Annotated in this window: 50 protein-coding genes (2 of these 50 running past the window's edge); 30 read left to right on the top strand and 20 right to left on the bottom strand. The window is 66.4% G+C overall.

Annotated elements, in window-relative coordinates; translation table 11 throughout:
• Nucleotides 1-1,068 carry the 5' portion of a class I SAM-dependent rRNA methyltransferase gene (locus AC5JLE_RS18725; protein WP_014648949.1) on the bottom strand. 102 nt of this gene lie to the left of the window's left edge, so only the first 1,068 of its 1,170 coding nucleotides appear in the window; its start codon is at nucleotides 1,066-1,068; its stop codon lies beyond the left edge, outside the window.
• A gap of 301 nt (nucleotides 1,069-1,369) precedes the next feature.
• Here AC5JLE_RS18725 and AC5JLE_RS18720 point away from each other — a divergent pair, with 301 nt between their 5' ends.
• Together AC5JLE_RS18720 and AC5JLE_RS18715 are read left to right on the top strand one after the other, a co-directional pair.
• Nucleotides 1,370-2,332, top strand: a complete 963-nt coding sequence (locus tag AC5JLE_RS18720) for a TerC family protein (protein ID WP_014648950.1) — start codon at nucleotides 1,370-1,372, stop codon at nucleotides 2,330-2,332.
• Between the two features lie 106 nt (nucleotides 2,333-2,438).
• Complete coding sequence (locus tag AC5JLE_RS18715; protein ID WP_032958447.1) at nucleotides 2,439-3,209, top strand: rhomboid family intramembrane serine protease; 771 nt, start codon at nucleotides 2,439-2,441, stop codon at nucleotides 3,207-3,209.
• Nucleotides 3,210-3,362: 153 nt separating this feature from the next.
• Here the strand turns inward: AC5JLE_RS18715 and AC5JLE_RS18710 are convergent, their stop codons facing one another.
• From AC5JLE_RS18710 to rpmH, 6 genes are all read right to left on the bottom strand, one after another.
• Nucleotides 3,363-4,469 carry a glycerophosphodiester phosphodiesterase gene (locus tag AC5JLE_RS18710; RefSeq protein WP_496065539.1) on the bottom strand — a complete coding sequence of 369 codons (1,107 nt, stop codon included), beginning with the start codon at nucleotides 4,467-4,469 and terminating at the stop codon, nucleotides 3,363-3,365.
• Nucleotides 4,470-4,616: 147 nt separating this feature from the next.
• Complete coding sequence (mnmE, locus tag AC5JLE_RS18705) at nucleotides 4,617-5,966, bottom strand: tRNA uridine-5-carboxymethylaminomethyl(34) synthesis GTPase MnmE (RefSeq protein WP_496065538.1); 1,350 nt, start codon at nucleotides 5,964-5,966, stop codon at nucleotides 4,617-4,619.
• Nucleotides 5,967-5,969: 3 nt separating this feature from the next.
• Nucleotides 5,970-8,642, bottom strand: coding sequence for a polysaccharide deacetylase family protein (locus tag AC5JLE_RS18700; RefSeq protein WP_032958459.1), 2,673 nt, complete (start codon nucleotides 8,640-8,642; stop codon nucleotides 5,970-5,972).
• A 115-nt stretch (nucleotides 8,643-8,757) separates the two neighbouring features.
• Nucleotides 8,758-10,473, bottom strand: coding sequence for a membrane protein insertase YidC (yidC, locus tag AC5JLE_RS18695; RefSeq protein WP_496065537.1), 1,716 nt, complete (start codon nucleotides 10,471-10,473; stop codon nucleotides 8,758-8,760).
• Nucleotides 10,473-10,967 carry a ribonuclease P protein component gene (gene rnpA / locus AC5JLE_RS18690; RefSeq protein ID WP_080053031.1) on the bottom strand — a complete coding sequence of 165 codons (495 nt, stop codon included), beginning with the start codon at nucleotides 10,965-10,967 and terminating at the stop codon, nucleotides 10,473-10,475. The genes yidC and rnpA overlap by 1 nt, the downstream gene beginning before the upstream one ends.
• Nucleotides 10,968-10,972: 5 nt before the next feature.
• Complete coding sequence (gene rpmH, locus AC5JLE_RS18685; protein WP_005411729.1) at nucleotides 10,973-11,113, bottom strand: 50S ribosomal protein L34; 141 nt, start codon at nucleotides 11,111-11,113, stop codon at nucleotides 10,973-10,975.
• 255 nt (nucleotides 11,114-11,368) lie between these two features.
• Here rpmH and dnaA point away from each other — a divergent pair, with 255 nt between their 5' ends.
• The 15 genes from dnaA to AC5JLE_RS18610 all read left to right on the top strand — a co-directional run bounded on the left by dnaA (nucleotide 11,369) and on the right by AC5JLE_RS18610 (nucleotide 28,357).
• Nucleotides 11,369-12,700, top strand: coding sequence for a chromosomal replication initiator protein DnaA (dnaA, locus tag AC5JLE_RS18680; protein WP_014645405.1), 1,332 nt, complete (start codon nucleotides 11,369-11,371; stop codon nucleotides 12,698-12,700).
• Nucleotides 12,701-12,975: 275 nt separating this feature from the next.
• The gene (gene dnaN, locus AC5JLE_RS18675; protein WP_005411731.1) at nucleotides 12,976-14,076 is read left to right on the top strand and encodes a DNA polymerase III subunit beta; all 1,101 of its coding nucleotides are present in this window, start codon (nucleotides 12,976-12,978) and stop codon (nucleotides 14,074-14,076) included.
• Between the two features lie 991 nt (nucleotides 14,077-15,067).
• Entirely contained in the window at nucleotides 15,068-16,162 is a 1,095-nt protein-coding gene (recF, locus tag AC5JLE_RS18670) for a DNA replication/repair protein RecF (RefSeq protein ID WP_014645406.1), read from the top strand.
• A gap of 111 nt (nucleotides 16,163-16,273) precedes the next feature.
• On the top strand, nucleotides 16,274-18,733 hold the full coding sequence (gene gyrB, locus AC5JLE_RS18665) for a DNA topoisomerase (ATP-hydrolyzing) subunit B (RefSeq protein WP_014645407.1): 2,460 nt from the start codon (nucleotides 16,274-16,276) through the stop codon (nucleotides 18,731-18,733).
• 67 nt (nucleotides 18,734-18,800) lie between these two features.
• Nucleotides 18,801-19,649, top strand: a complete 849-nt coding sequence (locus AC5JLE_RS18660) for a CPBP family intramembrane glutamic endopeptidase (protein ID WP_046433405.1) — start codon at nucleotides 18,801-18,803, stop codon at nucleotides 19,647-19,649.
• A gap of 71 nt (nucleotides 19,650-19,720) precedes the next feature.
• Entirely contained in the window at nucleotides 19,721-20,527 is an 807-nt protein-coding gene (locus tag AC5JLE_RS18655; protein WP_014645409.1) for a M48 family metallopeptidase, read from the top strand.
• Nucleotides 20,528-20,659: 132 nt separating this feature from the next.
• Nucleotides 20,660-21,853 (top strand): tetratricopeptide repeat protein, encoded by a 1,194-nt coding sequence (locus AC5JLE_RS18650; RefSeq protein WP_014035419.1) that lies wholly within the window; start codon nucleotides 20,660-20,662, stop codon nucleotides 21,851-21,853.
• Between the two features lie 143 nt (nucleotides 21,854-21,996).
• Nucleotides 21,997-22,665, top strand: coding sequence for an energy transducer TonB (locus AC5JLE_RS18645; protein WP_049408447.1), 669 nt, complete (start codon nucleotides 21,997-21,999; stop codon nucleotides 22,663-22,665).
• A 94-nt stretch (nucleotides 22,666-22,759) separates the two neighbouring features.
• Entirely contained in the window at nucleotides 22,760-23,521 is a 762-nt protein-coding gene (exbB, locus tag AC5JLE_RS18640) for a TonB-system energizer ExbB (RefSeq protein WP_005411738.1), read from the top strand.
• 61 nt (nucleotides 23,522-23,582) lie between these two features.
• Complete coding sequence (locus tag AC5JLE_RS18635) at nucleotides 23,583-24,008, top strand: ExbD/TolR family protein (RefSeq protein ID WP_005421196.1); 426 nt, start codon at nucleotides 23,583-23,585, stop codon at nucleotides 24,006-24,008.
• Between the two features lie 3 nt (nucleotides 24,009-24,011).
• Nucleotides 24,012-24,425, top strand: coding sequence for an ExbD/TolR family protein (locus AC5JLE_RS18630; protein ID WP_005411740.1), 414 nt, complete (start codon nucleotides 24,012-24,014; stop codon nucleotides 24,423-24,425).
• 174 nt (nucleotides 24,426-24,599) lie between these two features.
• Nucleotides 24,600-26,060: a cardiolipin synthase gene (gene cls, locus AC5JLE_RS18625; RefSeq protein ID WP_014645411.1), complete on the top strand. Its 1,461-nt coding sequence runs from the start codon at nucleotides 24,600-24,602 to the stop codon at nucleotides 26,058-26,060.
• A gap of 40 nt (nucleotides 26,061-26,100) precedes the next feature.
• Complete coding sequence (locus AC5JLE_RS18620; protein ID WP_014645412.1) at nucleotides 26,101-26,370, top strand: hypothetical protein; 270 nt, start codon at nucleotides 26,101-26,103, stop codon at nucleotides 26,368-26,370.
• A gap of 9 nt (nucleotides 26,371-26,379) precedes the next feature.
• Nucleotides 26,380-27,123 (top strand): pyridoxine 5'-phosphate synthase, encoded by a 744-nt coding sequence (locus AC5JLE_RS18615; protein WP_014645413.1) that lies wholly within the window; start codon nucleotides 26,380-26,382, stop codon nucleotides 27,121-27,123.
• 142 nt (nucleotides 27,124-27,265) lie between these two features.
• Nucleotides 27,266-28,357 carry a PA0069 family radical SAM protein gene (locus AC5JLE_RS18610; RefSeq protein WP_164110156.1) on the top strand — a complete coding sequence of 364 codons (1,092 nt, stop codon included), beginning with the start codon at nucleotides 27,266-27,268 and terminating at the stop codon, nucleotides 28,355-28,357.
• A gap of 56 nt (nucleotides 28,358-28,413) precedes the next feature.
• On the opposite strand, the gene AC5JLE_RS18605 is transcribed toward AC5JLE_RS18610, so the two are convergent.
• From AC5JLE_RS18605 to AC5JLE_RS18595, 3 genes are all read right to left on the bottom strand, one after another.
• Complete coding sequence (locus tag AC5JLE_RS18605; protein ID WP_496065536.1) at nucleotides 28,414-29,121, bottom strand: 2OG-Fe(II) oxygenase; 708 nt, start codon at nucleotides 29,119-29,121, stop codon at nucleotides 28,414-28,416.
• Between the two features lie 108 nt (nucleotides 29,122-29,229).
• Entirely contained in the window at nucleotides 29,230-30,246 is a 1,017-nt protein-coding gene (locus AC5JLE_RS18600) for a class 1 fructose-bisphosphatase (protein ID WP_032957939.1), read from the bottom strand.
• Between the two features lie 340 nt (nucleotides 30,247-30,586).
• On the bottom strand, nucleotides 30,587-31,789 hold the full coding sequence (locus tag AC5JLE_RS18595) for an amino acid aminotransferase (RefSeq protein ID WP_014645417.1): 1,203 nt from the start codon (nucleotides 31,787-31,789) through the stop codon (nucleotides 30,587-30,589).
• Between the two features lie 171 nt (nucleotides 31,790-31,960).
• Between AC5JLE_RS18595 and AC5JLE_RS18590 the strand changes: the two genes are divergently transcribed.
• On the top strand, nucleotides 31,961-34,054 hold the full coding sequence (locus tag AC5JLE_RS18590) for a TonB-dependent receptor family protein (protein ID WP_496065535.1): 2,094 nt from the start codon (nucleotides 31,961-31,963) through the stop codon (nucleotides 34,052-34,054).
• Between the two features lie 79 nt (nucleotides 34,055-34,133).
• Here AC5JLE_RS18590 and AC5JLE_RS18585 read toward each other — a convergent pair whose 3' ends face one another.
• A complete protein-coding gene (locus AC5JLE_RS18585; protein ID WP_496065534.1) occupies nucleotides 34,134-34,478 on the bottom strand; it encodes a hypothetical protein in 345 nt (114 codons plus the stop codon).
• A gap of 146 nt (nucleotides 34,479-34,624) precedes the next feature.
• On the opposite strand from AC5JLE_RS18585, the gene AC5JLE_RS18580 reads away from it, so the two are divergent.
• From AC5JLE_RS18580 to ligD, 3 genes are all read left to right on the top strand, one after another.
• Nucleotides 34,625-35,023, top strand: a complete 399-nt coding sequence (locus tag AC5JLE_RS18580; RefSeq protein ID WP_014035432.1) for a hypothetical protein — start codon at nucleotides 34,625-34,627, stop codon at nucleotides 35,021-35,023.
• A gap of 164 nt (nucleotides 35,024-35,187) precedes the next feature.
• Nucleotides 35,188-36,108 (top strand): non-homologous end joining protein Ku, encoded by a 921-nt coding sequence (gene ku / locus AC5JLE_RS18575; RefSeq protein ID WP_049408879.1) that lies wholly within the window; start codon nucleotides 35,188-35,190, stop codon nucleotides 36,106-36,108.
• Between the two features lie 3 nt (nucleotides 36,109-36,111).
• Nucleotides 36,112-38,604, top strand: coding sequence for a DNA ligase D (gene ligD / locus AC5JLE_RS18570; protein WP_496065533.1), 2,493 nt, complete (start codon nucleotides 36,112-36,114; stop codon nucleotides 38,602-38,604).
• 75 nt (nucleotides 38,605-38,679) lie between these two features.
• On the opposite strand, the gene AC5JLE_RS18565 is transcribed toward ligD, so the two are convergent.
• From AC5JLE_RS18565 to AC5JLE_RS18550, 4 genes are all read right to left on the bottom strand, one after another.
• Nucleotides 38,680-39,072 carry a hypothetical protein gene (locus AC5JLE_RS18565; RefSeq protein WP_014645422.1) on the bottom strand — a complete coding sequence of 131 codons (393 nt, stop codon included), beginning with the start codon at nucleotides 39,070-39,072 and terminating at the stop codon, nucleotides 38,680-38,682.
• A 166-nt stretch (nucleotides 39,073-39,238) separates the two neighbouring features.
• Complete coding sequence (gene adhP, locus AC5JLE_RS18560) at nucleotides 39,239-40,267, bottom strand: alcohol dehydrogenase AdhP (protein WP_014645423.1); 1,029 nt, start codon at nucleotides 40,265-40,267, stop codon at nucleotides 39,239-39,241.
• Nucleotides 40,268-40,363: 96 nt separating this feature from the next.
• Nucleotides 40,364-41,002 (bottom strand): bifunctional 4-hydroxy-2-oxoglutarate aldolase/2-dehydro-3-deoxy-phosphogluconate aldolase, encoded by a 639-nt coding sequence (gene eda, locus AC5JLE_RS18555; RefSeq protein ID WP_414614039.1) that lies wholly within the window; start codon nucleotides 41,000-41,002, stop codon nucleotides 40,364-40,366.
• Nucleotides 41,003-41,119: 117 nt separating this feature from the next.
• A complete protein-coding gene (locus AC5JLE_RS18550) occupies nucleotides 41,120-41,710 on the bottom strand; it encodes a cysteine dioxygenase family protein (RefSeq protein ID WP_014645425.1) in 591 nt (196 codons plus the stop codon).
• A 240-nt stretch (nucleotides 41,711-41,950) separates the two neighbouring features.
• Between AC5JLE_RS18550 and AC5JLE_RS18545 the strand changes: the two genes are divergently transcribed.
• A complete protein-coding gene (locus tag AC5JLE_RS18545) occupies nucleotides 41,951-43,006 on the top strand; it encodes a LacI family DNA-binding transcriptional regulator (RefSeq protein ID WP_041862907.1) in 1,056 nt (351 codons plus the stop codon).
• A gap of 106 nt (nucleotides 43,007-43,112) precedes the next feature.
• Here AC5JLE_RS18545 and phhA read toward each other — a convergent pair whose 3' ends face one another.
• Nucleotides 43,113-44,006 (bottom strand): phenylalanine 4-monooxygenase, encoded by an 894-nt coding sequence (gene phhA / locus AC5JLE_RS18540; RefSeq protein WP_496065532.1) that lies wholly within the window; start codon nucleotides 44,004-44,006, stop codon nucleotides 43,113-43,115.
• Nucleotides 44,007-44,131: 125 nt separating this feature from the next.
• Between phhA and AC5JLE_RS18535 the strand changes: the two genes are divergently transcribed.
• Nucleotides 44,132-44,617, top strand: coding sequence for an Lrp/AsnC family transcriptional regulator (locus tag AC5JLE_RS18535; protein ID WP_014645428.1), 486 nt, complete (start codon nucleotides 44,132-44,134; stop codon nucleotides 44,615-44,617).
• Between the two features lie 39 nt (nucleotides 44,618-44,656).
• Here the strand turns inward: AC5JLE_RS18535 and AC5JLE_RS18530 are convergent, their stop codons facing one another.
• Both AC5JLE_RS18530 and AC5JLE_RS18525 read right to left on the bottom strand, forming a co-directional pair.
• Nucleotides 44,657-45,649 (bottom strand): patatin-like phospholipase family protein, encoded by a 993-nt coding sequence (locus AC5JLE_RS18530; RefSeq protein ID WP_032958418.1) that lies wholly within the window; start codon nucleotides 45,647-45,649, stop codon nucleotides 44,657-44,659.
• A gap of 203 nt (nucleotides 45,650-45,852) precedes the next feature.
• Nucleotides 45,853-46,872 (bottom strand): TIGR00266 family protein, encoded by a 1,020-nt coding sequence (locus AC5JLE_RS18525; RefSeq protein ID WP_032962348.1) that lies wholly within the window; start codon nucleotides 46,870-46,872, stop codon nucleotides 45,853-45,855.
• 157 nt (nucleotides 46,873-47,029) lie between these two features.
• Between AC5JLE_RS18525 and AC5JLE_RS18520 the strand changes: the two genes are divergently transcribed.
• Entirely contained in the window at nucleotides 47,030-49,300 is a 2,271-nt protein-coding gene (locus AC5JLE_RS18520; RefSeq protein WP_049408885.1) for a TonB-dependent receptor, read from the top strand.
• Between the two features lie 171 nt (nucleotides 49,301-49,471).
• On the opposite strand, the gene AC5JLE_RS18515 is transcribed toward AC5JLE_RS18520, so the two are convergent.
• Nucleotides 49,472-50,311: an acid phosphatase gene (locus AC5JLE_RS18515; RefSeq protein ID WP_100450846.1), complete on the bottom strand. Its 840-nt coding sequence runs from the start codon at nucleotides 50,309-50,311 to the stop codon at nucleotides 49,472-49,474.
• 258 nt (nucleotides 50,312-50,569) lie between these two features.
• Here AC5JLE_RS18515 and AC5JLE_RS18510 point away from each other — a divergent pair, with 258 nt between their 5' ends.
• Together AC5JLE_RS18510 and AC5JLE_RS18505 are read left to right on the top strand one after the other, a co-directional pair.
• Nucleotides 50,570-51,448, top strand: a complete 879-nt coding sequence (locus AC5JLE_RS18510) for a hypothetical protein (RefSeq protein ID WP_049408887.1) — start codon at nucleotides 50,570-50,572, stop codon at nucleotides 51,446-51,448.
• Between the two features lie 11 nt (nucleotides 51,449-51,459).
• A complete protein-coding gene (locus AC5JLE_RS18505) occupies nucleotides 51,460-52,662 on the top strand; it encodes a DUF4785 domain-containing protein (protein ID WP_046427650.1) in 1,203 nt (400 codons plus the stop codon).
• Nucleotides 52,663-52,792: 130 nt separating this feature from the next.
• Here the strand turns inward: AC5JLE_RS18505 and AC5JLE_RS18500 are convergent, their stop codons facing one another.
• Nucleotides 52,793-53,614: an ABC transporter ATP-binding protein gene (locus tag AC5JLE_RS18500; RefSeq protein ID WP_032962356.1), complete on the bottom strand. Its 822-nt coding sequence runs from the start codon at nucleotides 53,612-53,614 to the stop codon at nucleotides 52,793-52,795.
• 151 nt (nucleotides 53,615-53,765) lie between these two features.
• On the opposite strand from AC5JLE_RS18500, the gene AC5JLE_RS18495 reads away from it, so the two are divergent.
• The 4 genes from AC5JLE_RS18495 to mutM form a co-directional block, all read left to right on the top strand.
• On the top strand, nucleotides 53,766-54,968 hold the full coding sequence (locus AC5JLE_RS18495) for a DesA family fatty acid desaturase (RefSeq protein WP_496065531.1): 1,203 nt from the start codon (nucleotides 53,766-53,768) through the stop codon (nucleotides 54,966-54,968).
• Nucleotides 54,965-55,297, top strand: a complete 333-nt coding sequence (locus AC5JLE_RS18490; protein ID WP_014645437.1) for an EF-hand domain-containing protein — start codon at nucleotides 54,965-54,967, stop codon at nucleotides 55,295-55,297. Before AC5JLE_RS18495 ends, AC5JLE_RS18490 begins: the two co-directional genes overlap by 4 nt.
• 198 nt (nucleotides 55,298-55,495) lie before the next feature.
• A complete protein-coding gene (locus AC5JLE_RS18485) occupies nucleotides 55,496-56,314 on the top strand; it encodes a hypothetical protein (RefSeq protein WP_197561774.1) in 819 nt (272 codons plus the stop codon).
• 76 nt (nucleotides 56,315-56,390) lie between these two features.
• Nucleotides 56,391-56,584: the beginning of a bifunctional DNA-formamidopyrimidine glycosylase/DNA-(apurinic or apyrimidinic site) lyase gene (mutM, locus tag AC5JLE_RS18480; RefSeq protein ID WP_014645439.1), read on the top strand. Its footprint extends 619 nt past the window's final position; only the first 194 of its 813 coding nucleotides appear in the window; the start codon lies at nucleotides 56,391-56,393; the stop codon falls past the right edge of the window.

The following is a 56,584-nucleotide window of genomic DNA, read 5'->3' as shown; positions in this document are numbered from 1 at the left end:
GATCGTGCGGCCGGAGAAATACGCCGCGCGGCGCAGCATGTCGAGGAACTGGTCCTCGGCCACCAGGCCGGTGCAGGAGAACGTGGCGAACAGGCCGCCCGGCTTGACCACGCCCAGCGCCAGCTTGTTCATGTCCAGATACTTCTTCAGCGCAGTGATGACCTGGTCGCGGTCGCGGGTCATCTTCGCCGGGTCCAGGATCACCACGTCGTACTGCTCGCCACGATTGGCCGCATCACGCAGCCACGGGAAGATGTCGGACTGGACGAACTTCGGGCGCACGTTGTTCAGGCGCGAATTGCCCTTGGCGATCTGGATGACGTCTTCATCGATGTCGATGCCGACCACTTCCGAGGCGCCTCGCGCCGCCGCGTACACCGCAAAACCGCCGGTGTTGCAGCACAGGTCCAGCACGCGCTTGCCTTCCACCTGCTGGCTCAGCCACTCGCGGTTCTCGCGCTGGTCGGCGAAGAAGCCGGTCTTGTGCGCACCGGCCGGGTCGGCGCGGAACTTGATGCCGTACTCGGTGATCACCGACGCTTCGGTGGTGGTATTGCCGTGGAAATCGAAGCTTTCCTGTTTCTGCACGTGCTCATCGGCGAAGCTGTGGAAGCGGCAACCCGGGAACTGCTCGCGCAGGGCGTCGTAGATCCACTCGCGGTGGCGGAACATGCCGGCGGCGAAGAATTCGACCACCACCAGGTCGCCGTAGCGATCCACCACCAGGCCGGACAGGCCGTCGCCTTCGCTGTGCACCACGCGCCAGGCGTCGGAGACCGCGTCGAGCTTGAGCACCTCACGGCGCAGCGACACCGCCTGGGCAATCTTGCGCGAGAACCAGCCGGCATCCACCGGCACGTTCTGGTCGGTCTCAAGGATGCGCACGGCAATGCGCGAATGCCCGTTGTAGAACCCGCGGCCAACGAACTCGCCATCAATGCCGACCACGTCGACGATGGAACCGGGCTTGGGCCGGACGGTCGGCTTCTCGACCAGTTTCTGGAAGATCCACGGGTGGCTGGAGCGCCACGCATTCTTGAGGCGGACAATCGGAAGGGGGGTATTCATCCACCCATTGTAAACCGGGCGCCGGGGTCAGAGCCCCTACGGGGATCCGACCCCTCGTCCCCCATTTGACGGCGGCCCAGCCAGACGGCAGAATCGGCGCCAGAAGGGGAGTAGCTCCCAGACGTTGTCGCCGTCATTTCGAGCCCGCAGGCTCCGGTGCAACGGCAGTTCCAGCCGACTGGAACTGCGAGCGAGACCTTCGCCGTACTGGCGAAGCTCTGTCCCTGGATCCCCCTCCCGATCCTCCGTTGCAGATCCTCGCCGTCCGGCCTGGCATTCATCTTTCCAACGGACATTCCCAATGCAGACGATCGGTAACGTGTGGTTGTGGGGCGGCTTCGCAGCGGTGGTGGTCATCGCCCTGCTGGTCGACCTCGTGTTGATGCGCCATGGTGGACCGCACAAGGTCACCTTCAAGGAAGCCCTGTGGTGGTCGATCGGCTGGGTCGCGCTGGCCCTGCTGTTCAACGCCGGCCTCTGGTACTACCTGAATGAGACCGCCGGCCAGGTGGTGGCCAACAAGGTCGGCCTCGAATTCCTGACCGGCTACCTGGTCGAGAAGGCGCTGGCGGTCGACAACATCTTTGTGTTCCTGATGATCATGAGCTACTTCGCAGTACCGGAGGAGCAGCGCCAGAAGGTGCTGATCATCGGCATCCTGGGTGCGATCGTGCTGCGTACGATCATGATCTTCGCCGGCAGCGTGCTGATCAGCCAGTTCCATTGGCTGCTCTACGTGTTCGGTGCCTTCCTGCTGTTCACCGGCTGGAAGATGTGGTTCGCCGCCGGCCAGGAACCGGATCTGGAAACCAACCCCGCCCTGCGCTGGATGCGCAAGCACCTGCGCCTGCTGCCGGACTACGCCGGCAATGCGCTGAGCGTGAAGCGCGATGGCGTGCGCTGGTTCACCCCGCTGTTCGCGGTGCTGATCCTGATCGCGGTCACCGACGTGATCTTCGCCGTGGACAGCATCCCGGCGATCTTCGCGATCACCACCGACCCGTTCATCGTGCTCACCTCCAACGTGTTCGCGGTGCTGGGCCTGCGTGCGATGTTCTTCCTGCTGGCCGGCATGGCCGACCGCTTCCACCTGCTGCCGTACGGCCTGGCGCTGGTGTTGGCCTTCATCGGCATCAAGATGATGATCATCGACCTGTTCAAGATCCCGACCCCGGTGTCGCTGGGCGTGGTCGCGGTGATCATCGCCGCCACCGTGGTGCTGAGCCTGAAGTACCCGCCGAAGGAAGGCTCGGGCCACGCCTGAGCCTGAGCGGTGGGAAGACGCGGCCGGCGGGATTGTCCCGCCGGCCGCACCCACTCTCCCGCAACAGTGGCCTTGGTTTCGCGCCAGCCACCGCCATTGCTGAGGTATGGACAACAACACGCCCCTGCCCGCCGGCGACGTGCCGGCCCCCCGCAATGACCGCTCGCGCATCCTGCGGGCGTTCAATGTCAGCCTGGCGGCCGTGCTGGTGCTGGTGGCCGTGTTCGCCCTGCAGGGCACGTTCGACTGGCGACCGTGGGCGGTTGCGCCACTGGAAGCCAAGGGCCTGCTCGGCCTGATCGGCGGCCCGATGCTGCATGCCTCGGTCGAGCACATCGCCGCCAACAGCATCGCCATCCTGATCCTCGGCACCCTGGCCGGCAGTGTGTATCCCAAAGCCACCGTGCGCGCCCTGCCCCTGCTGTGGCTGGGTTCGGGCCTCGGCGCGTGGATGCTGGGCAATCCGGGCAGCGTGCACCTGGGTGCCAGTGGCGTGACCCACGGCCTGATGTTCCTGCTGGCCAGCCTCGGCCTGCTACGCCGCGACCGTGCGGCAATCGCCACCGGCCTGATCGGCATGCTGTTCTATGGCGGCATGCTGATGACGATCCTGCCGCATGCCGATGGCGTGTCCTGGCAGTCGCACATGGGCGGCGCCTTCGCCGGCATCATCGCCGCGCTGCTGTTCCGCAACGCCGATCCGCTGCCGCCGCGCCAGCGCTACAGCTGGGAAGACGAAGAAGACGAGGCAGAGCCGCTGGCCGACGACGAGCTGGAGCCGCCGTCTCCGCAGCGCGTACCGGTGTTGTGGCAGCCGCGCGAGGGCCAGGACTACGTGGTGATCCCGTTCCGCCGCCCGGACGAGCCGCGCGGTTGAGGTGACGGTCGTGCCGGCCACTGGCCGGCAACCTCATGAACCGGTAGTGGCCGACCTTGGTCGGCGCGGTTGTTGCGTGCCAACCAAGGTTGGCACCTACCAGAGCACACCGGCCCCCGGGTAGCGCCGGGCCATGCCCGGCGCGTTGATCGCTCAGTTCCCCGCTGTGCCCATCCCATCCACCGCCTGCCGGCCCAGCGCCGGATCATCGGTGAAGAAGGCATCGATGCCGGTCGCCAGGTAGGCGCGCATCTCGGCGATCGAGCCTTCGACGTTGCGCGCGTTGTCGGCGCCCTTGCGCAGGTTGCTGGGCTGGAAATGGTTCTCCGGGCGGAAAGTGTACGGAATCACCATCAGGCCGGCCGCATGCGCATCACGTACCAGCGCGGTCGGCGTGCCCAGCGCACCCTTCGCATCCAGCGGAATGATCGAACGCAGCTCGGGGCCGATGCCATCGGCGTAGCCGGCGATGTCCTTCAGCCCGGCCGGGGTCATCATCTGTGCGTAGGTCAGCGTGCCGCCGGCCTTGGCGATGTCGGCCGGCTGGGTATCGCCCTTCCACAGCAGCTGCAGCAGGCGGATGTTGCTGCCCCGGCCGATCTTGCCATGCAGGTAGCGCAGGTTGGCGGTCTCGAACGACTGGATCGTGACCGGGCCGACATTGGTGTACGCGTTGCCACGCAGCGCGGCCAGCAGCTTGTCTTCCATCGGCAGGCCGATGGACTGGAAATAGGTCGGGTGCTTGATCTCCGGCACGAGGCCGATGCCACGGTTGGCGCGCCCGGCCTGCTGCACCAGGAAGGCCAGGATCTCCTCCAGGCTGGCGATGCGGAACTGGCCGTCGTAGGCGGTGCTGCGCAGCTCCGGCAGGCGCTCACGGGCGTACAGGGTCTTCAGCTCGGCCAGGGTGAAGTCCTCGGTGAACCAGCCCTCGACCTGCTGCCCATCGATCACCTTGCGGGTACGGCGGTTGGCGAACTCCGGATGCGAGGCGACGTCGGTGGTGCCGCCGATCTCGTTCTCGTGACGGGCCACCATCACCCCGTCCCGGGTCATCACCAGGTCCGGTTCGATGTAGTCGGCGCCATCGGCGATGGCCTGCGCATACGAGGCCAGGGTGTGCTCGGGCAGCAGTGCGCTTGCCCCGCGATGGCCGTAGACCGACACCTTGGGAACGGCCGGGGTGGAGGATTCAGCACTCATGGCCACCGATGGTGCCACGGCCAGCGACAACAGCAACGCACAACCCCACGACTTCACTGCGACTTCCCCAAGCGGTATGTGATGGGCGTCAGTATGCGGCGGCAATGTGACAGGTGGGGGACCTGGGGTCGGATCCCCGCAGGGGCTCCGACCCCGTGGCGGAACCGTGCAGGGTCAGAGCCCCTTTGGGGATCTGACCCCGTGTTACTTGCCGATGCAGAAACTGGAGAAGATCCTCCCCAGCAGATCATCGGCACTCATCTGCCCGGTGATCTCACCCAGCGCATCGTGGGCCAGCCGCAGTTCCTCGGCGGCCAGCTCCAGGTGCTCGTGGGCCAGCTCGCCATCGGCGCGCTGCGCATGTTCCTGCGCGCGTTCAATCGCATCCACGTGGCGCGTACGCGCGGAGAACTCGCCGTCCACCTGCTCACCGGCACCGGCCGAAGCTATCGAACGCAGGCGCGCATGCAGATCGTCGAGCCCGGCGCCGGTGGCGGCCGAAACGAACACCCGATCCGGATCATCCAGCGACGGCAGCGCCGCCAGCAGATCCGACTTGTTGTGGATGTAGAGCTTGTGCGGTACCGCCGCCACGGCCTCGCCCAGCGCCGCTTCACCGGCCGCCGGATCGCGCGCATCCAGCACGATCAGCGCCAGGTCGGTGCGCTCGATTTCCACGTGGGCGCGGCGCATGCCTTCGCGTTCGATGGCGTCGCCGCCGTCGCGCAGGCCGGCGGTGTCGACCAGGGTCAGCTCCAGCCCGTCCAGGCGGATGGTTTCGCGCAGGGTGTCGCGGGTGGTGCCGGCGATGTCGGTGACGATGGCGCGTTCGCTGCCGGCCAGTGCGTTGAGCAGTGAACTCTTGCCCGCATTCGGCGGACCGATCAGCACCGCGTGCAGGCCATCGCGCAGGCGACGGCCGCGTTCGGCATCGCGGCCCAGAATGGCCAGATCGCTGCGCGCCTGTTCCAGCCCACGCCGCACCTGCGCGCCACCGAGGGTATCCAGCGGTTCGTCGGCGAAGTCGATGGCCGCTTCCACGTGGATGCGCAGCAGCACCAGCTGCTCGACCACCGCATCGATGCGGCGCGAGAACACGCCATCCAGTGAACGACGCGCCGCGCGTGCGGCACGGTTGTCGCCCGCGGCGATCAGGTCGGCGATGGCCTCGGCCTGGGCCAGGTCCAGCTTGCCGTTGAGGAACGCCCGTTCGCTGAACTCACCCGGCCGCGCCTGCCGCGCACCGAGCGCGATGCAGCGCGCGACCAGCTGCTGCAGCAGCACCGGGCTGCCATGGCCCTGCAGTTCCACCACCTCTTCGCCGGTGAAACTGTTCGGTGCCGGGAACCACAGCACGATGCCATCGTCGATGACCTCGCCGTCGGCATCACGCAGGCGCGCGTAGTGCGCGTGGCGCGGGCGCAGTGCAGGTGCCCCCAGCGCATTGGCAATCGCCGCAGCGCGCGGACCGGACAGGCGCAACAGGCCGACACCGCCGGCGCCGGGGGCGCTGGCGATGGCCACGATGGTGTCGGTGCGGATCGCGTCGTTCATGGCTCAGAGCTTCTCCAGCTGCGCGCGCGCCTGGGCCGCGCCACTGCCCTGCGGCTGCAGCGCCAGGTAGGTGGTGTAGGCCTGCTTCGCCTTGGCCTTGTCGCCGGCGTTGAAGTAAGCATCGCCCAGGTTCAGATGGGCCACCGCGCGCGACGGGTCGATCTTCAGCGTGTTCTCCAGCCAGCGCGCGGCTTCTGCATAGCGCTGCTGGCGGTAGTAGACGAAGCCGAGGTTGTTGGCGGCCTGGGCGAAATCAGGACGCAGCTTCAGCGCTTCGGCGAACTGCGCGGCTGCCTCGTCGTACTGCTTCTCGCGGTACAGCTGCAGGCCGCGGTCGTTGGCCTGCTGCGCGCGCTGACGGTCGGACGCCGGGCCAGCGGTGGGCACCACCAGCTTGGCCTTGCCACCCTGCAGGTCGGCCACAGTCACCGGCGCCTGGCTGCCCTTGGCCTCGCTGGCCGCATCCACCTTGTTGTTCAGCGCGATCGCATCGGCGGTCAGCTGGCGCGTATCGGCGTTGAGGAATTCCTGGCTGTCCGGCACCTGGAACACGAACTCGCCGCCCTGCGAACCGGGCAGGCTGCCGAAGGCCGGGGTCTGGTGCGAGACCGCCGATACGGCCGGCGCCACGTAGGCGGCCAGCTCGGTACCGGTGATCAGGCCGTCGCCGTTGAGGTCGCCCTTGCCGGCCAGCGCCTGCAACAGCACCCAGGTGAACACCGAATGGCCGTTGGGGCCAGCATCGGCCACCTGCTGGTCGGCACCACCGGCGGTCAGCATCTGCCGCGCGCTGCGACGCGCGTTCTCGCGCAGGAACGACGACGACGACGGGCCACCGCGGGTCAGGCCCAGGCCGCTGTAGCAGGCATCCATCACGAACATCACATGCTTGGCCTGCATGCTCTCGGCAATGTTCTGGATGTCGGTCATCGCGATGGCGTCGGTGGCGAATTCCTTCGGGTCCGAATCGACCGGAATGATGTAGCCCAGGTCGCGCCCGGAAGCGAGCTGGCGGGTCGCGCCATGGCCGGCGAAGAACACGAACACGCGGTCGTTCTTGCCGGTGCGGTCATCGGCCAGGCGATCGTGGAAGGCCGCGAGGATGTTGTTGCGGGTCGCCTGCTCGTTCTTCAGCACGATCACCTGCGAGGACGGGAAGCCGAACTGCCCGGTCAGGGTATCGGCCACCGCCTGCGCGTCGTGGCTGGCGTACTCCAGCTTCGGCCACTTGGCATAGTTGTCGATGCCGACCACGATCGCCCAGGACTTCTCGTAGCCGGTGGTGACCGTGGCGGCACCGGCATCACCCTTGCGCGCACGGGCGACGGTGAAGTCACGGCCGTTCCAGCCGGCGAACTGGTAACCATCGGCGATCAGCCGGTCGAGGATCTGCGGCAGCGCCTTCACTGCACGATCGTGGATGTCGTGGAACAGGATGATGCCGCGCTGTTCCTTGTTCACCTGGTCGAGCACGCGCTGCACGATCGATTCCGGTACCGGGTCGGCCCAGTCCATCGAGTCGATGTTCCACATGATCGACTTCAGCCCGGCCTCGTTGAGCAGCTGCAGGCCTTCGGCATTGCGCGCGCCATACGGGAAACGGAACAGCGGCGCGCGCTTGCTGTCGACATCCTTCAGCAGCGTGTCGGTGTCGAGCACCTGCTGGCGCAGCGCGTCACCGGTGGTGCGCGACAGCTGGGCGTGGGTCAGGCTGTGGTTGCCGACCGCATAGCCTTCTTCCATCAGGTTGCGGCTGATCTTCGCCATCGGGCCAAGGCTGACCTTGCCATCGGCCTCGACCTTGCCCAGGTTGCGGCCCACTTCGAAGAACACGCCCGGCACGTCGTAGCGCTTGAGGATGGCCACCACTTCATCGGTATAGGCCTTGTGCGGGCCATCGTCGAAGGTCAGCACCACGGTCTTGGCCGGCAGGTCGCGGCCGAAGATCTCGCGGTCGCTGTCCTTCATCGACATCGGGTAGGGCTCGATCACGCCGTAGTCGCGCAGGATCGCTTCGCGGCTGTAGTCCTTGTGCAGGTGGGCGATGTAGTCGTCCCACTTCTCACGCTTCAGCTCGATGGCACGGGTGCGCTCGAAGCGGCTGAAGATGCGGGTCAGTTCCTGGTTGTAGTTTCGCTCGATCTCGTCGAGTGCCTCCAGGTCCTCGCCGATGCGCTGGTGCAGCTTGACCGCCGGCAGCGACGAATCAGTGCCGACCCGCTCATGCAGATCACGCAGCACTTCGCGGAAGGCCAGGCGGTCGGCGTCGAACAGTTCCGGCGCCGACTCGATGTAGTCCAGCACGGTGCCGAGGGTGGCGAAGCGCTGCGGGCTGGAGCCGCGCAGCAGGGTGTCGAACTGCGCGGCGATCGCCGTGCGCTGTTCCAGGCCATCGTGGAACAGCTGCTGGCCCACACGCGTGGAGGTGCCGCGGTCGGCGGCCGATTGCTGTTCCTCGTCTGCCAGCAGCACGATGATCCGGCGGTAGCCGTCGAGCTGCTTCTGCAGCGCCGCCAGCAACGGCGCGGCGGCCGGATCGGCGGCGGCCGCGGCCTGCGCGCTTGGCTGGGTGACGGTGGTCGCCGGCGCCTTCGCGTCCTTGTCGCCGCAGCCGGCAACAACCAGGGTCAACAACAGCGAGGGCAGGAACAGGCGGAACGACGACGCACGCGGCATGGCGGACTCGAAGGTGGGAGGAACGGTGTGCCGGCGATTCTACCGCCGCATGCGAAAAGCCCGCCTTGCGGCGGGCTTTTGCTGGGGTCAGCCGGCCAGCGGCCGGCTCTACCGATTACTTCTTCTTGACCGGGGCCGGAGCGGTGGGGGCCGCAACCGGCTCGCCGCCATGGCGCTTGGTCATCCACCACTGCTGCAGCAGGCCCAGGCCACCGTTGACCACCCAGTACAGGACCAGGCCGGACGGCATGAAGGCCATCATGACGCCGAACACCAGCGGCATGAACTGCATCATCTTCTGCTGCATCGGGTCCATGCCCGGTGCCGGGGTCAGCTTCTGGGTGAACCACATCACTGCCACGTTGATGACCGGCAGGATGAAGTACGGGTCGCGTGCGGTCAGGTCCTGGATCCAGCCGAACCAGGGCGCCTGGCGCAGTTCGACCGATTCCACCAGCACCCAGTACAGGGCGAAGAAGATCGGCATCTGGATGAGGATCGGCAGGCAGCCGCCCATCGGATTGATCTTTTCCTTCTTGTACAGCTCCATCATCGCGGTCTGGAACTTCTGGCGGTCATCGCCATAGCGTTCCTTCAGCTGCGCGATGCGCGGCTGGAAGCGGCGCATCTTGGCACCGCTCTTGTACTGGGTCGCCGACAGCGGGTACAGCACCAGCTTCAGCAGCACCACCAGGCCGACGATCGCCCAGCCCCAGTTGCCGACCAGCTTGTGCACCTGGTTCAGCACCCAGAACAGGCCCTGGCCGATCACCGCCATCATCGAGAAGCGGCTGTAGTCGACCACGCGGTCCAGGCCCGGCACGTCTTCCTTGGCGATCAGGTTGACCAGCTTCGGGCCGACCCACAGGCGGGCCTCGGTGCTGGTGGACTGGCCCGGGGCCACGGTGAAGGCCGGGCCACGCGCTTCAATCAGGTCACGACCGGCCACCTGCGACAGCACGTAGTGCGCGGTCTGGTCCTTCTGCGGGATCCAGGCGGTGAAGAAGTGGTGCTGCAGCATCGCCAGCCAGCCGCCGGTGATGTTCTGGTTCAGTGCGCCGTCGTCCAGGTAATCCTTGAACGCACGACGCTGGTACTTCTTGTCGTTGTCGTACCAGGTGGCGCCGTTGAAGCTGAACGAATCCGGGTTGGTCATGCTCCGCGACAGGATGGTCGGGGTGCGGTCCAGGGTGCGGTAGACGTAGCCGTTCCACGGTGCGGCGCCGGCGTTGCTGACTTCGTCCTTGAAGCGCACGGCGTACTCGTTGCGCGAGACGGTCAGGGTGCGCTTGATGGTCACGCCGTTGTCGGCGGTCCACACGAACGGGATCTGCAGTTCGTTCTGGCCCTTGGCCAGCACGAAGTCCTTGGTATCACCGACCAGCTTGAAGCCGTCAGCGCCGGGAACCGGGCTGTTCTTGTCTTCGCTGGCCCAGCCGCTGATCGCGCTGTACGGATGCGCGGGGTCTTCGGTCAGCAGGCGAACCGGCGGGCTGCCTTCGTCCTTGGTCTGCGGGAACTGCAGCAGCTCGGCATCCAGCACACGGCCGCCGTCCAGCACCAGGCGCAGCACGTCGGTGGTGACGGTCACGCGCTGGCTGGCCGGGGTGGCGCTGGCCTGGGCCTGCACAGCGGCCTGGCCCGGCGCACCCGGGACCTGCGCGCTGGGGATGCTGCCCGGGGTCGCGCCCGGAACACTCTGTGCAGCAGCCGGGGCCGACGTGGTCGTCGGTGCCGGGGTCGGAGCAGCCTTTTCACGGCTCCACTCCATCCACAGCAGCACGGCCACCATCAGCCAGGCAAAAATGAGGAATACGCGGGTCTGGTTCATCAGCGGACAGGCTCGGCGGGGCCGGGACGCGATGCCGGCTCGGTCAAAGAAGGAGTTGCGATGCCATCAGGCGGCGGCATTGTGCCGTCCACGCCCGGCGCGGGCAATGCACGCAGGCGACGCAGCAGGCGCAGGAAGGCCTGGCGGATCTCGTCGTTGCTGGCGGAACGCGCAGCACTACGCGCCACGACGACGAAGTCGCCTGGCTGGATTTCGGTACGTGTCTGACGCAGGATGTCGCGCAGGACGCGCTTGATCCGGTTACGCCCCACGGCGTTCGGATCAACCTTGCGGGAAACCGCCAGACCCAGCCTGGCCGGCCGGTCAGCCGGCAGCCAGTGCAGGGTCATCAGCGGATCGGACACACGGCGGGCGCCGTTGAAGACCGTTGAATATTCGGCACGCGTGCGAACCCGCGCAGAGCGAGGGAATCGCTTGCGCGGGTCTGCAGTATTCACTGTCGAAGGGATTGCGTCTGCCGCGGGGTGCGGCATGGCAATCAGGCGCTCAGGACTTTGCGGCCCTTGGCGCGGCGACGCGACAGGATCTTGCGGCCGTCAGCGGTCTTCATACGGGCACGGAAGCCGTGGTCGCGCTTACGCTTGAGGTTGCTGGGCTGGTAGGTGCGCTTCGTGGCCATTGGGGGCCTCTCGTATGAATGGGACGGAAAGAACCGGAAATTCTAGAGAGGTACCCTACCCCGCGTCAACCCCTGGCAGCTACGCGAATTCACCGGGCTGTGCAATAGCTGTGGATGTTTTTGTGAATAAGTAGGGGACAAGCATTCCGAAGGCGGGCGCTCGGTGGTAGTCTGAGCCATCCATTTCCCCCCTTTCCGGCCTGTGTTTGGGCGCCTTGTCGCGTCCATGCCCCGGCCACCGGACGATTATTGCTGATGGATGCCTGGTCCCGTAGTCTCGAGCGCCTCGAAGCGGAGTTCCCGCCGGAAGACGTTCATACCTGGTTGAAGCCGCTGCAGGCCGATCTGCGCGTGGACAGCCTGGTGCTGTATGCACCGAATGCCTTCATCGTCGACCAGGTCCGCGAGCTGTACCTGGCCCGGATCCGCGAGCTGCTGGCGCATTTCGCCGGTTTCAGCGACGTTTTTCTTGAAATCGGCTCGCGCCCGCGCCCTGTGGAGGCGCAGAACGCGCCGGTTTCCACGCCCTCGGCGCATGTGTCCAGCGAACCGCAGGTGCCCTTCGCCGGCAATCTGGACAGCCACTACACGTTCGCCAACTTCGTCGAAGGCCGCAGCAACCAGCTGGGCCTGGCCGCCGCCTTCCAGGCAGCGCAGAAGCCGGGCGACCGGGCGCACAACCCGCTGCTGCTGTACGGAGGCACGGGCCTGGGCAAGACCCACCTGATGTTCGCCGCCGGCAACGCCATGCGCCAGGCCAATCCAGGTGCAAAGGTGTTGTACCTGCGTTCGGAACAGTTCTTCAGCGCGATGATCCGGGCCCTGCAGGAAAAGACCATGGATCAGTTCAAGCGCCAGTTCCAGCAGGTGGATGCGCTGCTGATCGATGACATCCAGTTCTTTGCCGGCAAGGACCGCACCCAGGAAGAGTTCTTCCACACCTTCAACGCGTTGTTCGATGGCAAGCAGCAGATCATCCTGACCTGCGACCGCTATCCGCGCGAAGTCGAGGGCCTGGAAGCGCGCCTGAAGTCGCGGCTTGCCTGGGGCCTGTCGGTCGCGATCGAACCGCCGGACTTCGAGACCCGCGCCGCGATCGTGCTGGCCAAGGCGCGCGAACGCGGTGCCGAGATTCCCGATGATGTTGCGTTCCTGATCGCCAAGAAGATGCGCTCCAACGTGCGCGACCTCGAGGGCGCGCTGAATACCCTGACCGCCCGCGCCAACTTCACCGGCCGCGCGATCACCACCGAATTCGCCCAGGAAACCCTGCGCGACCTGCTGCGCGCCCAGCAGCAGGCGATCAGCATTCCCAACATCCAGAAAACCGTTGCCGACTACTACGGCCTGCAGATCAAGGATCTGCTGTCGAAGCGTCGGACCCGCTCGCTGGCCCGTCCCCGCCAGGTCGCCATGGCCCTGACCAAGGAACTGACCGAGCACAGCCTGCCCGAGATCGGCGACGCCTTTGCCGGTCGCGATCACACCACGGTGCTGCATGCCTGCCGCCAGATCCGGACCCTGATGGAAACCGACGGCAAGCTCCGCGAAGACTGGGACAAGCTGATCCGGAAGCTGAGCGAATGATGCACGGATGCCGATGAGGCGTCATCGCACAAAACGGTGCAGAATCCGGTAGCAAGCGCGGGACACGTTGTGGATAAAAATGCCGTTTGAAATCGCGCCAGATTTATCCACAGCTTTCCCCACCCCTTGGGGGTCGGTAATGCAGAGGGTTTCGAGGTCTGAAATACCTTTAATTACAAAGACTTAGCATTGTTTTCCAGCGATTCTGTCTCTACCAGCACCACCAAGCTTTTGATTTATTCCACATTTTTTAAAGCATAGGGGCACGGAACCACATGCGTTTCACACTGCAGCGCGAAGCCTTTCTCAAGCCGTTGGCACAGGTCGTCAACGTGGTCGAACGCCGCCAGACCCTTCCGGTTCTGGCCAATTTCCTGGTCCAGGTGCAGAACGGCCAGCTGTCGCTGACCGGTACCGACCTGGAAGTGGAGATGGTGTCGCGGATCGCGGTTGAAGATGCCCAGGACGGCGAAACCACCATTCCCGCCCGCAAGCTGTTCGAGATCATCCGCGCCCTGCCCGACGGCAGCCGGATCACCGTCTCGCAGACCGGAGACAAGATCACCGTGCAGGCCGGTCGCAGCCGTTTCACCCTGGCCACGCTGCCTTCGAACGACTTCCCGTCGGTGGATGAAGTGGAAGCCACCGAGCGCGTGGCCATCGGTGAGGCGACCCTGAAGGAGCTGATCGAGCGCACCGCGTTCGCGATGGCCCAGCAGGACGTGCGCTACTACCTCAACGGCCTGCTGTTCGACCTGCGCGGCGATGCCCTGCGTACCGTTGCCACCGACGGCCACCGCCTGGCGCTGTGTGAAACCGATCTGGCCAAGCCCAGCGGGTCCAAGCGCCAGATCATCGTGCCGCGCAAGGGTGTGACCGAACTGCAGCGCCTGCTGGAAAGCGGCGATCGCGAGATCGAGCTGGAAGTCGGCCGCAGCCACGTGCGCGTCAAGCGCGACGATGTCACCTTTACCTCGAAGCTGATCGACGGCCGCTTCCCGGACTACGAAGCGGTGATTCCGATCGGTGCCGACCGTGAAGTGAAGGTTGATCGCGAAGCGCTGCGCGCCTCGCTTCAGCGCGCCGCGATCCTGTCCAACGAGAAGTACCGCGGCATCCGCGTGGAAGTCTCGCCGGGCAACCTGAAGATCAGCGCGCACAACCCGGAACAGGAAGAAGCCCAGGAAGAGATCGAAGCCGACACCACGGTCAGCGATCTGGCCATCGGCTTCAACGTGAACTACCTGCTGGACGCTCTCTCCGCCCTGCGCGATGAGGAAGTCATCATCCAGCTGCGCGATTCCAACTCCTCGGCGCTTGTACGTGAGTCCAGCAGCGAGAAGTCGCGCCACGTGGTGATGCCGCTGCGTCTCTGACAGCTGCTGTTCCACGTGGAACCGAACGACGCCCGGGATCTTCCCGGGCGTTTTTTTTGCAGGTTCCACGTGGAGCATCTAGAAGACTCAGTTCTCCGGACGACGTCACTTCCGTCGATGGGCTCGGTTGAAATCCGTTGCCTTTCCGGGATGTTCGTCTCGATCGTTGAAAACAGGATCGCTGAATCGTAGCAATGACGAGTCGCGATTGATCGAAAGTCCAGGTGCAGGATCCGATACTCGTCGCCTGTCCCCAGATCTGGCCAGACAGGGACCGATGATCCTGCATCGCGGCGCGATGGACTTCCCTCTGCAAACGCCGCTGTCCACAGGGAAGATTCGATGCAGATTGGGGCAAGCCTAGCTTCTAAATCTGGGTATAAATCTAAAGCATGGTGGTGATGGTAGAGCCAGATCTCGTGGAAAAACACCTTATCTGACTGATTTAAAAGGAATTTATGCACCTGAAACCCCCTGTATATCGGCCTCCCAGCCTGGGGGGGAACCTGTGGATAGTTTCGAAGGCATGGCAAAAGGGCTTTTTTATCCACAGATTGCCCATACCTTGTGTATAAGTCATACAGGGCAGCTGTGGACAGCGTGGAACGATCGGTCTGAATTCTTTGAAATCTGTGGAACCGCCCAGGGCATGGGACCGTAGATTTCAAGGAATCTGCAGGTTCATCCGCTGGTACTTGTCGGCGACGAGGCAAGCGCTGTCTACGGCATCGCCTGAAATCGGCGAAATCCAAGGCTCACACCCCCGCTACCCTTCGCAGAATCGAAGGATTTCCGGGCTTGCCGAGACCCGCATCTGCTGGGATGAGGAAACAGCGCCACGTGGAACCAGCGGTCGGGGCGCAGGCAGACCTGCGGTAACTGCTCCATAGCTGGCCGGATAGCTGGCCGGGCACGTCCGGCTTGACCGATGCAGTAAGCTGATGGATTCCCTGCCCCTCTGCCGCCCCGTGCGGATGGTCTTTCGCGCCCCATGCTTATCCGCCGCCTCGCCCTGCACCAACTGCGTCGCTTCAATGCGGTGGAGCTGTCGCCCCAGCCGGGATTGAACCTGCTGACCGGCGACAACGGTGCCGGCAAGACCAGCGTGCTCGAGGCCCTGCACCTGATGGCCTATGGGCGCAGCTTCCGTGGTCGTGTCCGCGATGGATTGGTGCGCCAGGGCCAGGAAGCGCTGGAAATCTTCGTGGAATGGGACGAGCAACGTGCCAATCACCCGCCGCACCGCCGAAAGGCCGGCCTGCGGCACAGTGGCCAGGATTGGAAGGGGCGCCTGGACGGCGAAGACGTGGCCCAGCTCGGCAATCTGTGCGCAGCGCTTGCGGTAGTCACATTCGAGCCAGGCAGCCATGCGTTGGTCAGCGGTGGTGGCGAACCCCGCCGCCGATTCCTCGATTGGGGCTTGTTCCACGTGGAACCTGATTTCCTGTCCCTGTGGCGCCGGTATTCGCGGGCACTGAAACAGCGCAACGCCCTGCTCAAGCAAGGTGGCCCGTCGCGGATGCTGGATACCTGGGATCACGAACTGGCTGAAGCCGGCGAACCGTTGACCAGCCGTCGGCAGCACTACCTGGAGCGTCTGCAGCAGCGCACCGTGGCGCTGGCTTCCAGCCTGGCCCCGCAGCTCGGCATCCAGGCACTGGAACTCAGCCCGGGTTGGCGTCGGCACGAGCTCCCTCTGGCCGATGCGCTGCTTCTGGCCCGGGAACGTGACCGCCAGGCCGGATACACCTCGGTCGGTCCGCACCGGGCAGACTGGAGCGTGGATTTCCACAGCATTCCGGGTCGCGATGCGCTGTCCCGCGGCCAGGCCAAGCTGACGGCATTGGCCTGCCTGCTGGCGCAGGCCGAGGACTACGCGGAACAGCGCGGCGAATGGCCGGTGATCGCATTGGACGATCTGGGCTCGGAGCTGGATCGCACCCACCAGGCGCGGGTTCTGCAGCGCCTGCTCGGTGGGCCCGCGCAGATCTTCATCACCGCCACCGAAACGCCGGCGGCGCTGCAGGAACTGACCCACATCGCCCGGTTCCACGTGGAACATGCACAGATCGTGGCTGTGCCATAGTGGGCACACAGGGCCGCTCGACCCCGGCTGGTATAATTCGGGTTGGAATCCTTTCATTCTCGGCGCATCGCTCCAAGCGGTGGCCGACCTGCGGAGCCTACGGCAAGCGCAATGAGCGACGAACAGAACACCCCGGCAAACAACGGCAATTACGACGCCAACAGCATCACCGCCCTGGAAGGCCTGGAGGCTGTCCGCAAGCGACCCGGCATGTACATCGGCGACGTGCATGACGGCACCGGTCTGCACCACATGGTGTTCGAGGTTGTCGACAACTCGATCGACGAAGCGCTGGCCGGCCACGCCGACCATGTCGCGGTGACGATCCACGCCGACGGCTCGGTCTCGGTGTCCGACAACGGTCGCGGCATTCCGACCGGCAAGCACGAGCAGATGAGCGCCAAGCTCGGTCGCGAAGTGTCGGCCGCCGAAGTGGTGATGACCGTCCTGCACGCAGGCGGCAAGTTCGACGACAACAGCTACAAGGTGTCCGGCGGCCTGCACGGCGTCGGCGTCAGCGTGGTCAACGCGCTGTCGCAGAAGCTGCTGGTGGACGTGTTCCAGAACGGCTTCCACTACCAGCAGGAATTCAGCAACGGCGCCGCCGTGACCGCGCTGGCCAAGCTGGAAACCACCACCAAGCGCGGCACCACCGTGCGCTTCTGGCCGTCGACGGTCGCCTTCCACGACAACGTGGAATTCCACTACGACATCCTGGCTCGCCGCCTGCGCGAGCTGTCGTTCCTGAACTCCGGCGTCAAGATCGTCCTTGCCGACGAACGTGGCGATGGCCGCCGTGATGACTTCCACTACGAAGGCGGCATCCGCAGCTTCGTGGAGCATCTGGCCCAGCTGAAGACCCCGCTGCACCCGAACGTCATCTCGGTCACCGGCGAGCACAACGGCATCGTCGTGGATGTGGCGTTGCAGTGGACCGACTCCTACCAGGAGACGATGTACTGCTTCACCAACAACATTCCGCAGAAGGACGGCGGCACCCACCTTGCCGGCTTCCGCGGTGCGCTGACCCGTGTGCTCAACAACTACATCGAGCAGAACGGCATCGCCAAGCAGGCCAAGATCAACCTGACCGGCGATGACATGCGCGAAGGCATGATCGCGGTGCTGTCGGTGAAGGTGCCGGACCCGAGCTTCTCCAGCCAGACCAAGGAAAAGCTGGTCAGCTCCGACGTGCGCCCGGCGGTGGAAAACGCCTTCGGCGCGCGCCTGGAAGAGTTCCTGCAGGAAAACCCGAACGAAGCCAAGGCGATCGCCGGCAAGATCGTCGACGCTGCGCGTGCACGCGAAGCGGCGCGCAAGGCCCGCGACCTGACGCGCCGCAAGGGCGCGCTGGATATCGCCGGCCTGCCGGGCAAGCTGGCCGACTGCCAGGAAAAGGACCCGGCGCTGTCCGAACTGTTCATCGTCGAGGGTGACTCGGCAGGTGGCTCGGCCAAGCAGGGCCGCAACCGCAAGAACCAGGCGGTGCTGCCGCTGCGCGGCAAGATCCTCAACGTGGAACGCGCACGCTTCGACCGCATGCTGTCCTCCGACCAGGTGGGTACGCTGATCACGGCCTTGGGCACCGGCATCGGCCGTGACGAGTACAACCCGGACAAGCTGCGGTACCACAAGATCATCATCATGACCGACGCCGACGTCGACGGCGCCCACATCCGCACCCTGCTGCTGACCTTCTTCTACCGTCAGATGCCGGAGCTGATCGAGCGCGGTTACGTCTACATCGGCCTGCCGCCGCTGTACAAGATCAAGCAGGGCAAGCAGGAGCTGTACCTGAAGGACGACCCGGCGCTGGACAGTTACCTGGCCAGCAGTGCGGTGGAAAACGCCGCGCTGGTGCCGGCCACCGGCGAACCGGGCATCGAAGGCCTGGCGCTGGAAAAGCTGCTGCTGGCCTATGCCGCCGCGCTTGATTCCATCGAACGCAATGCCCACCGCTATGACCGCAACCTGCTCGAAGCGCTGGTCGATTTCGTGCCGATGGACATGGACAGCCTGCGCAATGCCGGCGAAGGCGAAGGCCTGGATGCGCTGGCCAAGCGCCTCAACCAGGGCAGCCTGGGCAGCCCGCGTTTCAGCCTGGAACTGCAGGAGGCCAACGAGGAACGCCCCGCCGCCGTGCTGGTGACCCGTCGCCACATGGGCGAGGAGCACATCCAGGTGCTGCCGCTGTCGGCGTTCGAAAGTGGCGAACTGCGTGCGATCCACCAGGCCTCCAAGCTGCTGCACGGGCTGGTGCGCGAAGGTGCAACGATTTCCCGCGGCGCCAAGTCGATCGAAGTCGACAGCTTCGCCAAGGCGCAGAACTGGCTGCTCGAGGAGGCCAAGCGCGGCCGCCAGATCCAGCGATTCAAGGGTCTGGGTGAAATGAATCCGGAGCAGTTGTGGGATACCACGGTGAACCCGGAAACCCGTCGCCTGCTGCAGGTGCGTATCGAAGACGCGGTCGCCGCCGACCAGATTTTCAGCACCCTGATGGGCGATGTGGTCGAACCGCGTCGCGACTTCATCGAAGACAATGCGCTGAAGGTCGCCAACCTGGATATCTGACACAATCGGGACCTGGCCGGTGCGCGGGGAGCTGCACCGGCCTTCGTCCCTTGAACGCAGGTACCTGATGTCCGCATCCGCCCCGGTCTCCGCCGCTCCGCCTCCGGTTCCGCCGCCGTCTACCCCGCCGCGCGCCGTGGCACCGTTGGCAGGTTTCTTCATCGACCTGGGCATCGCCGCCGTCACCCTGGTCGGCCTGAGCATGGTCACCGGACTGTTCTGGGGCTTCTACCGTGCGATCGTGGTCAGCCGCGCCAACGTCGCGGCCAATGGCGGTGCACTCACACCTGACAGCGCCGGCGCGGCAGTGGGCCAGCCCGGGGCCCTGGCCCAGATCCTGATGGCCCTGATCGCCACCGGTGGTGCCGCACTGCTGCTGTACTTCTGGCGGCGCCCGGCGAACGCCGGCGAACGCCTGGCCTCGCGACAGGCGCTGCAGCGTCCTTCCACCTGGGGCTGGACCCTGCTGGTGGCCACGCTGATCGTGGTTGGCAGCAACGGCGTCGCCTTCCTTTCCAAGCAGTTCGGCATCGAGCCGGTGCCGACCAACGTGGAACTGATGCAGAGCGCGATCGCGCGCTTCCCGTTGTTCCTGGTGCTGTTTGCGGTCGTCCTCGCCCCCGCCTACGAAGAGCTGCTGTTCCGTCGTGTCCTGTTCGGGCGCCTGTGGCAGGCCGGCCGCCCCTGGCTGGGCCTCATCCTCAGCAGCCTGGCGTTCGCCCTGGTCCATGAAGTGCCCGGTGTCAGCAAGAACTCGCTGCTGGGCATGGCGCAGCTGTGGCTGGTCTACGGCGGCATGGGTGCCGCCTTCTGCTGGCTGTACCGCCGCACCGGCACCCTGTGGGCGGCGATCACGGCGCATGCGCTGAACAACGCGGTGGCGCTCGCCGCAATGGTGTTCCTGGGGTCAACGTAACGCCGTGCCCGCTTGACGAAAGATTAAGCAGGTACGCTACACACTGCGCACATGAACACGGGGGCGGACCCATGAAACAACTGCTGCTGGCTCTAGTCATCACCACCGTAGTCAGTGCCTGTGCGACCACCACCTCGCCAACCGGAAGACGGCAGATGGTGGGCGGCGTATCGCAGGCACAGCTTGACCAGCTCGGCGCGCAGGCGTTTGCCGAGACCAAGCAGAAAGAGAAGATCAGCACCGATGGCCGCCAGAACGGCTACGTGCAGTGCGTGGTCAACGCGTTGGTCGCGCAGTTGCCGCCTCAGTACCGTGGCGTACGGTGGGAGACCGCCGTGTTCGTCGACAAGGAACCGAACGCCTTTGCCCTGCCCGGCGGAAAAGTGGGCGTGAACACCGGCATTTTCACCGTCGCCAAGAACCAGGACCAGTTGGCTGCCGTGATCGGCCATGAGATCGGCCATGTCATCGCGCGTCACCACGAAGAACGCATCACCCGGCAGATGGGCGCGCAGACCGGCCTGGCCGTGCTGGGCGCGCTGGCCGGTGCCGCCTATGGCGATGGCGCCGCCAGCACGGTCAACCAGCTGGGCGGGATGGGCGCGCAGGCGGCCTTCCTGCTGCCGGGTTCGCGCACGCAGGAAAGCGAGGCAGACGTGATTGGCCAGCGGCTGATGGCGCAGGCTGGATTCAACCCGGCCCAGGCCGTGGACCTGTGGCAGAACATGATGGCCGCCAGCGGCGGTCGCAGCCCGCAATGGCTGTCCACCCACCCCGATCCGGCCAACCGGATCCAGGAGCTGCGACGTGATGCACCGGGCCTGACGCCGGTCTACCAGCAGGCGCAGGCGGCCGGGCTGCGGCCAAAGTGCGGATGAGTGCGCAGTTCTATGCTGTATTGCAGCACATAAAACGATTTCTCACGCCATCTGTTTCTGATACGTTTGGCGGCTCAGATTTTTCTGACAGTCCGACTTTGCCGCTATCCGGCGGTTCGATCGAGGTGAACGATGATTTTCCGTAACCACAAAGCTGTGCTTTCCGTCCTCGTCGCGACCGCCCTGACCGGCGCCGTGGTCACCGATGCCTTTGCGCAGTCCTCGCGTTCCTCCGACCGTGGCAGCCGCGGCGGTAGCAGCAAGCAGGCCAAGGCCGAACCGCTGTACCCGAATGCGACCCGCCAAGAGCCGACCGCCAAGGCCTCGGCCAAGATGGGCAGCAAGCTGCAGAAAATGATCGACAGCTACAACAAGGAAAAGTTCCCGGAGACGCGCGAACAGGCTGACGCGATCCTGGCCGACAGCGCTTCCAACGAGTACGACAAGTCGCTGGCCGCGCAGCTGGCCTCGCAGGCCGCCTACCAGACCGACGACGTGCCGGGCGCCATCGCGTATCTGAAGCAGGTGATCCAGTTCAACGGCCTGGACAACAACGGCCACTTCCAGTCGATGCTGATGCTGGGCCAGCTGCAGCTGCAGGAAGACAAGACCGCCGAAGGCCTGGCCACCCTGGACAAGTACTTCGCAGAGAGCAAGTCGACCAAGCCGGAAGAGCTGATCGCCAAGGGCCAGGCGCTGTACCAGCTGGAGCGCTACCAGGAAGCGATCCCGGTGCTGAAGCAGGCCATCGCCGGCGCCGCCGAGCCGAAGGACAACTGGAACCAGCTGCTGATGGCGGCCCTGTCCGAAGCCGGCCAGACCGGTGAGGCCGTGCAGGCCGCAGAAGCGCTGGCGGCCAAGAATCCGACGGACAAGAAGGCCCAGCTGAACCTGGCCAACATGTACATGCAGGCTGACCAGATGCCGAAGGCCGCCGCGGTGATGGACAAGCTGCGCAGCAGCGGCCAGCTCACCGAAGAGCGCGAGTACAAGCAGCTGTACTCGATCTATGCCAACACCGAGAACAAGGAAAAGGACGTCATCGCGGTCATCAACGAAGGGTTGCAGAAGGGCATCCTGAAGCCGGATTACCAGGTCTACCTGGCGCTGGCCCAGTCCTACTACTACTCCGACCAGGTGCCGCAGGCGATCGATGCGTGGCAGAAGGCTGCCCCGCTCTCCAAGGACGGTGAGACCTACCTGAACCTGGCACGCGTCCTGCATGCCGAAGGTCGCGTCCCCGAGGCCAAGCAGGCCGCCCAGCAGGCGCTGGCGAAGGGCGTGAAGAACCAGGCGGATGCCAAAAAAATCATCAACCTGAAGTAAGTAGGAATAACGCCTGAATGCCTGCTCAGTTGATGCGCAGGCGCTCAGGATTGGTATAAGCTTGGAGGTTCCTGCGGTGTCATGCACCGCTGATCAGGGATCCCGCCCCCGGGATTCCGGCCCCACTATTGAGCTCTTGGCGCATGACGGAACAACTAGTCGTTCACCGGTACGAACAACCCGATGACAAGGGGCTGAGCTGGCCTCGCATCGTCGGCATCGCGTTTGTAATTGCCCTGCATCTGGCCGCCTTCATGATGCTCCTCATTCCCGCCGTGGCTCCCAAGGCCGTCGCGGAGAAGGAGCGCAACGTCATGGTGACCATCGTCGACGCGCCGCCGCCGCCCCCACCGCCGCCGCCGCCGCCGCCGCCGCAGGATACTCCGCCACCGCCGGTGAAGAATCTGTCGCCGCCGAAGCCGTCGCCCGTACCGCCGCCGCCGCAGGCGCCGGTCGTGGACGTGCCGGAGCCGCGCCCGAACGATATCGTCACCCCGCCGTCGCCCCCGTCGCCGCCGGCTCCGCCGACCTCGATCGAGGCCAGCGTGGACATCTCGTCGAAGGCCATGAATCCGCCGCGCTATCCGCCGGCCGCCTTCCGCGCGGGTATCCAGGGCGAAGTGATCCTGATCATTGATGTCGATGCCAACGGCAACGTCACCAATGTCACGGTGGAAAAGTCCAGCCGTAACCGCGACCTGGACCGTGCTGCGATGGAAGCAGCTCGCAAGTGGCGCTTCAACGCCGCTGAATCTGGCGGTAAGAAGGCGGCAGGTCGCGTTCGCGTCCCGGTCAACTTTGCGCTGAACTGATGCGTCCGGGTGGCCCTCCGGCCACCCCCGCTCCCGGTTCGATTGTTTAGCTTAGCTACACCCTTTATCACCACACACAACAAAGGTAAGCGTCATGCTGCAGGAAATTTTCATCGCCGCTGCTGCCGGGGGCAATCCGTCCAACGCCCTGTCGCAGATGGGCTTCGAGCACCTGATCCACGAAATGACCACCAAGCCGGGTGATTTCGCGGTTTCCTGGGTCGTGCTGCTGACCCTGATCGCCATGTCGGCCATGTCCTGGTACTGGACCGTCATCAACATCTTCCGTGCCACCCGCCTGAAGAGCGCCGCTGACCGCGTCGTCAGCCTGTTCTGGGACACCCCGAACGCGCAGGACGCCATCCGTGCGATGGAAGAGCAGCCGGCTTCGGAGCCGTTCTCGAAGATCGCCCTGGACGCTGCCCAGGCCGCTGCCCACCACCAGCGCGCTGAAGGCGGTGCTACCGGCGGCGTCGGTGAGAACCTGAGCCGTTCGGAGTTCGTCGACCGCGCTCTGCGCCAGGCCGTCACCCGCGAAAGCAACAAGCTGCAGTCGGGCATGACCCTGCTGGCCACCGTCGGCGCGACCGCTCCGTTCGTCGGTCTGCTGGGTACCGTGTGGGGCATCTACGGCGCGCTGATCAAGATCGGTGCCACCGGCTCCGCTTCGATCGACGCCGTTGCCGGCCCGGTGGGTGAAGCGCTGATCATGACCGCGATCGGTCTGTTCGTCGCAATCCCGGCCGTGTTCGCCTTCAACTTCTTCAGCAAGATCAACAGCGCGACCATCAGCAAGTTCGATACCTTCGCGCACGACCTGCACGACTTCTTCGCCACCGGTTCGCGCGTCCGCTAATTGCGGCGCGCGTCACCCAGCGACGAAGTAAGTAGTCACCAAGATCTAGACGGAGCCCGTTATGGCTTTCAGTAGTGGTAACAGCGGCGGCCCCATGGCCGACATCAACGTTACGCCCCTCGTGGACGTGATGCTGGTGCTGCTGATCATCTTCATCATCACGGCGCCCCTGATGTCCCACAAGGTCAAGGTGGATCTGCCGGAAGCCAACCTGATCCAGAAGCCGGAAGATGCTGAAAAGCGTCCGAACCCGATCACGCTGGCAGTCAAGGAAGACGGCTCGATCTACTGGAACGACGAAGAAATCAACAAGCAGACTCTCGAGTCCCGCTTGGCGACCGCCGCACAGCAGACCCCGCAGCCGCCGCTGAACCTGCGTGGTGACCGCACCACCAAGATGCGCGTCATCAACGACCTGACCAAGGTCGCGCAGGAACAGGGCATGCTGGACGTCGGCTTCGTTGCGACCAAAGAAAAGGGGCAATAAGCCATGGCATTCAGTAGTGGTGGTGGCAAGGGCCCCATGGCAGACATCAACGTCACGCCCCTCGTGGACGTGATGCTGGTTCTGCTGATCATCTTCATCGTGACCGCGCCGATCATGACGTACCCGATCGCCGTGGACCTGCCGCAGCGCGTGCTCAACCCACCGCCGCAGCTGGTCGAACCGCCGCCGCCGATCGAACTGAAGATCGACGCCAGCAACCAGGTCTCGTGGAACAACAGCCCGATCAATACCAGCGAGCTGCAGCAGCGGATGGAGCAGGAGGTCCAGCGTGACCCGACCAACCAGCCGGAACTGCGCATCGACGCCAGCCCGGATTCCGAGTACGACGTGATGGCCAAGGTTCTGGCCGCCGCGAAGAATGCTCAGATGAAGAAGATCGGATTTGTGCAGCAGTAAACGCTACACCGCAATACAACAGTCATGACGCGACTGCAGACGCCCCTGGAAACAGGGGCGTTTTTTTGTGTTCTCGTCGTGGCGCACGGGTTGGGGTCAGATCCCTTTTCCTGAGGAAAAGGGATCTGAGACCATCCGACCCCATCCGGCAGCAGGCGCCGCTATGATCGGCGGATGCTCGCCCTCTTCGACTCCCTGCGCCATTGGCTCGACGGCATCGCCCACCTCGGCACGATCCTGGCGGTGGCCTACCTGCTCTACCTGTTCGCGCTGGCGGGCTGGATCATGCTGCAGAAGCGCGAGCCGGTGGCCACGCTGAGCTGGATCCTTTCGCTGGCACTGCTGCCCTACCTCGGGCTCTTCATCTACTACCTGCTGGGGCCGCAGAAGGTGAAGCGGCAACGGCTGCGTCGTGGCCGTGCACGCTCGGGCATGGAGCACTACAGCGATGTCTGCCCGCCCGATTCGGACTGCACCGAGCTGGCCAAGGTTGCCCAGGCCACCACCGGACTGGCGCCCAGCAGTGCCACCGAGGTGACCTGGCTGGTCGACGGCGCAGCCACCTATGCCGCGCTGCTCGACGCGATCGCGCAGGCGCGCGACCACGTGCACCTGGAGTACTACATCTTCAACCCCGACCATGCCGGCACCGCACTGCGCGATGCCCTGGTCGAACGTGCGCAGGCCGGTGTGCAGGTGCGCCTGCTGCTGGATGCGGTGGGCTCTTCCGCCCTGCCCCGGCGCTTCCTGCAGCCACTGCTGGACGCCGGCGGCGAAGCGATCTGGTTCCATCCGCGACAGCTGCTGAAGCCGTTCAAGCGCCCGTGGCTGAACCTGCGCACCCACCGCAAGCTGGTGATCGTCGACGGTCGCCTCGCCTTCACCGGCGGCATCAACATCACTGACGAGGAAGACGAGAGCCGCAGGCCCGACGCTTACCGCGACCTGCACATGCGTATCCGCGGCCACGTGGTGCGCAGCCTGCAGCTGGTGTTCGCCGAGGACTGGCTCTATGCCAGTGGCCAGGACCACTCGCGTTTCGACATCGCCCGCCTGTGGCCGGCCGACATGCCGCTGCGTGCGGATGGATCGATCAGCGCCCAGGTGCTGGTGTCCGGGCCCGACTCGGGCTGGGAGACCATCCACCGCCTGCACGTGGCGGCGATCCAGGAAGCACACGAGCGCGTGTGGCTGGTGACGCCCTACTTCGTGCCCGGTGAAGCAGCGAGGATGGCGCTGACCTCGGCCGCGCTGGGCGGCCTGGACGTGCGCCTGCTGGTGCCGAAGATGAGCGACTCCTGGTTCGTCACCCAGGCCGCACGGTCCTACTTCGACGAACTGCTGCACGCGGGCGTGAAGATCTACGAGTACGGCCCGCGCATGCTGCATACCAAGGCGTTCATCGCCGACGACGATGTCTGCATCGTCGGCAGCGCCAACTTCGACCACCGCAGCTTCCGGCTGAACTTCGAACTGTCGATGATGATCAGCGACCGTGACCGCGTCGCTGCGCTGGCCGAACTGCTGCAGGGCGAATTCGACCGTTCCACGCGGGTGCACGACCAGGCCGGCCGCTCGCTGTGGCTGCACCGCCTGCCCGAGGCCTTCGCCCGGCTGGCCTCGCCGCTGCTCTGACGCAGCGCTACACTGCGGCGATCATCCGGGGAGCCCGACTATGTACTGGTTGTACCTGCTGCTGGCGCTGGGCTGCTTTGCCTTCGCCCTGAAGACCCCGAGCGCGGGGTTGATGACCCTGTGCCTGCTGGCGGCGCTCGGCTTCCTGCTGGCCTGGGTGCGCGGCCGCTACGTGGCCCGCTTCGGTGACCTGCAGCGCGACCCGGCCACGCTGATCGATGCCGAGGAGCTGCGCCGCCTGCGCGAACAGGCCCAGGCCCGCCGCACTGACGACCACAACGACCACGACCCGTCCCCTCTTTCCAAGTAGTCCCGTTCCATGACCCAGCTCAGCGTCAACGTCAACAAGATCGCCGTCCTGCGCAATTCGCGCGGCGGCGCCGAACCGGACGTGGTGCGCGCCGCCCAGGCCTGCCTGGATGCCGGCGCGCATGGCATCACCGTGCATCCGCGGCCGGACCGCCGGCATATCACCGCCGAGGACGTGCTGGCCCTGTCCACGCTGACCCGCGCGCGTGGCGTTGAATTCAACATCGAAGGCAATCCGTTCGCGCCGCCGCGCGAGGGCTACCCGGGGCTGCTGCCGCTGTGCGAACAGACCCGTCCGGCGCAGGCCACCCTGGTCCCCGATGATGATGGCCAGATCACCTCCGACCACGGTTTCGACTTCGAACGCGATGCCGAGCGCCTGCGTCCGCTGGTGGCTGCGCTGAAGGCCATGGGGTGTCGGGTCAGCCTGTTTGTTGACGCGGGCAACCCATTGCTGGAGCAGGCAGCCGAGGTGGGGGCGGACCGCATCGAGCTGTATACCGGGCCCTATGCAGAGGCGCATGCGGCGGGCGATGCCGATGCGATGCTGGCGCTGTTCGCCACTGCTGCCCGACGAGCGCAGGCCGTCGGCCTGGGTGTCAATGCTGGCCACGACCTGTCGCAGGACAACCTGCGCGACTTCCTGGCCCACGTGCCGGAGGTGCTGGAGGTGTCGATCGGTCATGCGCTGATCGGCGAGGCACTGTATGACGGGCTGGATGCCACCGTGCGCGGGTACCTGGCGCTGCTTTGATGCATTGCAGCCGAGCGTAGGCTCGGCTCCACAAGGTCTCTGCATCAACTGTAGAGCCGAGTCCATGCTCGGCTCAGCCTCGCCCTGAACCCTTCAGGCGGCCGTCGCAGCCATTGAGACGGCCACGACGTACCCTGCCGCAATGGGTATTGCGATCAAGGGCCGAGGTTCCACGTCCCACCTTGCCGGGCGCTTTGAAAGCACCGTCAGCGAGGCGGTGGACGACGGCTGGGCGGTCGACGAAAGCGAAGAGTTCCTCGCCCCGCGCCTGCGCACCGAAGTACGCGCCGAAACCGCGCGCAGCATCATCACCCGCAACAACTCGCCCGACGTCGGCTTCAGTCAATCGGTGAATCCCTACCGCGGTTGCGAGCACGGCTGCTCGTACTGCTTCGCCCGCCCTTCGCATGCCTATCTGAACCTGTCGCCGGGGCTGGACTTCGAGACCAAGCTGTTCGCCAAGACCAATGCGCCGCAGCTGCTGCGCAAGGAACTGTCGAAACCGGGCTATGTGCCGCAGCCGATCGCACTGGGCATCAACACCGATGCGTACCAGCCGATCGAACGCAAGTTCAAGCTGACCCGCCAGCTGATTGAAGTGATGCTGGAGACCCGGCATCCGTTCTCGCTGATCACCAAGAACGCACTGGTCGAGCGCGACATCGATCTGCTCGCGCCGCTGGCCGCGGAGAACCTGGTCAGCGTGCACTTCTCGGTGACCTCGCTGGACCCGCATCTTTCCGCGAAGCTGGAACCGCGTGCATCAGCGCCACATGCACGGCTGCGCGCGATGAAGCGCCTGCATGACGCCGGCATTCCGGTCGGTGTGATGGTGGCGCCGGTGATTCCCTGGATCAACGACAGCGAGCTGGAAGCCGTGCTGGAGGCTGCGCACGACGCAGGTGCGAGCACCGCCGGTTACGTGCTGCTGCGCCTGCCGCTGGAAGTGGCACCGCTGTTCCGCGACTGGCTGGATACGCACCATCCCGATCGCGCTGCGCACGTGATGAGCACCATCCAGCAGCTGCGCGGTGGCAAGGACTACGACAGCCAGTTCGGCACGCGTATGCGTGGCCAGGGCGTGTATGCCGATCTGTTGAACAACCGCTTCAAGCTGGCACGCAAGCGTCTGGGCTTCAATGCACAGAACAGCCATTGGCCGAAGCTGGATTGCAGCCGTTTCCAGAAGCCGCTGCCGCCGAAGAAGGAGTCGCCGCAGGGCTCGTTGTTCTGAGTCCATCAGTCGAGCATGGCTCGACTCTACATACGCGGCCGACGAGCAGCTCGGCATTACCCCCCAAACAACTTCTGCGCACTCTGGAACAGGATCCAACTCGTCGCGATGAACTTGTCGCCACCCTGCGGCCGGTTGCCACGATGGGTGTGGGTGAACGCCGTCGGGGCGATCAGCAGGCTGCCGGTACGCGGCGCGATCTTGCGGCCCTGGAACAGGAACTCGGTTTCACCTTCGTCAAAGTCGTCGTTGAGGTACAGCGTCCACAGCACATGCCGGTGCAGGGTCTCGGCCTGCGCATCCTTCGGGTACAGCTCGCAGTGCCAGTACGGGTAGCCGCCCTCGCCCGCCGCATACCACTGCAGGTTGATCGCACCCGGGCGCAGGCAGGTGCGGGCCAGATCGGCCAGCTGCTGCTGCGGCATGTCGGGGAAGTCCTCGGCAGACAGGCGTCGCGGTTGGCCGTTGCTGTCCTGGATCTGCAACATCAGCGGCGCGATCAACGCCTGTGGATAACGGCGTAGATAAGTCAGCAGGCCGTTGAACACCGCGAGCTGCAGCTGCTGATCAACATCCTGCCAGCCGTCCAGGCCACTGATGCGCAGATCCTTGCTGTGCTTGAGTTCCGGGAACACGCCACTGCCCACCGCACCGGGCAGCAGGCCACGCGTCGCACGCATGCGCTCGACGATCGCCGCGCAGACCTCGCTGGGGACGGCGTTGTGGATGACTTCGATGAAATCGACCGGGCCCTGCTGGTGCATGCGTGCATTCCTTAGGCGGCAACGGCTTGATGGTGCCGTTTGCCGCCCTCGGTGTCACCCCACGGTCATGTCATCGATCTGCCATGACCGCTGTCAGGCGATCGGTTGTCAGCCCTGTGCGTCGTCGTGTGCGTGGTGGTAGCGCACGGCCTCGGCCACTTCCTCGCGCGAACCGAGGAACACCGGCACGCGCTGGTGCAGCTGGTCGGGCTGGATGTCGAGGATGCGCTCGCGGCCGGTCCAGGCGGCACCGCCGGCCTGCTCGACCAGCAGGCCCATCGGGTTGGCTTCGTACATCAGGCGCAGCTTGCCGGCCTTGGACGGGTCCTTCTTGTCCCACGGGTAGATGAAGATGCCGCCGCGGGTAAGGATGCGATGCACGTCGGCCACCATGCTGGCGATCCAGCGCATGTTGAAGTTCTTGCCGCGTACGCCTTCCTTGCCCGCCAGCAGGTCGCCGACGTAGGCCTGCATCGGCGCTTCCCAGTGGCGCTGGTTGGACATGTTGATCGCGAATTCCTGGGTGGCCGCCGGGATCTGCATGTTCTCGGTGGTCAGCACGAACTCGCCCTTCTCGCGGTCCAGGGTGAAGGCGTGGGTGCCATGGCCGACGGTCAGCACCAGCTGGGTGCTGGGCCCGTAGATGCAGTAGCCGGCGGCGATCTGCTTGCTGCCCGGCTGCAGGAAGGCGTCGTCGCCCGGCAGCTCGACATTGGTCGGGCAGCGCAGCACGGAGAAGATGGTGCCGACGGAGACGTTGACGTCGATGTTGGAGCTGCCATCGAGGGGATCGAACAGCAGCAGGAAATCACCGCGGGGATAGATGTCCGGCACCGGCTGGCTGTGGTCCATTTCCTCCGAGGCGCAGGCGGCGAGGTGGCCACCCCAGGCGTTGGCTTCGAGCAGGATCTCGTTGCTGATGACGTCGAGCTTCTTCTGCGCTTCACCCTGCACGTTGCCGGTACCGGCGTCGCCGAGCACGCCACCGAGGGCGCCCTTGCTGACGGCGATGGAGATGCTGGTGCAGGCGCGGGCGACGACCGCGATCAGCTGGCGCAGGTCGGCATTGATGCGGCCGGCGTGCTGTTCCTGGATCAGGAAGCGGGTCAACGAAGTACGGGACATGAGCGGGCAGGTCTCGGCAGCGGGAAAACGCCTATTGTCGCCCGTCTGGCGGGGGCGTGCGTGAGCGCGGGAAGGCGTAATCGTTTCCAGATGCGTTGCGCTTGTGGCGCCTTCCTTTTGTCGAGGCGCGTGGAAGGGGGAGGCGATGCAGGACACGCTGCAAGTACGTCCATGTAAGCTCGATGGCGCCATCCATGGCGCCAACGGTCCTGCATCACCTCCCCCTCCCACGCGCTTCAGGGTTCGCCGCGAGCGCGGTGGGGATGGCAAAGGCAAGAGCAAAAGCAAAAAACAAAGGCGCCTTTCGGCGCCTTTGTCCTCAAGCTACTGGAGCGTTGCTTCAGCCCTTGGCGACGGTGGCCACGGCCTTGGCGACGTATTCCAGGTTGTTCTGGTTCAGCGCGGCCACGCAGATACGGCCGGTGCCGACGGCGTAGATGCCGAACTCGTCGCGCAGGCGCTCGACCTGCTCACGGCTCAGGCCGGAGTAGGAGAACATGCCGGCCTGCTCGTTGATGAAACCGAACTGCGGTGCACCGGCAGCGGCCAGCTTCTCGACCAGGCCGTGGCGCAGGGCGTGGATGCGCTCGCGCATCTCGGTCAGCTCCTGCTCCCACATCGCACGCAGTTCCGGGTTGGTCAGCACGCCGGCCACCAGTGCAGCGCCGTGGGTGGATGGGCTGGAGTAGATGGTGCGGATCACGCGCTTGACCTGCGATTGCACGGCCTTGGCGTCAGCGGCGGTCGGCGCCACCATCGACAGCGCACCCACGCGCTCGCCATACAGCGAGAACGACTTGGAGTACGAGTTGGCGACGATGAAGCTGTCGATGCCAGCTTCGGCGATGATGCGCACCGCTGCGCCGTCCTGCTCGATGCCCTTGTCGAAGCCCTGGTAGGCCATGTCGATGAAGGGGAACAGCTGCTTGTCCTTCAGCAGTTGCGCGACCTGCTTCCACTGGGTGACCGTGAGGTCAGCGCCGGTGGGGTTGTGGCAGCAGGCGTGCAGCAGCACCACGGTGCCGGCTTCCAGCTTGCCCAGGTCGGCCAGCATGCCGTCGAAATCGACGCCATGGGTGCCCGGGTCGAAGTAGGTGTAATCCAGCACCTCGAAACCGGCGGCGCTGAACACCGCACGGTGGTTTTCCCAGCTCGGGTTGCTCAGCGCAACGGTGGCGTGCGGCAGCAGCTTCTTCAGCACGTCGGCGCCGACGCGCAGCGCACCGCTGCCACCAACGGTCTGCGCGGTGGTCACGCGGCCGGCGGCCAGCAGCGGCGAATCCTTGCCGAACACCAGCTCACGCGTCGCCTGCGTGTACGCCGGCAGGCCATCGATCGGCAGGTAGCCGCGCGGTTTGGCTTCAGCGGCGAGCTGCTGCTCGATCTGCTTGACGGCGCGCAGCAGCGGAATGCGGCCGCTCTCGTCGTAGTAGATGCCCACACCCAGGTTGACCTTGGTCGGGCGGCTGTCGGCGTTGTACGCCTCGGTCAGGCCCAGGATCGGGTCGCCTGGGACCAGTTCCACGTTTGCAAAGAAGGACACGGCGGTACTCGTTCGGTAGACGGAAAGGGGGAGGAAGTGCGCTACGCGGTCCGCGGCTTTTCGGCCGGAAACAGCCCATCGTAACAAAGCCTGCCGGGGCTGGCCGCCGCCATCGTCATCCCCGGCCCCGTACCATGGCGTGCGTTGCCGCCCGATCCATCAACCTGAATCATGAATCCCGCCGCACGACGCCGTTGCCTGCCGCTGTCCGCCCTGCTGCTGTCGCCTTGGACGGCGGTGGCCGAGCCTGCGCCCACCGCCCTGCCTGCGGTGCAGGTACAGGCCGCCCGGGTGCCGGGCATCGATCCGCTCGCGCTGCCGGCCAGCCAGGACACGGTCTGGATCGACGCCAGCCGCGCGGGCACCGGTGCGCAGCTGTCTGAGGCCTTGGCCGGGGTCCCCGGACTGCTGGCACGTGACCGGCAGAACTTCGCCCAGGACACGCAGCTGTCGATTCGTGGCTTCGGCGCACGCTCGACCTTCGGCGTGCGCGGGCTGCGGGTGCTGATCGACGGCGTGCCGGCCACCATGCCTGACGGCCAGGGCCAGCTGTCGCATGCCAGCCTGTTGGGCGCCGAGCGCATCGAGGTGCTGCGCGGGCCGTTCTCGGCGCTGTACGGCAATTCCTCCGGCGGCGTGCTGCAGGTCTGGAGCGCGCAGGGCCAGGCCGGTGACCCGTGGCGGTTGCGCGTGAATGCCGGCGCCGACAACACCCTCAGTGTCGGCGCACAGCTCAAGGGTGCCGGCCCAGCGCTGGACTACAACATCGCGGCCAACCACTTCCGCACCGATGGCTGGCGGGACCACAGCCGTGCGCGCCGCGAATCGCTCAACGCACGCATTGGTGGTGATCTGGGCGGTGGGCGGCTGGAGCTGCTGCTCAATGCGCTGGATGCCCCCGATGCGCAGGATCCGCTGGGCCTGAGCCGTGCCCAGGTGGCGGCTGATCCGCGCCAGGCCACGGCAGTCGCGCACCAGTACAACACCCGCAAATCGGTGCGCCAGCAGCAGGCTGGCCTGCGCTGGACCCGGGAGACCGGGGCAGAGCGCTGGCAATTGATGGGCTACGCCGGCCAACGCACGGTGACCCAATACCTGCCGATTCCGCCGGCACCCCAGACCAACAGCCCGCTGCATGCCGGCGGCGTGATCGATCTGCAGGGCGGGTATGGCGGGTTGGACGCGCGCTGGGGCTGGCACGGCGACCTCGCCGGCCGGCCGCTGGACCTGGTGGCCGGGCTCAGCGCCGACCGCCAGCGCCAGCACCGCACCGGCTACGAGAACTTCGTGGGCAGCGCCCTCGGGGTGCGCGGGCGCCTGCGCCGTGACCAGATCGATACCGTGCAGAACGTGGACCAGTTCGCCCAGGCCTGGTGGCAATGGAGCCCGCGCTGGTCGCTGCTGGCCGGCGTGCGCCACAGCGCGGTGCGCTTCGACTCGGACGATCGCTACTTCACCCCCCGCAACCCGGATGACAGTGGCCACCGGCGCTACCAGGCGACCACGCCGGTGGCAGGCGTCAGCTTCGAGGCCAGCCCGCAGTGGCGCCTGCATGCCGCCGTGGGGCGTGGATTCGAGACCCCCACCTTCAACGAGCTGGGGTATCGCGCCGATGGTCAGGCGGGTCTGGCGCTGGATCTGGCGGCCGCCCGCAGCCGCAGCCTGGAGCTAGGCAGCAAGTGGCACGCACAGGATGGAACCCAGCTCGATGTCAGCCTGTTCCGTGCAGATACCGACGATGAGCTGGCAGTTGCCAGCAACATCGGCGGTCGCAGCACGTATCGCAACATCGGCCGCACCCGCCGCCAGGGTGTGGAACTGCAGTATCGCCAGCCGCTGGCCGAGCAGCTGGAGCTGCAGCTGGCGTGGACCTGGCTGCAGGCGCAGGCGCGTTCGCCGTACCTCACCTCCAACACCCTGGTTGCCGCCGGCAGCCGCCTGCCCGGGGTACCGCGCCAGCAGGCCTTTGCCCGGCTGCAATGGTCGCCCGGCCAGTGGCAGTGGGCGCTGGAGGCCTCCGCCAGCAGTGATACCGTAGTCAACGACGCGGCGACCGAACGCGCGCCCGGCTTCGCCCTGCTGCATCTGGAAGGCGGCCGTCGCTGGGCCCTGCCGGGTGGCGAGCTGCGCGCCTTCGCCCGGATGGAGAACGTGCTGGACCAGGCCTACATAGGCTCGGTGATCGTCAACGATGGCAACGGGCGCTTCTACGAACCGGGACCGGGACGGCGGGCCAACGTCGGCCTGCAATGGTCGTGGCGTTGAAGGGGTAGTGCCGGCCGCTGGCCGGCATCGCGCCGTGCAGGACGTCAGAAGGTTGCCGGCCAGCGGCCGGCACTACCCGTCAGTCGGGGGCCTTGGCTGGCACGAACGGCGATGTCGGGTCGCTGGCCGGGAAGGTCTCCTCCAGCGCTTCGTCCTGGTTGTCGCTGGCGCGCTGCTTGCGTTCGCGGCGCTTGAGCGGGCTTTCCTGGCCACCGCGATGGCGGTCACCGCCATCCTTGGGGTCCTGCGCTGCCTGTTCAGCCTCGTGCTTCACCGGCAGATGGTCGCTCCCGTGCTCGGCATCGAAGAACGGTGCGCCGGTGCCACGGTAGTCGGCGTTGTCGGCATCGCGTTTGCCGCGCTGCTCGCCCGGAATGGGCGGGTGGTTTGCGCGCAGCGGGTCGCGGGAGGTCTCTCGGCTCATGGTCTGGCTACCTGCGCTCGGGGTTCCCACTACACCGCGACGCAGGTAAAGCCGCCGCGAACCTGGCGTCATGAACATCTCGCTCACCCGCTGGTAACGGCACCGCGCGTATTCCTGCCCACCCGCCCCCGCTGCAGGAGCCGGCCATGCCCCGTCTTGAACGACCCGCACCGTCCGTGTTCAACGCCCTGCTCGATCCGCTCGGCCAACGTACCGCGCAGCGCCGCACGCGCCGCCATGAGGATCCGCAGGCGGTGGCCCAGGACTATCTGCAGTACATGCTCAGTGACTACGAGGAACGTCGCGGGCAAAGTCATCGCAACTGGCGTGACCTGTGCCCGGTCTATGCCTTCGCGTTGACCACCCATGCTGCCGACTGGCCGCGCGGTGACGCTGCCGATACCTGCGAGGAATTGGCCGAGCACTGGGAACAGATGCGCGGGCAGTCGCGGCTGGGCTGGTCGCAGGCGCGGCCGGTGGTGGAGGACGCCTGGCGCGCGCTGGACCATATTCCGGCGGCGGCGGTGAGGCCGTTGCTGCAGTAGTGCCGGCCGCTGGCCGGCAACCCCAGGACACTTCAGGCCGCGAGCTCTGCCGGCCGGCGGCCGGCACTACCGCACCTGCGTGGAACCCACGTGCACGGTATCGACACGGGTGGTTTACACCGCCCATCCGAAGCTGGGTGCCCTGCCCCATCAAAGGTGCGTCCATGGCCCGCCCGATCTGGACCGGTACGCTGTCCTTCGGACTGCTCAATGTGCCGGTGTCGCTGATGTCCGGCGAACGCAAGGTTGACCTGCAGTTCCGCATGCTCGACTCGCGCGATCGCAAGCCGATCCGTTTCGAAAGGGTCAACGCCGACACCGGCGAGGAAGTGCCCTGGAAGGACATCGTGAAAGCCTATGAGTACGACAAGGGCAGTTATGTCGTGCTGGAGGAAGGCGACATCCGCTCGGCGGCGCCGGAAAGCCACGAAGCGGTGGAGGTGGAATCCTTCGTGGACGCAGCGCAGATCGACCCGCGCTACTACGAGAAGCCGTACCTGCTGGTGCCCGGCAAGAAGGCCGAAAAGGGCTACGTGCTCCTGCGCGAAACGCTGCGCAGTACCGGCAAGGTAGGCATTGCCCGGGTGGTGGTGCGCACGCGCGAGTACCTGTGTGCGGTGATGCCGCATGCGGACGCGCTGGTGCTGATGATCCTGCGCTATCCGCAGGAACTGGTGGATCCCGAGGACTACAAGCTGCCTGCCGGCAAGCTGTCCGACTACCGCATCACCAGCAAGGAAACGGCGATGGCCGAGCAGTTGATCGAGTCGATGTCCGGCGATTGGGACCCATCGCACTACCACGATGAATTCCGCGAGCGCCTGCAGCAGGTGCTGAACAAGCGCATCAAGTCCAAGGGCGGCACCACGCGGGTGGAAGATGAGCCCGCACCACACGAGGATGCGACAACGAACGTTGTCGACTTCATGGCATTGCTGCAGAAGAGCCTGGATGCGAACAAGCGCACGCCGGCGAAGAAGACCGCAACGCGCAAGGCAGCCGCAAAGTCGACGGTGAAGAAGGCCGCAAAGAAGACAACGAAGAAGGCTGCAAAGAAGGCCGCACCACGGCGCAAGGCAGGTTGAACCATGTCGCTGCACCAGTACCGGCGCAAGCGCCGGCTTGGCGGAGGCACAGGGCAGACGCCGGAGCCTGACGACACACCCGCACGCGGTGATCCGCAGCGGCGGCCAACCTTCGTCATCCAGCTGCATCATGCCAGTTCGCGCCACTATGACTTCCGCCTTGAGATGGACGGCGTGCTGAAGAGCTGGGCGGTGCCGAAAGGTCCTTCGCTTCGCGTCGGCGAGAAGCGGCTGGCCGTGGAAGTGGAAGATCACCCGTTGTCCTACGCTGGCTTCGAGGGCGACATTCCCGAAGGCCACTACGGCGCGGGGCACGTGGAGGTGTTCGATCAGGGCACCTGGGCCTGCGAAGGCGATCCACTGCAGGCGCTGGCAGCTGGAAAGATCGACTTCGTACTGCATGGACAACGCCTGGCCGGTGGCTGGAAGCTGGTGCGCACGGCAATGAAGGGACGCCAGGTGCAGTGGCTGCTGATCAAGCGCGACGACGAGCAGGCGCGCGATGCCGAAGCAGACGATCTGCTGGACGCGCACGTGCCCAAGCGCGCATCCACCGTGATGAAGCGCACTGAGGGGAAGGCAGGGCGTGCTGTGCCCGCCGCACGCACGGCTACCCGCAAGGCCGATGCACGCTGGCATGCGCGCGCGCTGAAACTGGACGGCGCACGTGACACGCCCTACCCGCATGGGTTCAAACCGCAATTGACCGATCATCGCGACAGCGCGCCGGACGGCGCGCGTTGGCTGCACGAGATCAAGTGGGACGGCTATCGCCTGCTGGCCGATCTGCACGACGGCGAGGTGAAGCTCCGCTCCCGCAATGGCCTGGATTGGACCGATGACTTCCCCGAGGTCGTGCAGGCCGTGCAGGCGCTGCCGGTGCGCGATGCGCGCCTGGACGGTGAGCTGGTGGTGCTGGACAAGGAAGGGCGCAGCGATTTCGCAGCGTTGCAGCGCGTGATCGATGGAAGCTCGAAGCAACCGCTGCGCTACATCGTGTTCGATCTTCCGGGTGTGGCCAACGCGGACATCAGTCGTGCGCCATTGCTGGAACGCAAAGCGCTGCTGAAGGATCTCATCGGACCGGTGCCCGGCATCCTGGCCTTCAGCGAACATGTGATCGACCAGGGCCCGCAGGTGTTCGATGCCAGTGGCCAGGCCGGATTCGAAGGCATCGTCAGCAAGCAGGTGGATGCCCCGTACGTGAATACCCGCGCGCGCAGCTGGGTGAAGGTGAAGCACGAAGACACCGACGAGTTCGTGATTGTCGGCTACACGGCCCCCAGGGGCTCGCGGGTGGGTTTCGGATCATTGTTGCTGGCAACGCCGGACAAGGAGGGTCTGCGCTATGTGGGCCGCGTCGGTACCGGCTTCGACGACGAGAACCTGCGCGCGCTGCTCAAGGCATTGCAGCCACTGGCAGTAAAGACGCCCGTGCTGCAGCTTCCGGCGCATGTGCCGTTCCGCGCCGCCAGCGTGCGCTGGGTGAAGCCGGTGACGGTGGCGGAAGTGGCGTTCCGTGGCTGGGGCAAGGAAGGCCTGCTGCGCCAGGCCAGTTTCAAGCGGCTGCGCAGCGACAAGCAGAAGGAGGACCTGGGAATGAGCAACGCAACAGCAGTTGCTGAAGCCGGGGGTGAGGTCCAGATCACGCATCCGGAGCGGGTGGTGTTTCCCAGTCAGGGACTGGGCAAAGGCGACGTGGCCGACTATTACCGGCGCATGGCGCGCTGGATCCTGCCCGAAATTGCCGGACGGCCGCTGTCATTGCTGCGCTGCCCCGATGGGGTGGGCAAGGCCTGTTTCTTCCAGAAGCATCATGGCCCCGGCCTGGGCGACGCGGTGCACGCGGTGCCCCTGCAGCAGAAGAGCGGCCGCGAGGACTATGTCTATATCGACGACGCACGGGGCCTGCTGCAGCTGGTGCAGATGAACACGCTGGAGCTGCATCCGTGGGGTGCGACCGTAGCAGACACCGAGCATCCGGATCGACTGGTATTCGATCTCGATCCTGGCAACGGCGTCAGCTGGGCACAGGTGAAATCGGGTGCACGTGATGTGCGTGATCGTCTGCAGCAGGTGGGCCTGGAGAGCTTCGTGCGGCTGTCTGGCGGCAAGGGGCTGCATGTGGTGGTACCGCTGCAGCCCAAGGCCGGCTGGGACGAGGCGAAGGCGTTCTGCGAGGCCTTTGCGCAGGCAATGGCAAAGGAGCAACCTGATCGCTATGTGGCGACGATGAGCAAGGCCAAGCGCAGTGGCGTCATCTTCATCGACTGGTTGCGCAACACCCGAGGGGCCACCAGCGTGTGCTCGTGGTCGCTGCGCGCGCGCGATTCCGCCGGTGTGGCAGTGCCGCTGCGCTGGGAGGAACTGGCGCGTATCAGTGCCGCCGACGCCTTTCCCATGGGCAAGGCGCTGGCGAGGGCGCAACGCCTGAAGAGTGACCCATGGCAGGGCATCACGCAGTTGAAGCAGACGCTGCCGCGCATGGACCTGTAGAGCCGAGCCCATGCTAGGCTGCATGTGTCGATGTGCATGAAAGCCGAGCATGGGCTCGGCTCTACAAAGGCGGCGTTACCCTGCGTCGCGCGAGGCGCGGCGGCCGAACCACCAACCGGCCAGCAGTTGCAGCGGCAGCGATGCCAGCAGCGAAATGACGAACCAGAACGGGAAATCCGCACCGGCCGTCCACATCGCGTAGCCACAGCCCAGCGCGATCAGCGACCAGATCGAGAAGCCATGCGAACGCGGCCAGCAGGGGGCGTAATAGGTGGCAAAGGAAACGCCCGCGATGCCACCAAGAACGCTGAAGGTGAGGTCCCAGCCCAGCTGCACGCTGTTGTTGTCCGGCGACAGGCCCAGCAACGGGGGCAGCCAGCTGGCGACGCTGCTGACCAGCGCAAGCGACAGGACGCCGCCGATCAGGGCGACGATGGACAGGAACAGGGTCTTGAGCAGGCCGGGCATGCGCGCATTGTACGGCGGCCACAGACTGCCCGCGTTGCCGGCCAGCGGCCGGCACTACCGAACCGCCTGGGGTTTGCCGGCCAGCGGCCGGCACTACCGATGAATCGGCATGGCCGCCGCGTCCGTGGGAGAGGGGGACGGAGCGACGGCGGCCATGCACGGGCGGTCAGGCAGCGAAGTCGAGTACCACGCGGCCCTCAATGGTGCCCGCGTGCATGCGCGCGAACACGTCGTTGATGTTCTCCAGGCGGTCGGTGCTGACGGTGGCCGCGACCTTGCCTTCGGCGGCGAACTGCAGCGACTCCTGCAGGTCCAGCCGGGTGCCGACGATCGAGCCGCGCACGGTGATGCCGTTGAGCACCATGCCGAAGATGTCCAGCGGGAAATTACCGGGCGGCAGGCCGTTGAGCGAGACGGTGCCGCCACGGCGGACCATGCCCAGTGCCTGCTCGAACGCCTTCGGTGAGACCGCCGTGACCAGGGCGCCGTGCGCGCCGCCGATCTCCTTCCTGAGGAAGGCGGCCGGATCGGTGGTGCGCGCGTTCACGGTGATCTGCGCACCCAGCTGCCGGGCCAATGCCAGCTTGTTGTCGTCCACGTCCACCGCAGCCACGTTCAGGCCCATCGCACGGGCGTACTGCACCGCCATGTGGCCCAGGCCACCGATGCCGGAAATCGCCACCCAGTCGCCGGGCTTGGTGTCGGTGACCTTCAGGCCCTTGTAGACGGTCACGCCGGCGCACAGCACCGGTGCGATCTCGACGAAGCCCACGTCCTTCGGAAGCAGGCCGACATAGTTGGCATCGGCCAGTGCGTACTCGGCGAAGCCGCCGTTGACCGAGTAACCGGTATTGCGCTGTGTCTCGCACAGCGTTTCCCAGCCACCCAGGCAGTGTTCGCAATGGCCACACGCCGAGTACAACCAGGGGATGCCGACCCTGTCGCCTTCCTTGACGTGCCCTACCCCGCCTCCCACGGCCACGACGTGCCCCACGCCCTCGTGGCCGGGGATGAACGGCGGGTTCGGTTTCACCGGCCAGTCGCCCTCGGCGGCGTGCAGGTCGGTGTGGCAGACGCCACAGGCCTCGATCCTGACCAGTACCTCGCCCGCCCCCGGGCGTGGTACCGAGACTTCCTCGATCACCAGTGGCTTGCCGAACTCACGCACGACAGCGGCCTTCATGGTCGAATTCATGTTCGGATCTCCGTAGTGCGCTTGCCCACAGAATGACGCCGGCACGAGGCCGGCGCTTTGATCACGATCAAACCTTTGAAGATTCGCGGAGCAGGTTCAGCTGGCCAGCACGGACGCCTCGCGGGCCAGGCGTTCGATCGCCTCCCAGTCGCGGGTCTGCAGCAGTGCCGGGGTGGTCAGCCACGAACCGCCGACGCACAGCACGTTGGGCAGGTGCAGGAACTGCGGCGCGGTCTGCGCACTGATGCCGCCGGTCGGGCAGAAGCGCACATCGGCGAACGGACCGTGCCAGGCGGCCAGTAGCGCGGCGCCGCCGGCCTGTACCGCCGGGAAGAACTTGAAGGTGTCCTGGCCATGCTCCAGGCCCAGGATCAGGTCCGAGGCGGTGGCGGCACCGGGCAGGTACGGCAGGTCGGCATCACGCGCGGCCGCATACAACGCCGGCGTGGCACCGGGGGACACCGCGAATCGCGCGCCGGCCTGCTTTGCTGCCTGCATCTGCGCGGCGTCGAGTACGGTGCCGGCACCGATCACCGCGTCCGGCACGGCCTCGACCATCGCCTTGATCGCATCCAGCGCCTGCGGCGTGCGCAGCGTGACCTCGATTACCGGCAGGCCGCCGCGGAACAGTGCCTGGGCGACGTCGACCGCTTCATTCACATCTTCGGGGGTGTACACCGGGATCACCGGTGACAGCTTCAACAGCGCGCGCAGGCGCGGATCAGCGCTGGACATGGTCTTGCTCCTTGCCCGACGGGGCATCGCGGATCGCCGCCGGGTACGGCAGCGCAGCGGCGCATGATGCCACGTGGCTCACGAAGGTGCTGGCAGCGTCGCCCCGCCCTGCCCCGGTCAGGCCGGGTCGGCCTGCAGCGCCTGGATGCGGCGCTGGTACCAGTCGCCACCGAGCGGGTCGAACACCGCCGAGCGCTCCATCTGCGACTCGTACACGTGCACAGAAATCGCCAATGCGTCGTCGCTGGCGTTGCGCAGGGTGTGGTACTCGTGCGGCGGGATCAGGCTGCCGGCACTGCCGCAGCCTCCGCGCAGCGTGGCGTGGCGGTGGAAACGCCAGCGCTCGCCGGCGCGCTCCAGCAGCTCGTAACGGGTGATCTCCAGTTCGCCCAACCACACTCCCTCCACACACCACATGGCATCGTGGTCGTGCAGCGGCGTGCCCTGCCCTGGGCCCCAGCTCATGGCGATCACGCTGTAGCCGTGTTCGCGGCTGTGGTACAGCGGACGTCGCGCGTAATGATCACTGACCGGCCGATGCACGCACTCGGGCAATTCGATGCGGCTGTCGGTTATGGCTTCCTGCAGCGCCAGCTGCAGGTCGGCGGTGATGCGCCCGGCATCACCGGCGGTCACCGCGGCGTCGACCGCAGCGATCAACCGGTCGCGGCCACGGAACGGCGGAAACGGAGAGGTCTGCAGGTCCATGCACCTGACTGTAGCGGAGCATGGTTAAGGGAATGTTGGCGTTCGCGCGCGTCGCGTCCGCATTCAGGGTGAACACGCGCAGAAGAACGGTTCAGATGCAGAGGCACTAGAGCGATCACAAGGGAACCTCGCGAAGCAAAACGTGTCGAACACGACGCGATTCAGATCCGCTGCAACGTTCCGCAACTTCGCATCCGACGGGTGCAAGGCTAGAATTCTCCGACTTACCTGGTTCTATACATGTCAGTGCGAAATATGAGCGATGCCGCGTTGCCGGCATCGAAAGGCAAGGCTGCCACGATCAACGACATCGCACGACTGTCGGGAGTTTCCAAGAAAACGGTTTCAAGAATCATCAACAACTCGCCGCTGGTGCGCAAAGACACCCGCGACAAGGTCGAGGCGTTGATGCGCGAGGTCGGTTACGTGCCCGACCCGCTGGCGCGCGGACTCGCGTTCCGCCGCTCCTTCCTGATCGGCCTGGTGTATGACGACCCCGGCGCCCAATGCATTGTCGACCTGCAGCACGGCGCGCTGGAAGCGCTGCGCGGCACCGGCTATGAGCTGGTGGTGCACCCGTGCAACAGCCAGGATCCGGACTGTGCGGACGGCGTGCGCCGTTTCGTGCAGCAGCAGAAACTGCATGGCGTGATCCTCGGCCCGCGCGCCTCCGAATCGATGGCGCTGGCGCAGATGCTCGACGCGATCGACTGCCGCCACATCCGCATCAACGCGCATGCGTCGGAAGAAGACGTGCAGGCGGTGGTCACCCACGATCGCGATGGTGCTGCTGCTGCTGCGGGCTACCTGCTCTCGCTCGGCCACCGCGACATCGCGGTGATTGCCGGTCCCGGTGACCGGCGCGCTGCCCGCGAGCGGACCCACGGCTTCCTTGATCGGCTGGCCCAGGTCGGCGTGACCCTGCCGGGCGAGCGCGTGCTGGAAGCGGGCGACACCTTCGAGTCCGGCGTGCATGCCGCCGAACGCCTGCTGATGGGCGGACAACGCCCCAGTGCGATCTTCACCGGCAACGACGAAATCGCCGCGGGCGTCTACCAGGTGGCATTGCGTGCGGGCATCGCGGTGCCGCAGCAGTTGTCGATCGTCAGCTACGACGACAGCCCGCTGGCGTCGCGGCTGTGGCCGCCGCTGACGTCGGTACGCCGCCACGTCTCCGACATCGGCCGCATGGCTGCCGCGATGCTGGTGCAGACCGACGTACCGGAGGCGCCGGCTGCGGCCAGCGTGCATCCGCAACTGATGGTGCGCGGTTCCTGCCGGGCCGTGGACGGCTGAGTGTCCTGCCCTCGCCTGCGCCGTCGCGACAGAACGGTGCAGGCAACAACGAAAACGGCGCACCAGGGTGCGCCGTTTCCACTGCGAAGCGGTGTGCGTTACGCGCTTACACGTCGCCGCCGTCGGCCCAGCCTTCACCCGTGCCCTTCTGGAACACGCGGTCGTCGTCCTGCACATCACCGGCCGGCAGATGCACCTGGTCGGCCAGTGCCGCGTAGATCGGGGTGAAGTCCGGCGACGTCGCCTGCATCAGCTGTTCGAAGCTGTCGATGACGAAGTAGGTCTTCTGGAAGGTGTCGATGCGGTACTTGGTGCGCATGATCCGCTGCAGGTCGAAACCGATGCGGTTGGGCGCGGGCGACTCCAGCGAGTACAGCGACTCGCCCTTCGACGACACGATGCCGGCGCCGTAGATGCGCAGGCCGTCGGGCGTATCGATCAGGCCGAATTCCACCGTGTACCAGTACAGGCGGGTCAGGTTCTGCAGTGCATCCGGGCCGATCGCGTGGGCCTTGACGCCGCCACGGCCGTACGCCTCCATGTAGTCGGCGAACACCGGGTTCATCAGCAGCGGCACGTGGCCAAACAGGTCGTGGAACAGGTCCGGTTCGGCGATGTAGTCGATCTGGTCCGGGCGACGGATCCACCAGGTCACCGGGAAACGGCGGTTGGCCAGGTGGTCGAAGAAATCCAGTTCCGGCAGCAGGCCTTCAACGCCGACCAGGGTCCAGCCGGTGGCGGCGCCCAGTACTTCGTTGAGCTGGTCGAAGCGCGGAATCATGTGTGCGCTCATGCCCATCTCGTCCTGCGCGTCCAGGAACTCCTGGCAGGCGCGGCCGACCAGCAGTTCGCGCTGGCGCTGGTACAGCGTGCTCCAGGTGGCGTGGTCATCGGCGCTGTAGGTGTCCCACGGCTGCTCGACGAGCGCGGTGGTATACACCGGCACGTAGCCCTTGTCGGTCTGCTGGTGTTCGACGCGGCGGGGCTGGGCGAGGTCCATGGGGCACTCCTTGACGGGATACCCACGATGCTAGGGCAGGGCGCGCGCAACAGGGTTGCAAAAGTTGCGTCGATTGGCCTTGTTGGCGCAATATCCTTGCGTACTCACCATGTTGCGGGGCAACAATGGCCGGAGAAGTCCAGTTCGATCGCACGGATATACGTCTACTGGCTGAAATCCAGCGGGATGGGCGCGCCACCAACGCCGAGCTGGCGACACGGGTGAACCTCTCGCCCTCGGCCTGCCTGCGCCGCCTGCAGCGGCTGGAAAGCGAGGGCGTGATCGTCGGCTATGGCGCGCGGCTGGAACCGCGCCAGCTGCGCCTGGGCCTGCAGGCCTTCGTGCGCGTGCAGCTGGAAAAGCATGACCAGGCCGCCATCGGCCACTTCGTGGACAGCGTGCAAGCGTGGGACGAGGTGGTGGCCTGCCATGCGCTGACCGGCGACATGGACTACCTGCTGCACGTCTACGTGCGCGACCTGGAGCACTTCTCGCACTTCCTGCTGGACCGGCTGCTCAACGCCGGCGGCGTGGCCGATGCCAATTCCAGCTTCGTGCTGCGAACGGTGAAGGGTTTCCAGGCGTTGCCGTTGTCGCAGCTGGAGCCCTGAGCAGCCACCAGGCGTGCCCGGTGGCCTGGCATCAATGGATCAGCACTTGTCCTTGCGGCCCATCAGCTTGCCCAGGCGCGAGGCTTCCTCGCACTTTGGTGCGGCCACCGGCGCGGGTGCCGCTGCGGCGGCGCGCGCGCGCTGCAACTGCTGGATCTTCGCGCGGATCTGCGGCATGGCCGCCATTGCGGCCTTCTCGCCTTCCAGGATCGCGGTGCCGCGCTGGCTGAAATCGGCGGCGCCGATGTCCAGTACCTTCGGACGGATGACGATGTCGGCGCGCGCCAGCTCCTGCTCGCCCAGGCGCTGGCCCATGATCGAGATGGACTGGTTGACGATGCCCAGCATGTCCGTCGGTGCCTTGCCGCTGGCCTTGCTGGAGATGTCCACGGCGATCACGAAGTCGGCGCCGAGCTGGCGCGCGGCATCCACCGGCACCGGGCTGACCACGCCGCCGTCGATGTAATTGCGGCCGCCGATCTTCACCGGCTCGAACACACCGGGGATGCTGCTCGACGCGCGCACCGCCTGGCCGACGTTGCCGCGCACGAAGATCGCGCGCTCGCCCGTTTCCAGCTGGGTGGCAACGGCGGCGAACGGTTTCTTCAGGCGCTCGGCGGGACGGTTGGCGACCTGCTCGTTGACGTAGTCCTGCAGCTTCTGGCCCTGCACCAGGCCACCGGAGAACAGGCGTACGTCGCGGATGCTGGCTTCGTCCAGCGCGACTGCCTTGCTCTGCATCTGGAAGGCGTCCATGCCGCTGGCATACAGCGCACCGACCACGCTGCCGGCGCTGGTGCCGGAGACCACGGCCGGCTCGAAGCCGTTGGCTTCCAGCATCTTGATCACGCCGATGTGCGCGAAGCCCTTGGCCGCGCCGCCACCGAGGGCGATGCCGATCCTGATCGGCTTGGCCTGCGGCACCACGGTCGGCGCCGGCGGCGGCGTGGGGCGGACCGGGTCGCCACCGCAGCCGGCCAGCAGGCCGATCAGGGCGACGGACAGCAGCATGCGGGGGCGGAACAGGCTCATCGGCAGTGCGCTCGCGGCGCTGGATTCAGGAAAGGGCGCCAGCATACCGAAGCCGTGGCGGGGCGGGCAGGGTGGGGGGAACTCCCTATTCAGCAAAAAAACGTGAATCGCTTCTGGTGGGTGCGGACCTTGGTCCGCACAAATGCCTGGTCGCGCGCTGAAGGAATGTGCCAACCAAGGTTGGCACCTACCAAATGAGTGGGTCAGAACCGGTTGTCACCATCCAGCATCCGGCCCAGGCCGCCCAGCACCGAGCCTTCGCCGCGGCTCTGGCCGCCGCCCTGCGGTGCGGCCATCCACATGCGGCCGGCCAGGCGCGAGAACGGCAGCGACTGCAGCCAGACCTTGCCGGGGCCGGTCAGCGTGGCCAGGAACACGCCTTCGCCGCCGAACAGCATGCTCTTGATGCCGGCCACCCGGCGCACGTCCATGTCCACGCTGGAGTGATAGGCCACCACGCAGCCGGTATCCACGTCCAGGCGCTCGCCGGCGGCCAGCTCGCGCTCGATCACGCAGCCGCCGGCGTGGATGAACACCCAGCCGTCGCCTTCCAGCTTCTGCATGATGAAGCCCTCGCCGCCGAACAGGCCGGTCATGATCCTGCGCTGGAACTGCACGCCGATCTGCACGCCGCGCGCGCCGGCCAGGAAGCTGTCCTTCTGGCAGATCAGGCGGCCGCCGTGCTGGTCCAGTTTCATCGCCAGCACCGTGCCGGGGTAGGGCGCGGCGAAGGCGACCTTGCCCTTGCCATGCCCGCTCTGGGTGTAGACGGTGGCGAACAGGCTCTCGCCGGTCAGCACACGGCGGCCGGCGGCCATCACCTTGCCCATGAAGCCGCCCTGGTCACCGTTGGCAGCGCCAAACACCGTGTCCATCTGCACCGTGGCGTCCTTGAACATCAAGGCGCCGGCCTCGGCGATGGCGCTCTCGCCGGGGTCGAGCTCGATCTCCACGAACTGCATTTCATGGCCGACGATGCGGAACTCGATGTCGTCGGCGCGGCCGCCGGCGCCGGCGGGGACCGGGACCGGCGGCGGCGTGTTGGGCATGCCCGGGGCTGGAGCCTGCAGCTCGGCCACCTCGGCGATCGGCGTCCACCCACTCATGCCCTGGCACCATGCCAGGGCGCGTGGATTGGCCTGCGCGTAGCGGCGTGCGGCCCCGTCATCAAGCGGGCCGATGCGCTCGGCCTGGGCGGAGGCATGGAAGTACCACTGGGTCATGGCGGCGGGTCCGTCGCGTGGAAACCCCGAGTCTAGCGAGCGCCCGGGGGTGCCGGCGACGGGGCCATGAACGGCGGGCATTTGCGGCGTAGGTGCTGTATTGCAACAATTATCTGGTAGCGCCGTTTTACCACCCCTCCAAACACAGCCTACCGCCATGTCCCCGACCCGCACTTCCCGTGGCCGATTTCCGGTCGCGCGCCCCCTCGTTGCCGCTCTTTCCGCCCTGCTGCCGCTGGTAGCAGCCGCCCAGGAAACCCCCGCTGCCAAGGATCCGGTTGCCCTCGACGCCCTGCAGGTGACCGCGCAGCGCCGTGTCGAGAACGCCAAGGACGTGCCGGTCGCGCTCTCCGCGATCCAGGGCGAGAAGCTGGATGTGCTCGGTTCGGCCGGCGATGACATCCGCTTCCTGGCCGCGCGCGTGCCCAGCCTCAACATCGAGTCGTCCTACGGCCGTGCCTTCCCGCGCTTCTACATCCGCGGCCTGGGCAACACCGATTTCGACCTCAATGCCTCGCAGCCGGTGTCTCTGGTGTATGACGACGTGGTGCAGGAAAGCCCGCTGCTGAAGGGCTTCCCGCTGTTCGACCTGGCCAACGTGGAAGTGCTGCGTGGTCCGCAGGGCACGCTGTTCGGCCGCAACACCCCGGCCGGCGTGGTCAAGTTCGATTCGGCGCGTCCGTCGCAGGATGCCGATGGCTACATCCGCGTCGGCTACGGCAGCTACAACAGCTGGAACGTACAGGGCGCCTACGGCGGCCCGCTGACCGATCGCTGGTCGGCACGCGTCTCGGCGATCTACCAGCGCCGCGATGACTGGGTCGACAACACCCGCGTCGGCGCTCCCAACAGTGGCTTCGAAGGCTATGACGAAGCCGCCGGCCGCGTGCAGTTCCTGTACGAAGGCGATGACTTCGAAGCGCTGTTCAACCTGCACAAGCGCAAGCTCAATGGCACCGCCCGCCTGTTCCGCGCTAACATCATCGAGAAGGGTGGCAACTCGCTGGTCGAGAACTTCGACCGCGACAAGGTGGCCAACGACGGCGTCAACTTCTCCGACCTGAAGACCTGGGGTGGCAGCGCGCGCCTGCAGTGGAACCTCGGCTCGGTGACGCTGCACTCGATCACCGGCTACGAAACCGCCGAATCGCTCAACCGGGGTGACATCGACGGTGGCTACGGCGCGGCGTTCCTTGGCGCCGGCAACTACGGCCCCGGCCTGATTCCGTTCTCGTCGGAGTCGGCTGACGGCCTGCCGCATCACCGCCAGTGGACGCAGGAAGTCCGCATCGAGTCCAACGAGTGGGGCCGCTTCGACTGGCAGGCCGGCGTCTTCTACTTCGATGAAGACGTGACCATCAACAACTTCAACTACGACTCGCTGGCCCCGGGCAATCCGCAGACCGGCCACGTGGTGCAGAACCAGCGCAACAAGGCCTGGGCGGTGTTCGCCTCGGGTGACTTCGATGTCACCGACCGCTTCAAGCTGCGTGCCGGCGTGCGCTACACCCAGGACAAGAAGGACTTCAGCGCCAGCGTGCTGCAGGCCGTTCCGTTCGGCACCCCGGTCAGTGGCCCGTACCTGGCCAACACCGACGTCAACGACGTCAGCTGGGACCTCAGCGGCGTCTACAAGCTGACCGACGACATCAACGCCTATGCCCGTGTGGCCAAGGGCTTCCGCGCGCCGTCGATCCAGGGCCGCCTGGCCTTCGCGCCAGGCCTGTCGCAGGCCGATTCGGAGAAGGTGATCTCGTACGAGGCCGGCATCAAGGCCGACCTGTTCGAGCGCCGCGCGCGCCTGGGCCTGAGCGTGTTCCGCTACAACGTCGATGGCCAGCAGCTGATCGCGGTGGGCGGCAGCAACAACACCGCCACCCTGCTCAACGCCGACAAGACCATCGGCCAGGGCGTCGAGCTGGACCTGGAGGCCTACCTGGCCGACAACGTCCTGCTGACCTTCGGCAGCAGCTACAACGACACCGAGATCAAGGACAAGAACCTGGCGGTGGCGATCTGCGGCGGTGGCTGCACCATCACCGACCCGACCACGGTGATCAACGGCCAGACCTATGCGCTGGTGAACGGCAACCCGCTGCCGCAGGCGCCGAAGTGGATCCACAACGCGACCCTGCGCGTGGGCTTCCCGCTCAGCGATGGCAGCGAGCTGTACGCCTACACCGACTGGGCCTACCGCAGTGCGGTGAACTTCTTCATCTACGAGTCGCCGGAATTCCGCGGCCGCAGTTCGCTGGAAGGCGGCCTGCGCCTGGGCTACAACTGGGATTACGGCCAGTACGACGTGGCGGTGTTCGGTCGCAACCTGACCAACCAGACCCGCGTGGTCGGCGCGATCGACTTCAACAACCTGACCGGCTTCCTCAACGAGCCGCGTACCTGGGGCGTGGAGTTCACCGCGAAGTTCTGATGCGGTGGCTGCGTTGATGCAATGCAGAAGGGCCGGCGCAATGCCGGCCCTTCTGCTGTGCGGGGTCAGAGCCCTTCCCTGCGGAAAGGGATCCGACCCCGATGGGGTCGGCATTCCGCGCCGGGGTCAGATCCCTTTCCGCAGGGAAGGGCTCTGACCCCGGACCATCACTTACAGCGCGCTCTGCGGGCGGATCTTCAACACCGCATTCTCGGTGGCGCAGTCGCGGCTGGAGTGCCGACCGGCCTTGCGCGCCGCCTCGATCTCCTTGCGTGCGGCCAGCAGGTCCTTGTTGAAGGCAGCGTTGTCATGCAGGCGGGCCACGGCGGCCGCGCCCATGAAGCGGCCCTCGAGGATGTCGCTCTGCCAGTGCACGTTGCACACCAGGCGGCTCTCGCCGTAGTTGCGGCCGCGGGCCTGGATGGCATCGGCGCGGTCCGGCGCGATCTCCGACAGGATCAGGGCCCAGGCCCAGCCGATCGAGGTGTGGCCGGACGGATAGGAACCGTTCTTGCGCAGGCCGTCCTCGTCCTTCGGCGAGCAGGTCGGCTCACCGTTGACCATGAACGGGCGCGGGCGCTGGTAGTGGTTCTTGGCCGCCTTGGTGGCGGCGCTGGCGTCGATCCGGCTGCGCTCCAGCAGTCGGTACAGCGCCGGGGTCTTCACTGCATCGACGTCGATGTCGGCGGCGCAGGAGAAGTGGTTGGCGCCTTCGGGGAAGCCGAGTTCCGCATCGACGCCGGCCTGGGCGAAGCGCGGGCTGCCACGCAGCGCGCGGGCTTCACGGCTGACCTGTTCGTCCAGGGCGAGGGCGGCCGAACCGGCCGCCGGTGGTGCCGGCACCAGGTCCAGGCTGGCCGGAACCGCGCTCGTGTCCAGATAGCCCACCGCCTTGGTGGTGATGTTGGCTTCGACGGCGGTCGGCTTGCTGGCGGTGGCTGCGCAGCCAGCCAGGACCGCGACAACGGTGAGACCGAGCAGTGGGCGGGCGGTGTGGGAAATCAGCGACATGGACGGCTCCAGAGGAAAAACATCGCGTCATGATCGCAGCCCGTATGCGACACCGCAGTGGCCATCGGTCATACGGCCAGACCCGGCATGGTCATCGGGGCAGTATGAAAAACGTCATCGAGTGTCGTCAGTCTCCTGAATCCGGGCGCAGCGCACGGACTTTCACGCGCCTGCGCCGCGAGCATCGACACAACGGGGTCGAGAGGCCGTCCAGTTCCAGCCGGGTCGGGGGGATCCACTGACAGAGGGAGAGAAGCGATGCGCAGCACCGCAACAGGAAGTACCGTCCTGGCCCTGCTCCTCGGGCTGGCAACCGCCCCGGCGCAGGCCGCCGACGTGGTCGGCGTGGCCTTCGTGCATGGCACCGGCGCGCAGACCAATGCCACCCAGGACTACTGGCAGCCGGCGATCATCGACACCGTGCGCCAGGGCCTGCCGAACAGCAGCAACTACGTCGTCATCAACTGTGACTTCACCCAGTACATGTGGAAACCGGAAGCGGCCGGTTGCCTGGCCAACCAGCTGACCGGCTTCATCGACAGCCGTGGCATCACCCAGTTGGTGGTGATCACCCACTCCAACGGCGGCAATGTGATGCGCTGGATCCTGTCCAACCCGACCTACGACAGCCGCTATGCGAAGATCATCCGCACGGTGCGCAAGGTCAATGCGCTGGCTCCGTCCTCGGCCGGTACACCGCTGGCCGATGCAGTGCTCAACGGCAATACCTTCGAAACGTCGCTGGGCTGGCTGCTGGGCTACAAGAACGACGCGGTACGCCAGCAGCAGGTGGCAAGCATGGCCACCTACAACGCGCAGAACCTGTACGGCACGGCCGGTCGCCCGGCGCTGCCCAAACCGTTCCGTGCGGTGGTCGGCAGCGATGTGGAATCGGCGGTGTGGGACAGCAACAGTTACTGCGGTGGCTACGCCGCCAATGTCGGCCTGGAGTTCACCCAGAACTGGCTGTCGTCCTGCTCCGATGGCTTCCTGGAGTGCAGCAGCCAGAAGGCTGCCGGCACCACCTGGTTCACCGACAAGGCACGCACCCAGGGCGCCGAACCACTCAGCCACAACCAGAGCCGGCGCGAGTGCTTCGGCCTCGGCACCCTGCTGCGCAACGACCTGAACCAGTGAGGGAGATGACCATGACGAACCATTCCACCCTGCTGGCCAGTGCTTTGCTGGCCGTGCTGTCCCTTTCCGCAGCGCAGGCCGCGCAGCCGCTGCAGGCCGCCCGCGCGGGCGATCAGGTGCCTGCCGCACTGGTGGCCGCGCCGCTGCCCGCCGATGAAAGCGAGCACGCGCCGCTGTCCTTTGCCTGGGCGCTGGACCCGGCACAACCGCTGCAGGCGGCCACGCCGTATGCCTCGGTCAGCCGCAGCTACTGGCAGCAGGTCGATGGCACGCAGCTGCAACGCGGCCTGGACCTGCCGCTGACGGCGCCCGATGCGGTGATCCAGCTGAGCCCGGCCGCAGGTGCCCGCGCGCTGCCGGCCAACACCCTGCAGGTGCGCGACCCGGCCGGCCGCAGCAGCGTGGCCCGCAGTGTCGATGCGCGCGCGCTGCAGGATGCCGGCATGCCGGTGAGTGATGGCAGCAGCATGCTGCGCACCGGCGCGACCAGTTCGGCCGGTGCGTACACGCTGCAGAGCACGCAGGCGCAGGGCCGCTATGTGGTGCAGGTGCTTGAGCCGAACAGCCCGCTGCGGCTGGAAGTGCAGGCCAACCAGGCGCAGGTGCTGGCTGGTGGCAACGTGCAGCTGCAGGCACGCCTGCTGGAAGACGGCGCCACCACCGCGCAGCTGGCATCGCGCCGTGGCGGCCTGGGCGGTGAAGCCCTGCTGGTCGCACCGGATGGCCGCAGCTGGCCGCAGCGCCTGCTGCGCACCACCGACGGCAGCCTGCGCGCGCAGGTGCGCATCCCCGCCGATCTCGGCAGCGTGCAGGGGCTGTGGGAACTGCAGGTGTTCGCCCAGGCCGATGGCGTGCTGCGCGACGGCAAGGTGGCTTTCGCGGTGGCACGGCCGACCGCGCGCTTCAGTGGCCAGGCGGCACCGGACCCGTCCAGCCGCCAGGTGGCACTGCCGCTGCAGGTGGCCGCCGCTGGCCGCTACGAAGCACGCGGCACGCTGTACGCCACGGCCCGCGATGGCCAGTTGAAGCCGGTCGCGCAGGCACATGCGGCGGCGTGGTTCGATGGCCCCGGTGCAGGCCAGCTGGTGCTGCCGTTCGACCAGGCCGCATTGCCGGCCGGTTTCGGTGCGCCGTACGAACTGCGCGACCTGCAGCTGCAGGACCAGAGCCGGATGGCACCGATCGAGTCGCGCGCGCTGGCGTTGCGGTTCTGAGCACGGCGGTGGCGGGCCGGGATATCCGGCCCGCTGCATTGCATCCTGTAGAGCCGAGCCGATGCCCGGCTGCTGTTTGTCGTGATCAGGAGCAGCCGAGCATCGGCTCGGCTCTACAGTGGCATGTCGATCACCCCGCGTACGCGGTCAGCCGGCCTTCCTGCTCGCATACGGTGATCGCGCCGCCGAACACCGCCGACAGCGGTTCGTTGCGCAGCAGCTCGGCGCGGGTGCCGTCGGCCAGTACGCGACCATCGCGCAGCAGCACCACGCGCTCGATCTCGGGAATGATCTCTTCGATGTGGTGGGTCACCAGCACCAGGGTGATGCCCTGCTGCGCCAGCACCCGCATGGTCGCCACCAGCTGCTCGCGGGCGACCAGGTCCAGCCCGGTGGAGGGTTCGTCCAGCAGCAGTGCCTGCGGTCGATTGACCAGCGCGCGGGCGATCAGCACGCGGCGGGTCTCGCCGGCCGACAGCTCGGCATAGGCGCGCTCGCGCAGCGTCAGGGCGCCGGTCATCGCCAGCGTTTCACCGACGCGTGCACGCATGTCGGCGGTCACCTCGCGGAAGGCCGGCACCACGTAGCTGGCGAAGAAGCCGGACAGCACCGCCTGTTCCACGGTCAGGCCGGGCATGTCGGCCAGGTTGCTGCTGAGGTCGCCGGTGACGATGCCCAGCTGCGAGCGCAGCCGGTCCACCTGCCAGCGGTTCTGGCCCAGCACCTTCACCGCCACCGTGCCGTCGCCCTGCGCCAGTGGATACAGTTCGCGGGTGATCAGCTTGATGAAGGTGGATTTGCCGCAGCCGTTGGGGCCGAGCAGGGCGGTGTGCTGGCCCTGCGCGATGCGCAGGCTGAGCCCGTGCAGCACCTTCACCTGGCCGCGCACCACGGTGGCGCGGTCCAGTTCGATCAAGGGGGGCAGCTCCGCGACGGGCGGGGCGGCGGTCATGGCGCTGGCGCGTGGATCAAGGCTCGACAACTCAGGTCCCCAACTGTGAACGGTGCCACGGATGGCGATGCGATACATCGCCGCAGGGATGCAGTTTGCAACGCAAGCGGCCATCATGTCTGCCATCCCCGCGTCGATCCGGAGAGCCGTCATGCCTGATGCCCTGATGTCCCTGTTGACCGGTGGTGTGCTCGGCCTGGGGTGGTGGGCCATGCTGGCAGTGCTGCTGGTCTTCACCCAGATCACCATCTTCTCGGTGACCCTGTACCTGCACCGCAGCCAGGCCCATCGCGGGGTCGATTTCCACCCGGCGCTGGCCCACGTGTTCCGTTTCTGGCTGTGGCTGACCACCTCGATGATCACCCGCGAGTGGGTGGCCATCCATCGCAAGCACCACGCCAAGGTGGAGACCGAGGACGACCCGCACAGCCCGGTCACCCGCGGCATCGGCAGGGTGTTCTGGCACGGCGTGGAGCTGTACCGGGAGGCACGCGGCATGCGCGCGGACATCGAACAGTACGGGCGCGGTACCCCGGACGATGCGATCGAGCGCCACCTGTATACCCCGCACGCCACGCTGGGCCCGATGCTGCTGCTGGTGATCAACAGCGTGCTGTTCGGCCTGCCCGGCGTGGCCCTGTGGGCGATCCAGATGGCATGGATCCCGTTCTGGGCGGCCGGCGTGGTCAACGGCCTGGGCCACTGGTGGGGCTACCGCAACTACGAGTCTGCCGATACCTCCACCAATCTCACGCCGTGGGGGTTCTGGATCGGTGGCGAGGAGCTGCACAACAACCACCATGCCTTCCCCAGCTCGGCGCGCTTCGCGATGCGGCGCTGGGAATTCGACATCGGCTGGAGTGCGATCCGCCTGCTGCAGGCGCTGCGCCTGGCCAAGGTGCTGCGGGTGGCACCGGCCATGGACGTGCGTCCGAACATCGCCGTGCCCGATGCCGAGACCCTTAAGGCGCTGCTGTCGCATCGCTTCCAGGCGATGACCGACTACCAGCGCAATGTGTTCATGCCGGCCCTGCGCGAGGAAGCCGCCCAGGCCGGAGCCAAGCTGCGCCGCCTGCTGCCGCGCCGGCTGCGCCGTGGACTGGTCAACGATGGTCGCTGGCTGAAGCCGGACAGCCGTGCCCAGCTCAGCGCATGGGTGGCACAGCGCCCGCGCATCCGCACCCTGGTTGAGTACCGCGCGCGGCTGGCGGCGTTGCTGGAAGCCCGAGGCCACGATGCCGCCGAGCGCCTGCACCAGTTGCAGGCGTGGTGCCGCGAGGCCGAGGAAAGCGGTATCGCGGCGTTGCAGGCCTACGCCGCACGCTTGAAGGGCTACAGCCTGGTGGGCGCGTGAGGGCAGGGTACGGGCTTCTGCTGGCGGCACTGCTGCCGGGCGCGGCGCTGGCCCAGGTCACCGACACCGCCAGCTATCTGCAGCGGATGGACAGCGATGGCGACGGCAGGGTCAGCGAGGCCGAGTACGTGCAGTGGATGCTGTATGCCTTCGACCGCATGGACCGCAACGGTGATGGTGTGCTGACGGCCGAGGAGCTGCCCGGTGGCAAGGGCAGGGCGATCAGCCGCGAGCAGCAGCGGCAGGTGATCGTGCAGCGCTTCCACAAGCAGGATGCCAACGGTGATGGTTTCCTGGATGCGCGCGAACTGGCGGCGCCTCCGCGCTAAAGATTCCCGGCGTGCTGCCGATGGTGGGTTCGACGCGATCCCGGGTACCGGTCGATCCGCACGGGTAAGGCGATCTGGCATGTCGACCGCGATGGGTCGCGGTAGGGGGAAGGACATGGAAGGGAGTGCGGTGCCATTGCGATGATCGATGCCGAACGGAATCGCCTGCACTGGCCCGACACGACCCAAGGATCCCCCATGAAATCGAACCCACCCCTGCTGGCGGCCGCGCTGCTCGGCAGCCTCGTCATCGCCTCGCCTGTGCTGGCCAATGAGCCACCCCCGACCGCCCCGTCCGACACGGCGACGGCTGCAGACGTTCCCGCCGCTGATGCCGGCGTTGTCGCCGCCGTGGCGGAGCTGCCTGCCTGGGAAAGCCGGGTGCCGGTGAGCGTGAAGCTGCAGATGGGCGCGGATGGCCAGCCAGTCGGCGACAAGACGCTGCGCCTGGTGCAGCGTTCCACCACCGGCAAGCTGGTGGCCGCGCAGGTTGCCGTGTCATTGTTTTCCGGCACGCTCGGCGGCAGCTCGTTCAAGAAGGACCAGCTGAAGGGAACCCGGGTGGAGACCGTTCCGAACCCGGCCTTCGGTTACCTGCAGGACCAGGTGCGCATGCGCCTGGCCGAGTACTTCACCGCGCATCCGGGCGCTGTGCCGGCAGAGGTACGGCCGGTGCAGATCACCGCCGATGGCTTCACCCTGATCTACAAGGAACTGGGCGATGCCGATACCCAGTACGAGCTGCGCCAGACCCAGCACGTCGGCTTCCCGTATACCCGCAAGCTGTTGCGCCTGGTCGGTGGCGAAGGCGTGCAGTGCCAGGTCGACGCACCGGTGGCCGCACCCCTGGAAGCCTGGCAGGCCGACGACTATGCGTTGGTCAAGCAGACGGCCGAGCGCTACAGCGACCAGTGCCTGGCCCGGTTCGTGGAAACGCTGCCGTCGCTGTTCCCGGACCGTCCCGCCGCTGCGGCACCGGTTCCGGCGGAGCCTGTGCGCGCCGGCCAGGGCGCCTGACACCGGTCGATGCCGGGGATCATTCCTCGGCATCGACGGCCAGGTGCCGGCCGCAGAGCGGGGATAGAATCCCTGCATGCCTGAACTGCCCGAAGTCGAAACCACCCGCCGCGGCCTGGCGCCGCACCTGCAGGGCCGCCGCGTGCATGGCGTGATCCTGCGCCGCGCCGACCTGCGCTGGCCGATTCCACCGGAAGTGGCCGAGCTGCTGCCGGGGCAGCGCATCGAGGACATCCGCCGGCGCGCCAAGTACCTGCTGCTGGATACCGC

The sequence above is a fragment of the Stenotrophomonas sp. genome (assembly GCF_059505245.1).
This window is presented reverse-complemented; position numbering and strand designations above follow the sequence as displayed.

Coding starts and splice junctions, on each gene's coding strand:
- AC5JLE_RS18720 (WP_014648950.1), top strand. CDS start 1,370: ATGCAGACGATCGGTAACGTGTGGTTGTGGGGCGGCTTCGCAGCGGTG.
- AC5JLE_RS18715 (WP_032958447.1), top strand. CDS start 2,439: ATGGACAACAACACGCCCCTGCCCGCCGGCGACGTGCCGGCCCCCCGC.
- mnmE (WP_496065538.1), bottom strand. CDS start 5,966: ATGAACGACGCGATCCGCACCGACACCATCGTGGCCATCGCCAGCGCC.
- AC5JLE_RS18700 (WP_032958459.1), bottom strand. CDS start 8,642: ATGCCGCGTGCGTCGTCGTTCCGCCTGTTCCTGCCCTCGCTGTTGTTG.
- yidC (WP_496065537.1), bottom strand. CDS start 10,473: ATGAACCAGACCCGCGTATTCCTCATTTTTGCCTGGCTGATGGTGGCC.
- rnpA (WP_080053031.1), bottom strand. CDS start 10,967: ATGCCGCACCCCGCGGCAGACGCAATCCCTTCGACAGTGAATACTGCA.
- rpmH (WP_005411729.1), bottom strand. CDS start 11,113: ATGGCCACGAAGCGCACCTACCAGCCCAGCAACCTCAAGCGTAAGCGC.
- dnaA (WP_014645405.1), top strand. CDS start 11,369: ATGGATGCCTGGTCCCGTAGTCTCGAGCGCCTCGAAGCGGAGTTCCCG.
- dnaN (WP_005411731.1), top strand. CDS start 12,976: ATGCGTTTCACACTGCAGCGCGAAGCCTTTCTCAAGCCGTTGGCACAG.
- recF (WP_014645406.1), top strand. CDS start 15,068: ATGCTTATCCGCCGCCTCGCCCTGCACCAACTGCGTCGCTTCAATGCG.
- gyrB (WP_014645407.1), top strand. CDS start 16,274: ATGAGCGACGAACAGAACACCCCGGCAAACAACGGCAATTACGACGCC.
- AC5JLE_RS18660 (WP_046433405.1), top strand. CDS start 18,801: ATGTCCGCATCCGCCCCGGTCTCCGCCGCTCCGCCTCCGGTTCCGCCG.
- AC5JLE_RS18655 (WP_014645409.1), top strand. CDS start 19,721: ATGAAACAACTGCTGCTGGCTCTAGTCATCACCACCGTAGTCAGTGCC.
- AC5JLE_RS18650 (WP_014035419.1), top strand. CDS start 20,660: ATGATTTTCCGTAACCACAAAGCTGTGCTTTCCGTCCTCGTCGCGACC.
- AC5JLE_RS18645 (WP_049408447.1), top strand. CDS start 21,997: ATGACGGAACAACTAGTCGTTCACCGGTACGAACAACCCGATGACAAG.
- exbB (WP_005411738.1), top strand. CDS start 22,760: ATGCTGCAGGAAATTTTCATCGCCGCTGCTGCCGGGGGCAATCCGTCC.
- AC5JLE_RS18635 (WP_005421196.1), top strand. CDS start 23,583: ATGGCTTTCAGTAGTGGTAACAGCGGCGGCCCCATGGCCGACATCAAC.
- AC5JLE_RS18630 (WP_005411740.1), top strand. CDS start 24,012: ATGGCATTCAGTAGTGGTGGTGGCAAGGGCCCCATGGCAGACATCAAC.
- cls (WP_014645411.1), top strand. CDS start 24,600: ATGCTCGCCCTCTTCGACTCCCTGCGCCATTGGCTCGACGGCATCGCC.
- AC5JLE_RS18620 (WP_014645412.1), top strand. CDS start 26,101: ATGTACTGGTTGTACCTGCTGCTGGCGCTGGGCTGCTTTGCCTTCGCC.
- AC5JLE_RS18615 (WP_014645413.1), top strand. CDS start 26,380: ATGACCCAGCTCAGCGTCAACGTCAACAAGATCGCCGTCCTGCGCAAT.
- AC5JLE_RS18610 (WP_164110156.1), top strand. CDS start 27,266: ATGGGTATTGCGATCAAGGGCCGAGGTTCCACGTCCCACCTTGCCGGG.
- AC5JLE_RS18605 (WP_496065536.1), bottom strand. CDS start 29,121: ATGCACCAGCAGGGCCCGGTCGATTTCATCGAAGTCATCCACAACGCC.
- AC5JLE_RS18600 (WP_032957939.1), bottom strand. CDS start 30,246: ATGTCCCGTACTTCGTTGACCCGCTTCCTGATCCAGGAACAGCACGCC.
- AC5JLE_RS18590 (WP_496065535.1), top strand. CDS start 31,961: ATGAATCCCGCCGCACGACGCCGTTGCCTGCCGCTGTCCGCCCTGCTG.
- AC5JLE_RS18585 (WP_496065534.1), bottom strand. CDS start 34,478: ATGAGCCGAGAGACCTCCCGCGACCCGCTGCGCGCAAACCACCCGCCC.
- AC5JLE_RS18580 (WP_014035432.1), top strand. CDS start 34,625: ATGCCCCGTCTTGAACGACCCGCACCGTCCGTGTTCAACGCCCTGCTC.
- ku (WP_049408879.1), top strand. CDS start 35,188: ATGGCCCGCCCGATCTGGACCGGTACGCTGTCCTTCGGACTGCTCAAT.
- ligD (WP_496065533.1), top strand. CDS start 36,112: ATGTCGCTGCACCAGTACCGGCGCAAGCGCCGGCTTGGCGGAGGCACA.
- AC5JLE_RS18565 (WP_014645422.1), bottom strand. CDS start 39,072: ATGCCCGGCCTGCTCAAGACCCTGTTCCTGTCCATCGTCGCCCTGATC.
- adhP (WP_014645423.1), bottom strand. CDS start 40,267: ATGAATTCGACCATGAAGGCCGCTGTCGTGCGTGAGTTCGGCAAGCCA.
- eda (WP_414614039.1), bottom strand. CDS start 41,002: ATGTCCAGCGCTGATCCGCGCCTGCGCGCGCTGTTGAAGCTGTCACCG.
- AC5JLE_RS18550 (WP_014645425.1), bottom strand. CDS start 41,710: ATGGACCTGCAGACCTCTCCGTTTCCGCCGTTCCGTGGCCGCGACCGG.
- AC5JLE_RS18545 (WP_041862907.1), top strand. CDS start 41,951: ATGTCAGTGCGAAATATGAGCGATGCCGCGTTGCCGGCATCGAAAGGC.
- phhA (WP_496065532.1), bottom strand. CDS start 44,006: ATGGACCTCGCCCAGCCCCGCCGCGTCGAACACCAGCAGACCGACAAG.
- AC5JLE_RS18535 (WP_014645428.1), top strand. CDS start 44,132: ATGGCCGGAGAAGTCCAGTTCGATCGCACGGATATACGTCTACTGGCT.
- AC5JLE_RS18530 (WP_032958418.1), bottom strand. CDS start 45,649: ATGAGCCTGTTCCGCCCCCGCATGCTGCTGTCCGTCGCCCTGATCGGC.
- AC5JLE_RS18525 (WP_032962348.1), bottom strand. CDS start 46,872: ATGACCCAGTGGTACTTCCATGCCTCCGCCCAGGCCGAGCGCATCGGC.
- AC5JLE_RS18520 (WP_049408885.1), top strand. CDS start 47,030: ATGTCCCCGACCCGCACTTCCCGTGGCCGATTTCCGGTCGCGCGCCCC.
- AC5JLE_RS18515 (WP_100450846.1), bottom strand. CDS start 50,311: ATGTCGCTGATTTCCCACACCGCCCGCCCACTGCTCGGTCTCACCGTT.
- AC5JLE_RS18510 (WP_049408887.1), top strand. CDS start 50,570: ATGCGCAGCACCGCAACAGGAAGTACCGTCCTGGCCCTGCTCCTCGGG.
- AC5JLE_RS18505 (WP_046427650.1), top strand. CDS start 51,460: ATGACGAACCATTCCACCCTGCTGGCCAGTGCTTTGCTGGCCGTGCTG.
- AC5JLE_RS18500 (WP_032962356.1), bottom strand. CDS start 53,614: ATGACCGCCGCCCCGCCCGTCGCGGAGCTGCCCCCCTTGATCGAACTG.
- AC5JLE_RS18495 (WP_496065531.1), top strand. CDS start 53,766: ATGCCTGATGCCCTGATGTCCCTGTTGACCGGTGGTGTGCTCGGCCTG.
- AC5JLE_RS18485 (WP_197561774.1), top strand. CDS start 55,496: ATGAAATCGAACCCACCCCTGCTGGCGGCCGCGCTGCTCGGCAGCCTC.